Genomic DNA, 57,671 nt, shown 5'->3' on the forward strand with positions numbered 1-57,671 from the left:
TTGTCCGCTGTCCCGGCTGCAATACGAAACTCCAGATCCCCGAGACTGCTGCGCCGAGCTCAGCCACCGGCACGATAGGTGCGCCTCCCAGCGGCGGCGGCCTTCCTCTTCCTGATGCGGCGGGTGGTCTCCCTCCCAGCGGTGCCTCCGAGCCAATGAACTTCCAACAGGAGAAGCCGCAACGTACTGGCTGGAAGGAAGCGGACCCCACGAACCCCAATGGCTTTGTCACCTTCGGCATCGGCTTGGTGCTTACGCTGACATGGTTCGGCATCGTGTTCCCCTTCCAGGCTCCCGATGGCAAGGACATGTCCCAGTTCACCACCATGGAGTTCGTGGCGAACGTGTTCTACAAGCACCTTGAGGTCAGCTTCATCAATACGCTCTTCTTCTTCTGGGCGATGGCCATCTTGTACCTCAAGTTCCAGAAGTTGCGTCACCAGCGCGAGGCGCTCCTCCTCGACGTGCTGCCCCAGGAGCTGGGCCAGCAGATCAATTCGCAGAACGTGGGCACCTTCATCGACCACGTGTACAACCTCCCCCACCGCCTGCGGGACAGCCTCATGGTGAATCGTATTCGCAAGGCGCTGGAACTCTTCGAAATCAAGACATCCACCTCTGAGGTGAGCAACATGATGTCCAGCCAGTCGAACATCGACGCGGCTCGTATCGGAGGCAGTTACATCATGACCCGCGCATTCCTTTGGGCGATTCCGCTCATGGGCTTCATTGGAACGGTTATCGGTCTTTCTCACGCCATCTCGGGCATGAGCTTCCGGGACATGGGGAACGTGGATGCGATCATCTCCTCCCTCGGTGCGGTGACGAGCGGTCTGGGTACCGCGTTCGACGCTACGCTGCTGGGTCTTATCTTCGCGGTGACGCTGAATTTCCCGATGAACTCGCTCGCGAAGTCGGAAGACGAGACGCTTAACGAAATCGATGCCTTCTGCAACGAAGTGCTGCTGCCACGCCTCCACGACGGTGCTGGCGCAGGCGGAGGCGACATCGGCGCCATCGCGGATTCCGTCATCAAGGGCTTGTCCTCGACCCAGCGAGAGTTCCTTACCGACCTCAATGAACTCTCCAAGCGTATGAACGAATACGCGACCAATCTGGACCGCCGCTCGGACGCCTTCCAGGCCACGGTGCAGAAAGAATTCATCCACAATATGACCACCATGCGTGGTGAAGTGGAGGGTGCCCTGCGCGACTCCATGAAGATGACCTCCCAGTACATCGCCGCACTCGAGACCGGCATCCGTGGGCTCAACACCGTGCTCAAGGAGCTCGGCGAGAAGCAGATCATCATTCAGCAGACCAAGAAAAAGGGGTGGTTCAGCCGCGGCGAATAACCCCCCGGACCGACGCGCCGGGGGAGGCTTGCCATTCCCCCCGGCTTTGAAGTACACTTGCCCCGTCTCCTTGCCCCATGTCTCGCTCCCGCCACAAGAGAACCGACGAGCTTCTCCTGATCCCGTTCCTGGACATCCTGTGTTCTTTGATCGGGATTCTGGTGCTGATCATCGTCGTGCTTTGCGTGGCCCAGTCCCAGCAGACCAACGGCCGTACTCCGGAGGAGATCGAGCGCTCCAAGCAGTATGTGGAGGCGTTGAAGAAGGAGAAGGAAGTCTCGAAGGATGACGTGAAGCAGAAGGAGCAGCTCGCCAAGCTGGAGGAGAAGCGCAAGGAAGCTGAGGATAAACAGCAGCGCCTGGCAAAGCTCCGCAAGCTGCTCTCCACCTCTGCGGACATCCAGAAGATGAACCAGGAGCTCAGCCAGAACCTCATCAAGGAACTGGACAACCTGCTCCTGGAGATCGAGGGCCTCAGCAAGCAGGATGGCGAGCTGAAGAAAGAGATCGAGACGCTCATGGCCGAGCTCAAGGCACGCCAGGCTCCTCTGGAGAAGAAACTACCACCGGTGATGGTGCAGCCCAGCGGCTCTGGTCTTGCCCAAGGTACCAAGCTCTACTTTGTGGAAGTCACCGCGGGGAAACTCACCATCTTCTGGGACCAGCAAAAGAAGACAGTCGTAAGTGCCACGGATGAGGTCATCGCTGCAGATGTGGCCTACAACCATTTGCTGAAGGAAGTCCTCAAGATCCCGCAGTCGAAAATCATCTTCCTCATGCGTGACGACGGCATGGGCGCTTACAACAAGGCTGCCGGCTGGGCGCAGGCCACCTACAATTACCGCGTGGACCAGATCGGCAAGCTGCTCCTCCCTGGCCGTGGCGAGGTGGACCTCAAAATGTTCCGTGACTACCTCGGCACCATGCAGCCGCCTCCAGAGGCGAAGCTGGTTCCCGCGGCAGGTGCTGCACCAGCTCCTGCGGCGGCTCCGCCTCCTGCTCCCGGAGCTCCTGCACCGGCTGCCACCCCTCCTCCTTCAGCGCCAGCGGCTGCTGCTACCAACAAAGCCTAGCCCCAGTTACCCATGGCAAAACGCAAAGAGCAACACGACGAGGAGCTTCCGTTTGTGGCCCTCATGGATACCATGACGAACGTCGTGGGCGTGCTCATCATCGTGCTCGTCATGATCGGGGTCAGCCTCGCGAACTCGGTGAAGAAGGTGTTTTCCGAGCTGCCCGATGTCACGGTGACCCAGCTTGAACAGCTCCTGAAAAAGATCGCCGACAATACGCCCAAGGAGGATCCCAAGAAGATCGACGAGGAACTCAAGAAGCTGGAGCAGCAGATCAAGAAGGACGCTGAGGACCTCAAGACCATGGACCTCAGTGCAGAAAAGCAGAATGTGAAGCTCATGGACCTCGATGATTTGCAGAAGCAGCTCGAGGAACGCAAGAGGGCGCGCAATGGCAAAAAGGAACAGGTCGACAAGCTGTTGGCTGAAGTGGACAAGCTGAAGGCCCTGCTGGACACCACCCCTGTCTATCAGCCGCCACCCGCCACCATCGTGCGCCTGCCGAATCCCAAGGAGATTCCCAAGGAGGCTGTGATGCATCGCTTCCTGGCAACCGGAGGTCGCATCTACTACCTCAATGATGAGGCGTTCATGAAGTCCGTAACGGACGAAATCGACAAGAACTACAAGCAGCTCATCCACTCTGAGGTCGAGGTGAAGGACGCGAACGGTTTCGTGGTCATGGTGAAGGAGCGTGGCAAGGATGTGCCGAAGAAGAAGACGATCCTCGATCAGCAGAAGCTCTCTGATCTCTTCGCCCGGAGGAAGATTGAGAATCGCGACCTGAAGGTGGAACTGGTGGTCACACCCACTTCGGCCCGCATTCCGATGCGCCTCGTTCCCAATCCTACAGGGGGAGAATCCACGGTGGACGTCAAGAATCCGGCCTCCGTCTTCCAGCGTCTCATGCGCAAGCTCAAGTCTGAGCCCGGCTCGGTGGTGTGGTTCTATGTCTACAAGGACTCCGTCGAGACCTACCTCGCAGCGCGTGATGTGGCAGATGCCGTGGGTGTCCCTGTCGGCTGGGAAGTGTACACGAATCCGTACTTCCAGCGGAATGTGCAGGCGTATGAGGTGAACTTCACGCCGCCGAAGCCGCAGCCTCCGCCGCCTCCTGGCGCGGTGCGCATCGCTCCGCCCAAGGCCACGGTGGACTAGGAGCGCCCTGTCAATGGGTTGTTGAGCGTAGAGTTTGGTTGTCCGAACTCCCCCACTCACACGGTGTGGATGCCGCTAGGTGTCCGCCCCTATCGCTGCATCGCGGGCTGTCACTTTACGCTCAAATTCAGCCTGCGGCGCGATCCGTGCATGAAGCCACCCAAAAAGTGGCAACCACGAATGCACGCGCAGATCCTCGCTCCGCCCCTTGAAGCTTCACCGCCTGACGCCCCGGCCACGGAGCCATTGCATGCGCGAGGCTGGTTGAAACTGTTTCGCGATACCTTTCGCGGCTGGTCAGAAGACAAGGCGCTGAGGCTCGCCGCGGCGCTCGCCTACTACTCGGTCTTTTCCATCGCCCCGCTTCTGGTCATCACCATTGCCATCGCGGGGCTCGTACTTGGCGATGATGCGGCCTCGGGCAAGCTCTATGATGCGATGAAAGGCTACATCGGCGGCCAGGCTGCTACCGGCGTTCAAGCAATGGTGGAAAGTGCCTCAAGGCCGAAGAGTGGCATCATCGCCACGGTGGTCGGTGGGGCCACGCTGCTCCTCGGGGCGTCTGGTGTACTCGGTCAGCTCAAGGATGCGCTCAATACCATCTGGGAGGTGGAGGTGAAGAAGGGCGTTGGATTGGCTTTCATGATTCGCTCGAAGTTTCTGAATTTCGGCATGGTGCTGGTCATCGGTCTTCTACTTCTGGTGTCGTTGCTTCTCAGTTCCTTCCTCACCAGCTTGAACCAGAGCTTCGAGCAGATCCTCGCACTGCCAGCGTGGGTGTGGACCATCGTGGCATCCCTTGTCTCGCTCGGAGTCATCTCCACACTATTTGCCATGCTCTTCAAGATTCTCCCGGATGCGTGCATTCGCTGGCGGGATGTGTGGATCGGTGCGCTCATCACCGCCGTGCTCTTTGAGTTGGGCAAGTTCGCGCTGGGATGGTACCTGGGCCGTGAAAGCACCGCGAATGCCTACGGCTCTGCAGGCTCGGTGGTCTTGCTGATTCTCTGGGTCTACTACGCCTCCTGCATTCTGCTCTTCGGTGCTGAGTTTACCCAGGTGTATGCCGCAGCTACGGGACACGTGATCAAGCCCAGTGCGTATGCCCAGACAGCTCCGGAGGCAGCGCTGAAAGCGGAGAAGAACATGGCCGTGTCTCCGCAGCACGGTGCGACGAGCGTGGATGAGGAAGGGGAAACATGGACTCCGGAAGCGCGCGCGCATCGTCAGCGAGAGAAGGTGAATCCCGTTTTCTCGCATCGCTTGTTCGATCCCGTGCTGAAGTATTTGGAAGGGCGTGGCATGCTCTTGAGCATTGAGGCGAAGGAGGCTTTGGGGCAATCGGTGGCGATTCTCATCCTGGCCGCCGTCGCCTGCGTGACTTTGTTTGTGGCGTGGTCTCTGCTGGCCATCGCGTTGGTGGGTCTGCTTGCGAATCATTTTGATTGGCCGTGGGTGAATGCCGTTGCCTTGACCGGAGGCGCCCATCTGCTTGCCGTCATCGTGGTGGCACTACTCATCTGGCGTCGCGTGGTGAAAGGCGCATGGTTTGCAGAGACTTTCAAGGAACTCAAAAAGGACCGCATATGGCTTCGGGGAACGCCGCACTAAAGGAACAAGCACTGGCCATTCTTCAGGCCGGCCGCAGGGAAATCAGCGCCGAGGCGAAATGGTTGCGCCATGAGCTGAACCCCAAGCATGCCGCTGAACGGATCACGCGCGACCACACCGGCATGGTATTGCTCGCCGCCTTTGGCGTGGGGCTGCTGGTGCCACTCCTGCTCATTCCCAAGAAGAAGTCCCACTATGAAGAGCTGGTACATGAGCTCACTGCGGCGCAAAAGAAACAGCTGAAGAAGGCCGAGAAACCCAAGGTGGGTGCGGGAGCCTATCTTGCGGGACTGGTCATGAAAGCTGCCTCGCCGATTCTTATGAAACAGGGAATGCGCCTGTGGGATCAATTCCAGAAGTCAAAGCTGTCTCCCGATGCGCGCCCGGCACGGTATGCGTGAGGTGGCGAAGTTGGGGGGGGGCGATTGAAATCACAGGATCACCGGGTGAGGCCTTGTGCCTCGTGATATACCTCTGGTCTATTGTTTCGCCTGCCAAATGAACTGGTAGGGAGCTGCTGCGTCGGCTTCCCAACTAGAGCGGGCGGAGGCGGGGCGGAGCATCCGTGTGATAACACCTTGCCACACGCTAGTTACACACCGCCTCCGCCCACCTGATTAGGAAGCCGACGCAGCGGCTCCCTACCGGTGGATAGGCCGCGCAACGCGATAGATCAGAGGACGGCCGCAAGGCGCGTCTGGATTAGACTTCCACGGGGCTTTCAAACCACGCTAATGCCCAGTTCTGCGTCTCGGTCGTTTTTCCGAGGCCGCCAGTGCCCCCACCTGCACCGCACAGTGCTTGTACGAAGGCTGTCTGCTCTGCGGATCGACAGAGGTCAACGTAAGCTGATTCACCTCGGCATAATGCATCGGCATGAAGACCTGGCCACGTTGTACGGTGGAAGTCACACGCACCTGAGCTTTGATTTCGGAACGTCTGGATTTCACCCGCACCAGATCACCATCTTTGACGGCGCGGTTTCTCGCATCCAGCGGATGCATCTCCACATAGACCTCCGCTGGATAAAGCTTCCGCAGAATCGCGGACTTGCCTGTGCGCGTCTGCGTGTGCCACTGCGCGGAGGTCCCGCGTCCCGTGAGCAGCACGAGGGGATAGTCAGAATCGGTGGGCTCAAGAACCGGACGCGGCTCTGCGAATACGAACTTCGCGCGTCCGTCCGCAGTGAAGAACTTCCCATCCTCGAACAACCGCCTTTGCTGCATCGGCTTCACCGCTCCCTCCTTGACCTCTTGACCGTTGTCCTTGGGCTGTGACTGATCGCTCTGCTTCCACGGCCATTGCACGCCGCCACACGCCTCCAGCATGTCGTATCCCTCGATGCCAGTGATCTCACAGGGCTGACCTCTGGAGATCTCCTGGAGAATCTCAAATACGGACTCGGGCGAAGTCCAGAGGCTGAACATATGCGAGCATCCCCAGTAGTGCGCGATAAGGCGGAAGATGTGGAAGTCCGCGAGTGCCTGTCCCGGTGCGCGGGAGACCTTGCGCGAGACACCGATGCGGCGTTCCGAGTTGATGAAGGTTCCCTCCTTCTCCCCCCAGCCTGCGGCGGGCAGCACCAGGTCCGCGAGTTCTGCGCTCTCCGTGGTGGCGTACATGTCCTGTACCACGAAGAAGTCGAGCTTGTGCAGCAGATCGCGGACACGCTTCTGCTGGATCCAGGAGTGTGCTGCGTTGGTGGCGATCATCCATAGGCCCTTGATGGTTCCGTCTTCAATGCCCTGTATGATTTGATCGTATGCGAGGCTTGGCCGGTCAGGGATACGTTCCACGGGGATGTCCAGCACGTCCGCGACTTTCTCGCGATGCTTCGCATTGGTGAAGTCATGCCCGCCCATCAGGTTCGTGGTGTTGGAGAACAACCGCGATCCCATGGCATTGCACTGTCCTGTGATGGAATTCGCTCCCGTACCTGGACGGCCGATGTTTCCCGTCATCAGCGCGAGATTGATGATGGCCTGCGCCGTGCGCGTAGCTTCGTGGCCCTGATTCACGCCCATGGTCCACCAGAAGGAAACTCGCTCACCCCAGGCGATGGTGCGCGCCATCTTCTCGAACTCTGCAGCGGTGATGCCGATGGCAGAGAGGTGATGCTCGGGCGCATAGTCCTTGAGGAACTCGCGGAACTCTTCGAAACCACACGTGTGTTCTTTGATGAATTTTTCCGCGATGACGCCATGGTCTACGAACCAGCGTGCCAGGCAGTAGAGTAGCAGGAGGTCCGCCTTGGGCTGGATGGCCACATGCTGGGTGGCCGCCATGGCGGTTTCCGTCTTGCGCGGATCGACGACGATGATGTGCGGGTTGTTCTGATTGCGCAGCACCCGCTGCCACATGATGGGATGGGCGATGCACGGATTCGCTCCCACAAACACCAGCACATCGCTCTCCTCGAAATCCGCGTAGGTGAAGGGGGGCGCATCGAAGCCGAAGCTCTCCTTGTACGCCGCCACGGAGGTGGCCATGCACTGGCGGGTGTTGCCATCGCCATGCACCATGCCCATGCCAAACTTCGCCAGTGCGCCAAGGAAGGCCATCTCCTCGCACATGATCTGGCCGGTGCTGAGGAAGGCCACGGAGTCGCGTCCGTGCTGGTCCATGATGGCTTGGAACTTCCGGCAGAAAGTCTGCAGCGCCGTATCCCAATCAACCGGCTTGCCATGAAGCAGCGGTGTTGTGGCACGATCTTGAGCGGCCAGTGGAGTGAGCGCCTCCCAGCCCTTGGGGCAGGCCATGCCCATGTTCACGGGATAATCCGTGTCCGCTGTGAGGCCGATGGCTTGCTTTGACTCATTGAGATGCACCTTCAGCCCGCAACCGGTCGAGCAGAAGCCGCAAATGGCGCGTGCGATGGAACGCGGCTGAGACTGCGTGGGCAGACTGCCAAGACCGAAGTTGGCAGGCTCAAGGACAAGCTGGGAAGTGAGCGGTCCATCCCACTCACGCAAGGTCATGGCTGGCAGAAGAGGTGTGTTCATGCGTGCCCGGGCATTCTCCATGCGGCCCCGCCGCGGAAAAAGATGACGCGCTCCAGGATTTCTCCCGCGAGCAGTACTAACAAACCTGCGACCGGTGCGTGCAGCATCAGCGCGGCGCCCGTCATGCCGAGGGCGAAGCGGCTGAAGTGCCACACCTTGAGAGGTCCCAGAAGCAGGCGTTTCGTGCGTGTGTGCTGCTCTTCATCTCGGGAGAGATAGAGCAGTTCGAGGACCAGCTTCACCACGGTGAAGGCCAGCACCAATCCCGGTGCCACGAGTCCAAAGCAGGCCCCCAGCGCGCCACCCAGCACCAGGCCGGTGCCGAAGAACTTGGGCAGTGTCTGGCTCATCTGCCAGAAGGGCCGGCGCGTGTCCACGTACACCATCACGGAGCAGAAGACGCACACATAGCCAATCACCGCGACCCACCACGAAGGGATGAATCCCAGTGCTGCGGCAGCGCCTGCGGGAGGGAATCCGCCAAAGGCCACAATCTCACGACTCAACCACGAGCGGCGCAGGCCCAGGAAACACCGCCACGCTTTCAGCGGTTGTCCCAGGTGAGCGATGCTCGCTCCAATCCCGAGGGACGCGATCGCGGTGCCTATCCATGTCACGAGCGCATTCGACTGCGCAAAGAGGAAGGTGCCAGCAGCAAATTGAGTGAGCACCAGCATGATGACCAGCGGCCCATGCGTGTGCTCCACCGGAGGCGTGGCCGCATTCACCGCCATCGCGGTGTCCGGCACCGGCTTGCTGGAGATGTAGCGCGTGGAGGGGCGCGTGTAGCCGGAGGAAACGGTATCCGGCAGCAGATGCCCGCCAGAGGAGTAGGTGGAAGTCGGTGTGGTACTCGCGTCGCTTGTCGCCGCTGCGACTGTCTCGGAGACATTCACGATGCGAATCGCAATCGCGCCGTTGGGGCAGGACTGCACACAAGCCGGCGCTTCACCCACGGCGAGGCGCTGGTGGCACATGTCGCACTTGCGCACGATTCCCCGCTTCTTGTTGAACTTGGGCACATCGTAGGGGCACTTCAGGATGCAGTAGGAGCAGCCAATGCACTGGTCATCGAGATGGCGCACGATGCCGGTCTCTTCGTCCTTGGCATAGGCGAGCACGGGGCAGCCGTTGGAGCAAGCTGGCTCCACGCAATGATGGCAGGCCGTGGTGACGGTCTGCTGGTAGGGGATGTACACATCACCCACCAGCAGGCCGACATCGCGCCAGCTTTCATCATCATCGAGTCCATTGAGCGAGTGGCACGCGGCCACACAGGCTTTGCAGCCCGTGCACTGGTCCAGATTCACCTCAAAGGCGTACTGCTCTCCCGCCTTGGGGCGCACCATTGGAATGAGGCTGCGGTAGTGACGCGCCTGGAGCGGCTCGTCATGAGATCCGCGGTCATGCCAGTCCGAAAACTGCTCCACCGCCGTGCCAAGCTGCGCCTGTTCGGCCAGCAGCTTGTCCACGAGCGAGGTGCGATGTTCCAACTCCGCCACCATGAGATGCGACCTCGTGTGAATTATGAATTGGAGAACAACTCCTGAAGCTGACCCACCGTGTGGCGATTGCAGAAGGTGTGGAAGGTTTCCCCTTCCTCCCGCTTCGCGAGGTAGCACTTCAGCATCCCCTCGAGCGTCGTGCCGAGCGATTCGAACGGCACTGCGCTGAAGATCTGCCGGCCAACCTTGCGATTCTCGCCAAAGCCGCCGCCCACCGTGATGTGATATCCCTCACCAGACTCACCCTTTGCCTTGGTGCCGAGCAATCCCACATCCCCCATGAAGTGCTGGGCGCAGGAGTGGGCGCATCCCGTGAAGTGGATGTTCACCGGCTTGTCGAGTTTCACCCGCTTGTCGAGGTAGTCCATCATGGCGATGGCATGCCCCTTGGTATCACTCGCGGCAAACTTGCAGTAGCGATTGCCGGTGCAGGCCACAAAGCCATTGCGCAGCGGGCTCTGCTCCGTGGGGAAGCCGAGCTTGGAGAGCGCCTTGCTCGCGGTCTTCACATACGCAGCAGGGATGTTCGGGATGATGAAGTTCTGCCAGACGGTGAGACGCACCTCACCGGTGCCATAGTTGTCTGCGATGTCCGCGATGCGCTCCATCTGCTTCGCGGTCATCTGGCCCACCGGCACACTCGCGCCAATGTAGTGCAGGCCATCCTGCTTCTGCGGATAGGCCCCCACATGGGTGTGGCCTTGCTGTGAGAACTTGCGCGCAAGCTGTACGGGCGAATCTGCCGGGAGGCGCAGCAGCTTGAACTTTCCAAGCTCTTCCACATCGGAGAGGAACTTTTCAAAGCCGCGCTCCTCAAGAAGGTACTTGAGGCGTGCCTTCTTGCGATTGGTGCGGTCGCCGTCGCGGATGAACACGCGGACGATGGCGAGGGTGACCTTGATGAGTTCATCCTGCTTCACCAGGACGCCCCAGTCGCTTGCAAAGGTCTGGTGACCCGTCACACCACCAAGGGCGATGCGGAACCACACGCCGGGCTCGATGCCCTGGTCGTTCTCTCCGATTTCCACCGCGCTCGCGCCGATGTCATTCGTGTCTTCCACGCTGCTGACCAGGCCACCACCGTCGAAGGCGATGTTGAACTTGCGCGGCAGGTCGTAGAACTCCTTGCTGGAGATGATGTGCGTCGCGAGTTCATTCACGAACGGGCGCACATCAATCAACTCCATCGGGTCATAGCCCGCGCAGGGGTTCATCGTGATGTTGCGAATGTTGTCCGCGCCAGCCCCCTTGGAGTGCAGACCCACCGACTGGATGCGGCGCAGCACTTCCGGGCAGTTCTTCGGCTCGATGAGGCGAATCTGGAAGTTGTTCCGCGTGGTGATCTGGATGTAGCCCGAGGTGAGCTCGCGAGAGATGGCAGCCAGCTCACGAAGTTGGAAGGACTTCACCACGCCACCGGGGATGCGCAGGCGGCACATGTAGCCGTCCTTCACCGGGGACAACCAGAAGAGGCCGTTCCACTTGAAGCGGAAGATGCTCTCCGGGTCCGGCTTCGCATTCCAGCGTGCATCGAGCATGAGCTGCTCAATGGCATCGAACGGATGCAGATCGTGCTTGATGCGCTCCTCCTTGGTGAGGTCGTCGAGGTTCGGTCCTGCGGGAACGGCCGGTCCCGCGGGTGCAGGAGCGAGGTCGCCGAAGGAGATGCCCTTCGCATTGAGCGCAGCGAAGAAGCCTTCGAGATAGCGTTTTTGCTCGCCGGAGAATCCGTCATCCGGAGTAGCGGCAGCGCGGGTGGGTGGGGTGAGGAGATTAGTAGACATCGCGAGCGTACCGTTTGGTTTTCTTGAGGTCTGCCACGTATGCGGTGGCTTCATCGGCGGACTTGTGGCCCTGCTGCTGGATGAGCATGTGCAGCGCGGCATCCACGTCTTTCGCCATGCGGGAGGCGTCACCGCAGACGTAGAAGTGCGCACCTTCCTCCAGCCACTGCCAGAGTTCCGAGGCGGCCTGCATCATGCGGTCCTGCACATAGACTTTCTCCGCCTGGTCGCGTGAGAAGGCCGTGTCGAGGCGGGTGAGGTGCCCGTCCTTCAGCCACTGGTGTATCTGTTCATCGTACAGGAAATCATGCTTCCGCTTCTGGTCACCGAAGAAGAGCCAGTTCTTGCCCTTAGCTCCGGTGGCCTCACGCTCTTCCAGGAAGGCGCGGAAGGGGGCGATGCCCGTTCCCGGGCCCACCATGATCATAGGCATGTCAGGATTGGCAGGCACGCGGAAGTGCTTGGCCGTATGAACGAACACGCCCGTCGGTTCCCCGAGAGGAAGGCGGTCCGCGAGGAAGGTGGAGCACACACCGCCGTGGGCGATGCCGTCCTGCTCATAGCGCACGGAGCCCACGCAGAGGTGCACTTCATTCGGGTGAGCCTTCTGGCTGGAGGCGATGGAATACAACCGGGGCTGCAACTTGCGCAGCGATCCGACGAACTCCGCTGCGCTCACAGCCTGGGGCGGCTTGCGACCCAGAAAGTTGCGCACTTCGTAGTACTTCTGCAGCGCTTCCTGCAGCGGGGCTTCACCTCCGTCAGGTAGCGGCACGAGGGCGGCAGGGTCGAGCTCATAGGTAGCAATGATGCCGGCAACGACCTCGGGGCAGTTCTGGGGAATCACACCCAGCGCATCACCCGTTTCATACACGAGTCCGCTTCCTTCGAGCGAGAAGGCGATGTGGCGGGTGTCCTTCGCGGAGTTGGCGCCATTCAGCTTGAGATTGGTGACGAGTGGAGCGGGGAAGGGATTCTTCTTCGAGTAGGCGGCGACACCCGTCGCTTCTGCGGCTGGCGCAGCAATGCTGACCTCGGCAATCGCGGGAGCAGGTGCTGTCGTGGTGGTCGCAGGGGATTCGTTCAGCACTTTCCACACGCCTTCACTCCACAGCTTTGCTGGCTCATCAAAGTCGACATCGCAATCGACGCGCGGATGAATGCGTGTGGCACCGAGTTCCGCGAAACGCTCATCGAGCTTCCGTCCCGCGAGGCAGAAGGTATCGCCGTAGTTCTTGTCGCCGAGGGCGAGCACGGAGTACTTCAGGCCGCCAAGGGTCGGCGACGAACCGTTTTGATTGATGCCGCTCCAGAAGGACTCGGCATTGTCCGGCATGTCTCCCTCACCCCAGGTGCTGGTGATGACGAGGACATTCTGTTCCGCAGTGAGTGTGGAAGGTTGCACCGAGTCGAGGCCCGCAACTCGCGCTGCAAAGCCCCGGCTCGATGCTTCCTTGCCCAGCCGTTTGGCCAAGGATTCTGCATTGCCACTCTGGCTGCCGAAGGCGATCAGCAGGCGTGGCTTTTCCTGAAGGGCTGGCACAGGCGCTCCAGGCGTCATGGATTCTCCCCGGCTCAGAAGTCCGGCCAGGAATCCGTTCAACCAGGCACGTTGTTCCGTGTTGAAGGGGGCGGATTCGGGAATGAGCGGTACTGAGGACATGATGAAAAAGGTGGTTACTGGGTGCGAAAAGCACGCATCGGGCGTGCCAGTTGGCATGAATGATTGAAAAACGTTGTGAGAAGTTTTTTGAGAAACCCATGAATTTCGTTCATGGATGGATTGCCAGCATTCCCGAAGGAAATCATGGAGACCAGAGGCATGTCTCGCGTGAGATTTGATTCAGGGCCGCGTTAGCAATTGCATCAGCAGCCAGAGCGTGAGCAGAAGTAGTATGTAGAAGCCAGCTTTGTAGAAGCCGAGGGGATTGCGTTCCAGAAGCGGAGCATCGTCTTCGAAGAAGGGCTCCACCTTTTCCGGGTGGGCCAAGTCGTAGATGAATTCCGAGTAGTGCTGATAGCGGCGCTGGGGATTGCGGGCGACGGCCCGAAGGATGACGGCTTCAAGCCATGGTGGAATGTTGGGATTGAGCTTGGTGGGGCGCTTTGCCGCGTGAAACGCAGGTGTCTGGAACCGTTCGATGCGTCCGAATGGAAACGCCTGGGTGAGCGACTGGTAGAGCGTGACACCCATGGCGAAGATCTCCGTGCGCTCGCTGATGGGGGCACCGTGAAAGCGCTCAGGGGCGAGGTAGCTCGCTGTGCCAGCCCGCGACGTTACTGAGAAGACTTCTGCGGCACTGCCGAGGTCCAGAAGCTTGAAGCTGAGCTTCGCGTAGTCACCCACACAGAGGATGTTCTCGGGCTTGATGTCGCCATGCACGAGATCACGGCGCAGAAGCGTGCTTCCGGCTTCGCCAAGGAAACGTCCCAAACCGATGGCGGAGTCCACGGAGAGCCGGCGATCCTGCAACACTTTGGAAAGGCTCGGCGCATCCACAAACTCCATGACGTAGTACCGTGCCGTCTGTCCGGCGGGCTCGTGAGCGGAGATGATGTTCTCTGAGTCCAGTCGTGTGGCATTCCACGTTTCGCGGACGAAGGCGTTGAGGTGCGCTTCACTGTCGGCTGCTTCGAGTGGTGCGAACTTGAGTACCACTCGCTGGCCATTCTTTTCGGCGAGCCAGACACGATCACTGTCCTGGAAGGAGCGGACGAGTTCGTAGCCATCAATGACCTCGCCCTTGCGCAAGGAGGCGGGAATGGAGAGGTCACGCTCGCTCATGGCACGAAGTCGTCCGGTCTGGGCAACATCGAGGACAATGGCGCTCATGTCATCCATGGTCTCTTCGGAGGCACACTTGTGGGCTGCCTTCACGATGCCTCGCGCCGTGCCGCTTGCTGCGAGTTCTCCGGCCAGCTCATCGGTGGAGAGGTGGTTTGAGACCCCATCGGAGCAGAGCAGCGTGATGTCACCATTCTGCAGGGTGCGCTCGAAGACATGTGGCTCCACGTCTGGCGCCATCCCAAGTGCTCGTGTGAGAACATGGGTACGATCGGCCTCCACATGATCCTCAGAGAGGACTTCGAGCGTGCCATTCCGCGCAAGGCACACCCGCGAATCACCGATGTTCACGCCGTAGAGGCGGTCTCCTTCGATGACTGTGGCCGCGAGCGTGGAGACCATCTCTGGCCTGTCAAAGCGAGCGAGCGACTCTTGGTAGAGGGTGCGATTCAGCAGTTGGGTGAATTCCGTCAGCGCTCGCTGGGGGGACCAGGTGCGCGGGCGTGCCTCATAGTTTTCCAGCAGGGAGCGCACCGCGCGCTGCGCTGCCTCACGCGCGGGCTCGCCCATGCCGGCGCCATCGGCCAGCACTGCCATCACGGTCTCTCCCCAGGTACGCACTCCAAAGGCATCGGAGGAAGGGGTGCCTTCCTCGCGGGCGATGCCATGGGTGGTGGAGCGAAGCTTCACGGGATGAGTGAAGTGATCAGGTGGGTGAAAAAGCCTGAGGTTAGATCCTGGCTTCGGTGAGCGCGCCCCAGGTGGTGCGCCAGCGGGTCTTTACAAGGCTCAGACCGATGAGGGCGAAGACGCAGAGGCCTGCGAAGATGAGCAGGCCGGTAAGGTAGGAGCCGGTGTGTTCACGGCTTTGGCCCATCATGTTCGCAAGGAGGAAGCCCCCCAGACCGCCACCGCAGCCGACCAGGCCAGTCATCAGGCCCAGGTCTTTGCCGAAGCGCTGCGGGAGCAACTGGAAGACGGAACCATTCGCCATGCCAAATGCACCGCAGGCGATGAAGAACACCACCACATTGAAAGTGAGACTGTTCATAAAGCCGCCCAGTACCAGGGCAATGCAGGCTACCGTGTAGTAGATGAACAACGAGCGGATGCCACCAATGCGGTCGGAGATGCCGCCTCCAATGGGACGCCCAAGAGCGCCAATGGCCGTGCAGAGTGCTACAAGGTCGCCGGCATGTGCAGGAGTCAGTCCGAAGCGATCCTTGAAATACATGCCCAGCGAGTAGGCCAGGCCCACGAACCCACCGAAGCTTACGGTGTAGAAGAAGCAGAACCAGTGCACATCCTTGTCCCGGAACATGCGGAAGTAATCCACGACCTTCTTGGGCTTCACCTGCACAGGGGCCTCTTTGGAAACGAAGATGTAAATTGCGAGCACCACCACCGCAGGGAAGAGTGCAAAGCCGAATACGGCCTGCCAGCCATAGGCCGCCGCCAGGCGTGGGGCGAGCAGGGAGTCAATCACCACACCGATATTCCCTGCAGCTGCAAGTCCCATCACGAGTCCCTGCATGCGCGGGGGATACCAGCGGCCCGCCTGAGGGATGGCCACTGCGAAACTGGCGCCGGCGACGCCGAGCACCACGCCCATGGCGAGGGTGGCCTCATAGTTCTTCAGGCCAAACCACCACGCTGCACCCAGTCCCGTCATCACTACGAGTTGGGCGATGATGCCCGTGGTCTTGGCGCCAATGCGATCCACCAGCAGACCCAGCACCAGGCGGAAGAGGCCGCCAAAAAGAATCGGCACTGAGACCATGAAGAACCGCTGCTGGGCAGTGAGGTTCAGGGATTCCGGTGCCGCAATCTGGTTGGCAAGGACGCCGAGGAGCGTCCACACCATGAAGCTGTAGTCAAAGTAGAGGAAGGAAGTGACGAGCGTGGGCCAGTGGCCGGAGTGCTTGAGGTCGGAAATTTTCATTGGGCGGTACGAAAGAGGTCGGATTGACGTTCGCCTCAATCGCACCCGCCATGCCAACCAGCAGGGCGAGATCTATAAACAGACTGTAAACTTTTCCTAGAATCGATGAATTCTGCTCATGCATGCGGCGCAGGATAAACCGAGAGGAATGTCCTGCGCCGCAGTGGCAGCGGCTGATTTCGACTTAGAAGTCGAAGGTCGCCTGTACGTAGGCGAAGTCGGCGTCGTCGCTGGCTTTGCTGCCAGTCTGCTTCAGATAGTCGCCTGCGAAGAAGTGGCTGTAGCCCACCAGGAAGCTGAGCTGCTTCGTGGCCTTCCAGGTCGCGGTGAAGTCGAGTTCGGTTCCGACGAAGTTGTCGGCGGCCTTGTTGATGGGGCGCACGGCGGTCACGCCGTTGGCGCGGTACCAGGCATCCGCCGTGTCTGCCAGCCAGAAGGCATGGTAGTCGAGCTGCAGTTTCACCGTTTTGATGGGATTCACGCTGAAGCTGATGGCCGGGTTGTGGATGTTCTGCCAGGAGAAGGCGTCCATGTAACCGTAGAACTTGTGGTTCGTGGGGAACAGGTTCTGGAAGGTCTCCACATCGCCGTCCGCGGCATTGCTGTCGCCGGTGGCGAAGTTGTACTCCACAAAGAGACGCGGCTTCCAGGCAGCCTTGGTCCACACATAGCCAGCACCCCAGTGACCCGCGAAGGCGGTGAGATCCTTGCTCTTCACATCACCGAACTGCACGGCCATTTCCGTTTCGTAATCCCAACCGCCCGTCTTGGTGATGTCCGCTTTTACGCGGGTGCCAAGGGTGGCGAAATCGGTATCACCCACGGTGTACTCTTCATGCAGTCCAAGTGCGTAGAAGTCCGTGGTGGACCCCAGCGGGCACAGGGCCGCGGTGCTGAAGTAGGCGCCGTAGAAGACCTGGTTGCGTCCGGTATCATTGCCATCGAACAGGTCGCTCTGGTTGAATTCGTCCTTGTCCACCACGACCACGCTGGAGGCAAAGACATCGAGGAACCAGTCCTTGGTAGGGGCATAGTGCACCTTCACCGCATCGAACGTGCGTCCGAAGTTGTTCCAGTCGAAGCCACCGATGAGGCGTTCATCTCCGTAGCTGAGAATCTGGCGACCGATGGTGACATTGAACTCCTTCGGGCCGATGGCGATGTAAGCCTGACGAAGGTCGATGGCGTCATCACCTTCCGCGCCCAGAGCGCCGGGGACATTCGGACGATCAGAGTCAAGCTCCAGGGAGCTCTGGCCTTGCACGTAGAAGGTCAGGAAGTCCGTGGGTTGCACCTTGACGCCCACGCGGGCACGCTGGAGCAGCCACGAATCGTCTGTGACGGAGTCGATTCCGTCATTGAAGTCGAAGTTGTTCTCGCGAAACTCGAAACGCAGACGCTCCTGGAAATCGAAGGTGACAACCTTCTTCTCAGGTTGGGGAGGGATCACCGCCTTGGCGTTCTTGTCCGGAACGGGAGTCCCGGCAAGAGCCGCCGAAGCAGCAAGGGTGAGTACTGGCAGGATGAGCGATTGCTTCATGTAGGTGAGCAGAGGGTGGACGGTTGATGGTATGGGTTATCCTTGTTTATGCGGCTGGGAGAGGGGTGGGCACGGGAAGGCGGTGAGCGCGAAGCTCTTCAGCCATGTCCGGTGAGGGTTTGAATTCGGGATCCTTGCTCGGGCGAAGATGCGAGCGATCGTTCAAGAATGTGATGAGGTGCTCGCGCAGGTCGTAGTAACGTGGGTCTTCCATGATGACCTTGCGATCACGCGGGCGCTCGAAGGGGATGCGCAAGATGTCTCCCACTTCGGCCTCTGGACCGTCGCTCATCATCACCACGCGGTCACTCAGGAAGATGGCTTCATCCACATCATGAGTCACCATGAGGGTGGTGATGCGGAACTTGCGCCACAGTTCAAGCAGTACCTGCTGAAGTTCGAAACGCGTGAGGGCATCCAGCATGCCGAAAGGTTCATCAAGCAGGAGCATCTTGGGCTGGAGTGCGAAGGCACGCGCAATGCCCACGCGTTGGCGCATGCCCTGGGAGAGTTCGGCGGGATACTTGTGCATGGCTTCACCCAGGCCCACCACGCTCAGGTAGTACTCGGCCACCTGTTTGCGCTCGTGTTTGCTGGCGGTGAAGTACACTTGATTCACTCCGATCATCACGTTTTCGAATGCGGTGAGCCAGGGCAGCAGGCAGGGCGCCTGGAAGACGACGCCGCGGTCCGGTCCTGGCTCGTCTGTTTCACGTCCGGCGAGGATGATGCCGCCTTTGGTGGAATTGGCCAGACCTGCTACGATGGAGAGCACGGTGCTCTTGCCACAACCGGAGTGACCGATGAGCGTGGCAAACTCGCCTTCCGCAAGCTTGAGGGAGAAGTCTTTCACAATCGTAATCTCACCACCTTTTGGCGTGGGAAACGCCTTCCACAGGTGGCTGATTTCGAGCATCGTTTTCGGCTGGGCACTGGCAATCATGGCAGGACTTCGATGGTTTCGCGCTTTTCTTCGTTGCGGCGGCGAGGCCCGCGGCGATTGATGAACTGGAGGCTGTTTACCGTGTTCAGGTCTTCCGGAAGGATGTCCGGAAGCACGAGCTTCTTGCTCACGGTGGCGCGCTGCTTGCCCTTTGCTTCGAGCAGAAGGTTGATCAGCTCATTGCGCAAGGCCTTGAACTTGGGGTCATGGTTGACCGCCTTGCGATCGCGGGGACGCTCCAGATCCACCTTGAGACTCTGGCCCAGCGTCGCAGGCGCAGTGGGCAGAAGGGGAATGACACGGTCCGCGAGCAGGATGGCTTCGTCCGGATCATTCGTGATCCAGATCACCGTCTTGCGCTGGCGCTGCCAGATGTCGCTGATGTCATCCTGTAGCGTGGCGCGCGTGAGCGCATCCAATGCGCTGAGAGGTTCATCGAGCAGGAGCACTCGCGAATCCATTGCAAGCGCACGTGCCACAGAGACGCGCTGGCGCATGCCCCCGGAGAGTTCCTTCGGGAAGCGACCTTTGGCGTGGGACAGCTTCACCATGGCGATGTGCTTTTCCACGTGCTCGCGCTTCTTTTCCTTGGACCAATCTGGAAACACCGCGTCCACAGCAAGCTCGATGTTTTCCGTCACATTCAGCCAGGGCAGCAGTGAATAGTTCTGGAACACCAGGCTGCGGTCTGGACCTGGACCTGTGATGGGTTTTCCTTCGATAAGGGCTTCTCCCTTGTCTGGCTTGGCCAGACCCGAGATCATGTTCATCAGCGTCGTCTTTCCGCTTCCGGAGTAGCCTACGATGACCACGAACTCACCCTCCTCGACGGATAGGTCGATTCCCTTGAGCACTTCGTTGCGGGAGCCATTGCTTCCGTAACCCTTGTTGACGCCTTTTAGCTCAATCAGAGGCATGGGATTTATGATTTGCGATTTATGATTTTTGATTTGGAATGTCGAACATGACACCCGTTGAGCTCAAAATCCGGACGATGGAATTTGCTGTGAGAATTCTCAAGATGGTGGACTCCCTGCCGAAGAGTGTGGCTGGTGGGACTGTGGCCAATCAGATTGCCAGAAGCGCTACTTCGGTCGCCGCGAACTACCGCGCAGCTCTTCGAGGCCGTTCCAGAGCAGAGTTTTTGAGCAAGATTGGTGTAACGCTGGAAGAGGCGGATGAGACGACTTTCTGGCTGGAGTTGACCATGAGAGCTGGCCTGTTGTCTCCAACGCGTCTTCAACCGCTTCACACGGAAGCGGAAGAGCTCACGAAGATCTTCAATGCCACCCGTTCTACAACCAAGCGTCGTCCGGGGGAAAATCAAAAATCGTAAATCAAAAATCATAAATCCTCCTGTTTGCCTATGCCGTCTTAAACCTCCGCTCCACCACGCTCATCAAGCGGTCGAGCACGAGGCCCACGACGCCGATGGTGAGAATGCAGAGCACGATGCGTGAGTAGCTGCCGGCGTTGTATTCCTGCCAAAGGAAGCCGCCCACACCGGGACGACCGGTGAGCATTTCCACCGCCACGATGACGAGCCATGCGAGGCCGAGCGAGAGGCGGAAGCCGGTGAACATGTAGGGCAGCGTGGCGGGCACGAGCACCTTCCAGAGCGTCTTCATCTTGGAGAGCTTCAGCACCTTCGCCACATTGAGGTAATCCTGTGGCACCGCGCGCACGCCAACGGCGGTGTTCATCACCGTGGGCCACATGGAGCAGACCGCGATGGTGAACAGAGCCGCTGCGTCAGAGGCGCCGAAGTAGGTCTTCCCCGATCCATCCATCAGCTTCACGGAACTGAAGAGCACCAAGCCCAGCGGGAACCACGCGAGTGGCGATACTGGTCTCAGCACCTGGATGATCGGGTCGACCGCTTTGGTGAATGTCTTCGAAAGACCCAGGCAGAAACCAAGCGGTGTGCCCAACACCAGTGCGATCAGGTACCCCTGCATCACCAGGCCCAGGGAGAGCTTGGTGAAGGAAAGGATGCCCTGGTCCAGCTCTCCGCGCTTCGCGAAGGGCTGCATGATGTAGGGCTTGCTGGACGTCCAGGTTTCCCCCGGAGCCGGCAGGTCGGCGCTGATGCCGACCCGCTTGGTCTTGGTGATGGTGTCGCCGAAGTCATCGACTTCCTTGGTCACCAGCATCTTTCCCGCGATCACCTGCCAGAAGATGAGGAAGGCGGCGAAGCCCACCAGTGGCAGGATGAAGTCATCGAGTCTGAGTCTTTTGATTACGTGCATGGCTCGTTATGCTTTGAGTGATTTCACGTCGAAGCTGGCCGCGTAGGCTTCGAGATCGCCCTTCGGATCGAAGGTCTTGCCGTCGAAGAGCGTTTCTGGAGCATCGCTCATGCCACCATGGGCATATCCGATTTCCTTCATGGCCTCTTCGTAGATGTCCGTGCGCATCACCTGCTTCGCCACGCCTTCGTAGTCGGGAGCGCCTTCGGTGAAACCCCAGCGGCGCAGCTGCGTGAGCCACCACTTGGCGTACTTGGGCTGCGGGTAGTTGCAGTTGCGATCGTTGAAGATCATGTAGTTCGGGTCGCGGAACTTGCGTCCATCACCCATGAGGTACTTGCCTTGCAGACGGCCGAGGATGGTTTCCGGCGGGCAGTTGATGTAGGTGGCTGCGCTGACGATGTTGGCCTGCTCTTCGCGGTTCTCCATCTTGTCGAGCCACGCACTGGATTCCTGCAGCGCCTTGAGTACCGCCTTCACGGTCTTGGGATTTTTGTCGGCGAACTCTTCGGTGAAGGCACACACCTTCTCGGGGTGATCCTTCCAGATGCCCTGGGTGTTGATGGCGGAGAAGCCAATCTCTTCCGCAATGGCGCGCGCATTCCACGGCTCGCCCACGCAGAAGCCATCCATCTTGCCCACCTTCATGTTGGCCACCATCTGGGGTGGGGGAATGGTGATGAGCGAGATGTCGGCATTGCCACCGGAAGCATCACCCGGATGTACGCCACCTGCGGCAAGCCAGTAGCGAATCCACATGGCGTGCGTGCCAGGTGGGAAAGTCATGGCGAAGGTCATTGGCGAGCCAGAAGCCTTGGCGGCGTCCACCAGCGGTTTCAATGCCTTGGGATCATCGGCCACCTTGCCGGCGAGTTCCTTCTTCAGCGTGATGGACTGGCCATTCCGATTGATCAGCCAGGGGATGATCATCGGCTTCTTCGGGGCGCCTCCGAGGCCCATCGTACTGGCGATAGGCATGCCCAGGAGCATATGCGTCGCCTGGATGTCATCGTTGGAGAGAGAGTCACGGATGGCCGCCCAGCTTGCGCCCTTGGCTACGGTGGAATTGATACCGTATTTTTTGAAAAGGCCTTTCTCATGGGCAACCACGATGCTGGAGCAGTCCGTGAGTGCGATCATGCCAAACTTCATATCGGCGCGCTCCGGAGAGTCATCGGCATAAGCGGATCCGACCCAGCCCTTGGGAAGGCCAGCGAGCAGCGCTCCGGCGCTCAGGGCCTTGGCGGACTGACGGATCAGTTGGCGGCGTGTGATGTTGTTCGTCTTGTTCATGCGAGGGCAGGTTGGAGGGCAGCTTTCGATTTGCTTCTGGTGGTGGATGCGGGTGAGGTGAGGGCGTCGTGGAAAAGTTCCGGTGAGCAGCAGCGCAGCACTTCTTCGCGGGCATGCTCGCGTGCTTCGGGGGCGATGAGACCGTGAGTGATGAATTCTCCAAGGAGCCACTCTGCTTTTGCGCGTGAGGGCGCATTGGCATCACCGCGGTGGAAGATGTGGAAGTTCTCTGCAGCACGCCGGCGGGAGGTGCCGTCATCAAAGGGGCCGATGAGCGAGAGCTTCAGAACATCGCGATCCGCTCGCACGTGACCGCTCCCGATCAGGATCTCCACCACACGGGCCCTGTTATCCATGCGGTCGCAGAACTGGCAGGCTTCATACAGCGCGCGAATCACCGAGCGTATTTCGGCAGGATGATCATGCGCATAGTCCTCCGTGGTGAGCAGCACCTTCTCCGGATGACCCGGCATGAGGTCTTCACTGGTCGCTGGGCACCATCCGATGCCGCGAGCGACCGCAGCAGAGTTCCAGGGTTCGCCAACACAGTACCCATCGATCAATCCGGCAGCGAGCGAGCCTGCCATCTGCGTGGGAGGCAGCACCACAAGGCGCACATCGCGATCAGGATTGATGCCGCCACTCTGCAGCCAGCGGCGCAGCATGAAATTGTGCGTGGAAGTGCGCGCCACAATGCCCAGCGTGATGAGTCGTTGGGGCGTGCTGCGGATGAGCTTGCCGAGTGAGGCGGCATCACGCACGCCACGCCGCCAGAGATCCATGCTCAGCGTGATGGCGTTTCCATGGAGATTGAAGATGAAGGGAGCGATGGTGCGGCACGTCGCACCGCCCAGACCGAGACGAAGGGAAAGGCCAAGACCAGTGACTGCATGTGCGGCATCGATTTGCCGGTAGAGGATCTTTTCGCGGATGGTGGCCCAGCCCACTTCGCGGTGCAGTTCCACTTCCACATCATGCTTGGCGAAGAAACCAAGGGCGTCGGCAACCAGCAGCGGCGCACAGTCGGCAAGGGCAATGAAGCCAATGCGGACGGGGCCGCGACGGCCTCGAATGCTGCTCGGAGAATGGTGTTTTGAGTGCTTCGTCACGAGGTTGGCACACCGCAGCGGACGTGCCAGAGGCCAAGGTCATCCCAAAAACCGCTCGACATCTTATTCCCGCTATGCATGAATTTCATTCATAGATGGACCAGCCACTCCTCGATTCGCGACAACTTCGTGCCTTCACCGTCCTGGCACGGGAGGGTAGTTTTACGCAGGCAGGCAGGTCGTTGCATCTCACCCAAAGCGCCATCAGCCATGCCATTCGCGCCTTGGAGCAAGACCTTGGCTGCCAGCTCTTTCACCGCCAGGGGAAGCGGGTTCTCCTGACCCATCATGGCCGTGAACTCCTGCGCCATGCAGACGCCATCCAGAACCAGATGGCGCAGGCGCGCTCCAACCTTGGTGCTCTGGATCAGAACCCGCGCGGGCATCTGCGCATCGGCTGCACGCCTGCGGCCTCCCAATTCATCCTGCCCACCGTTCTTCGCGAGTTCAAGGACTCCTTCCCCCTCTTCAGCATCTCGGTGTCTCCGGGCGAAACGCCCGAAACCCTCGAGCGACTGGAGAATGGCGCACTGGACATCGCCATCTGTCTGCGCCCGCGTGATACGTCGCGATTGACGTGCCATGCGCTGTTTGAGGATGAGTTGGTCTTCCTCACCTCACCTTTGCATGCGTGGCATCAGCAGCCTCCGAAACCGAAGGATCTGGCGAATGAGACCTACATCATCTCCAGCCGGAATAGTTCCACCTTCCAGCTCATCAATGAGTACTTCTTGAAGCTGGGAGCACGGCCAAGGTCCTTCATCGAGCTGGGTAGTACCGAGGCGATCAAGGAGCTTGTGAAGCTGGGCCTTGGCGTGGCCATGGTCGCACCGTGGGTGACACGGCAGGAGATCCGCTCAGGGGAACTCCTCGCGCTTCCGCTGCTGCGTGGAAAAATCAAACGCCAGTGGGTCGTGGCCCATTTGAAGAACAAGGCTGTCACGCTCGCTGAGCAGACCTTCCTGGCACTGTGCGAGGCCGTGGGCAATGATCTCGAGCTCAAGCCCGCAGCACCCACTGCCGCTCAGACAAAGCGCAACGGGCGTGCTTCACGCTGACATCCTAGCCGCAGGAGGAGCATCTCTGGGAGCAGCACCTGCTACTCGGACTTCTTCTTTTTCTCCGGAGCCTTTTCTTCGCCAGCAGCCTTGGCGGCCGCCTGTTTTTGTTTTTCCGCATCCTTCTTGTCGCGGGCCTTCTGCTGATCGGACACAGCCTTATCGGCACGCTCGCGGGCTTCCTGCTCTTCGTCCCACTCCGGCAGGCGCAGTTCCGGCTGCATCTCCTTCATGGGAGCAGGAGAGGGGACTGGGATGGCTTGCGGAGGTGGCGAGCTCTTCTTGGTGGATTTGGTGTTGGTATCCACTGCCGCTGTGGTGTTTTTCTCGGTTGCAGCAGCAGACCCGGGACCTGCGTTGTACTGCGTCCACCAGGCATCCATGGACGCCGGTTCAAAAATGCGTGCGCGGTAGCCGGACATCTGCTCAAAGCTGAAGGTGGCTTCCTTCACCACATCGAGATTCGGGTCATACTTCACCGCGCGCACCAGAGCATCGCCCACAGCACGGGAGCGGCGCAGGCCGAGAAGATTGGCGGCCTTCATGCGCACCTGCCAGGGGTTTTCTTTTTTCTCCAGCAGTTCGATGAGCTGTTCATCCCTGAGCTGGCTGTCCTTCAGGGCGGCGTTGTCCGGGAAGTAGTCGCCCACCTGGATGGTATAGCTCTCGATGCGTGAGCCGGAGAGGTAAAAATTCTGCACACGTAGGATTTCCGCACGCGCTGCGTGGATGAGCTTGATTAGGCGCGGATCCTCCAGCGCCTCCCAAAGGCGATCATAGGGCTCACGTGCGCCTGTGGCGATGGCTTCGTCCGCATAATTGGTGAGTCGATTGCGTTCCTTCAGCAGGATGAGCTCATTCGCAGATGGCGCAATCTCCGCCTCCACACCGGGCACCACGGCGGACGCCACAGCTTCTCCAGCAGCACCATTGGTCGCCGCGTCGCCAGCCGCTGTGGCCATTTGGGTGGCCAGGGCACTCACACGAGTCTGCTGCTGCTGCTGCGAACTCTCGAACTCCGTGATGCGGGACTGTGCCGCCTGGAGCTGGGACTTCATATCGGAGAAGCGCTTGTCGAAGTCATCCTGTAGTTGCTTGATCTCCACGGCGGTGGCTCCGCCAGTACCGGCTGCCAGGGGCACGCGTGCTGTCGCGGGGGCGCTGTTCGACGGTGGCCTGCTGGCGAAGTCTGCGATGCGGGCCTCCACCTGGGTGACGAAGTGGTTGTACAGCCATGCGGCGCCAGCCCCCATGATCAGCAGATTCACCACGAAGAGCAGACCCAGAAGCTTGAAGAGGCTGTTGCTGCGGCGCTTGTTTGCATGCCGCACGCCGGAGACCATGTAGGAGGTGGTGGAGCGGCCGCTCAGGCCCAGTTCTTCTGCCTTCTCACTTTCCTCACTCAGGATCGCCTTCCGGCGGGGAGACACAACAGCGGCAGCAGTGGAAGGAACCGGCTGCGGCACCCGTTGGGTGGGTGTGGGAGGAGCGGCAACGGGTTGAGGCGCAGGTGCTTGCTCGAGAGGTTGGGTCGCCTGCGGCCGGTGCAGTGGTGCCTGTACCTTGGGGGAATAGAAATGCTGCGGTGCGGGCGGCTCTGGCAGGGGCAACGACAGGGGCTGGGGCGCTTCGAAGTATGCGGGCTCCGCAGCTTGCTGTGGTTCCGGAGGCTCAAAGGCGGCCGTGGCACGGGTCACCGGAGGCGTGGGTTGCCATCCCCATGACGCGTCGGCGGTCTCCTGGGGTGATTCCTGGCCCTGCTCCTGCCCTTGCGGCACGGGCTCATCGTAACCGTAGGGTGTCGACGAGTCCTCTGTCTGATTGCTTGTCTCCATGGACGGAATGTTTGAAACTGACGAAGGTGCCAGAATCGTATCCGGTCGCCTGCTTGCATCTAGCATAAGGAAAGCGCAATGTTTCGCGAGCCGAAAGTTTGTTTCCTCACCCCGTTGAATCGCATCCCATGAGTAGTGCCACCCTGACCGCGGAAAAGAAGCGCACCACCGTGGAGACCAAGGTCTCCTGGACACGGTGGCTTCCGCTCGGTGTGGGTGCGGTGGTGATGGTCTTGCTTTTTGCCGTGTTCCCCTATCAACACTGGACGTATGCGACTCGTGGCAGTGTGATGGAGGGGTGGTGGAAGGTGCTCACCCTCGTGCCTGAGAATGGCGAGTGGCAATACTGCCTTCTGGTGCCCTTTGTCACGGGATGGCTGGTATGGCGGCAGGCGGACCTTCTGAGGAAGCTGCCCGTTCAGGGGTCCTGGCTGGGGGTCCCTGTGCTGGCGATTGGCATCTTCACCTATTGGGCAGGGTACAAGGTGGATACCGGGTATCTCGGCTATGCGGCCTTTCAATTCGTCCTCGCCGGACTCATCCTCATCCTTGGGGGGAAGGCGTGGATGCGCGCGTTGTTCATTCCCTGGCTTTTTCTCGCATTTGCGTGGCCTCTGTTTCCCCTGGATAACCTCCTGGCAGCGCGGCTGAAAATTCCCACCGCGCAGATTGCCGGGTGGGTCTTGAATGTGGTGGGAGTGCCCTGCGTGCGTGAGGGCTCCACTCTGCAATCCATCGCGGACAGCGTGGCTGGATTGCAACAAGGCGAAAAGTTCACCTTGGACGTCTCGGATTCCTGCAGTGGCATGCGTTCGCTGTACGCGCTCATCATGACCGGCGTGCTCTACAGCATGGTCGCACTGAAGGGCACAGGTCCGCGCCTTCTCCTGGCAGCGAGTACCATACCGCTGGCCGTGGCGGGCAATGTCGTCCGCCTGCTCTTCCTCGCCGTGGGCTGCCTCGTGGCGGGTCAGGAGTTTGCTGTAGGGAAACAAATCCACGGCAGGCTGGTGGAGGCGAGCGTCACGAGCGGCATCGTTTCAGGAAAGGATCACGAGGGCAAAGGGGTCTATGTGAATGTCACCGGCGGTCGGCTCGTGGTGGAAAAGGTCACGCCGGACAATCAAATGCAGGGGTGGATGAAAGGGACCCTGGAAGACGGGCGCGTCTTTGAGGCGAAGGTGGAAAGTGCCAAACTCACAGGACGCGAATTGACAGACGTCACATTGCAAAATGTGATGCTCAAGCCATCTGCCAACGCCGAACCCACGGCGATTGTGGCCTCAGGCATTCTTTCCCAGGCTGCTCTGGAACGGCCCTCGTTTTCTGAGTCCAAACAGGTGGAGTCCTTTTTCCACATCTTTGCAGGATTTGTCGTGTTTGGTGTGGCTTTGGCCGGTGTGTTTGGCCTGGCTTCGCTACTGGAAAGAAAGCATTGGAAGCAGGCGAAGAAGTGGGGACACGCAGGTGCTGCGGCGTCATTGCCAGGGGAATCTGCCCACCCATCGGACATCATGGCCAAGAGCGGCACGGCTTTCGCCCTTGGAGTCAGTGCCATGGTCGTCTGCTGGGCCACACCTTCCGCAGCCCAGTTGGCCGAATCGAGCTTCCGCGAGGACCTTCCGGAAATCGTCGACGAGTGTCCCAGTGTCCCCCTTACCATGACCAGCAAGGAGCGCGCGCTCTTTGACGAGACTGTGAAGCTGAATCGCCGAGTGTACCTCACCCCGGACAATCAGCAGGTGCTGGTCACCGTGGTATTGAGCGGCCGGCTGAAGAAAACGCTGCACCAGCCCGAGCGCTGCCTTCCAGACCAGGGCTGGATCATTTCCTCCTCACAAGTCGTTCCGCTGCATCTCAAGGACGGCCGCGAACTGCATGCCACGGTGCTCAGCCTCTTCCGTGACATGATCAAGGATGATGGTACCCGCGTGCGTGTGCGTGCGCTGAACCTCTACTGGTACCAGGGCTCCCATGGATACAGCACGCCAAGCTATGACATGAGCAGCATCGTGAACTACCGGGACGCCATCTTCCGCAACTTGAACCATCGCTGGGCTCAGGCATCCTTCTTCATCAAGCTGTCCGAGAAGGAAGTCGGCTCCTTCGATGACCCACTTGAGGAACTGACGGCTGTGCAGTTGCTCAGTGCCTTTGCCGCAGAAACTGCGGTGGGGATTCTGAAGCCGGCGGAGTGACGCATTGTCCCATGGGGGGATTCATTTCGCGTGGCTCGGGACGGTGGCGCTTGCCCTCGCCGCTGGTTTTCACCTATTCTTTCCCAAGCCATGCGCTTCACTTCGCTTTTCTCCCTTCTGGTCGGAGCCACCGCCTCGTGCCTGCTGCACGCACAGACTCCTGTCGCCGAGATCACGACCACCGGCCCTGTAAAGGTGCAGCCGGATGCCGTTGCACCTGTGCCAAACCCGACGGCACCTCCCAAGCCCAAGGCATATGTCGATCCGGGTGAAACGGATGACGACTTCATCATCCAGGGGGAATACGTGGGCAAGGACAAGGAAGGCAACCGATTTGGCACCCAGGTCATCGCGATGGGAGAGGGCAAGTTTGAAGCGGTACGCTATCAGGGCGGCTTGCCCGGCGACGGCTGGGATGGCGATCGCAAGGAGATCACACGGGTCTCCGGCAGCCGCGAGCAGGGGGAGATGACCGTGGTCTTCAATGGACCCAAATCTCGCAGCGAGGCGGATGGTGCGAAGATCTTCGTCACGCAGATGCACAAGGAGCCTGTCATGGATCTCAAGCGGGCGTATCGCGAATCGTCCACGCTGAACGCCTCGCCGCCGGACGGGGCGGTGGTGCTCTTCGATGGCAAGGGCGTGAATGGCTTCCCCAAGGCCCGTGTGACGCCAGGAGGACTCCTCATTGAAGGCTGCACCAGCGAGGAAAAGTTCGCCGACTGCACCATCCACCTCGAGTTCCGCCTGCCTTACATGCCCACTGCGCGCGGTCAGGGCCGTGGGAACAGCGGCATCTACCTCCAGGGCCGGTATGAAGTGCAGATGCTCGACAGCTTCGGCCTCGAAGGGAAGGACAACGAGTGTGGCGGCATCTACAAGGTAGCCCAGCCCAAGGTGAACATGTGTTTCCCGCCACTCTCCTGGCAAACCTATGACATCGATTTCACCGCCGCGAAGTTCGATGCCTCAGGCAAGAAGATCGCGAATGCGAAAGTCTCCGTGAAACACAATGGTGTGATCATCCACGAGAACGTGGAAATTCCCAACACCACCGGCTCAGCTCCCATCAAAGACGAATCCGCTGCTCCCGGCCCCATCTTCCTACAGAACCATGGCAACCCCGTGCGGTACCGGAATATCTGGGTGGTGAGGAAATAAGAGCGAGAGTCGAATTCGGAGTTCGAAGTGCGCCTCCCTCCAAGGATCGGGGCACCCCTGCCCCCATTTGGCGGCTCGCCGCCGAAGGCCTCTCGGAATCAAGACTCAGGCCCGCCCCCCGGAACCCACTACCAACCTCCGCATTCCGCCCTCCAAAACTCCGAACTTTTCTTGACTCTCCCTCCCCCCTGCGTAACACTCCGCCTCCCGCACTCAAAACTTCTGGAGAGATGGCTGAGTGGTCGAAAGCGACGGTTTGCTAAATCGTTGTAGCGCGTAAAGCGTTACCGAGGGTTCGAATCCCTCTCTCTCCGCCACTTCTTCCGTTTGGAAGACAGAATAGTTCCGTGGCCATTTTCGCTATTCGGAGGCTGGAACGCACGAGTGCCCAGAATCCTTCTCCGTTCCCCCGTCATCGAAATTAGTTGACTGACCAGTCACTCATATTTATGGATAGGTCATGGCCCGCCCGAAAAGCGACGAAAAGCGCAACGCGATCATGGACGCGGCCACACGCGTGATTGTGTCCCAGGGATTGAGCGCACCCACTGCGACCATCGCCAAGGAGGCGGGCATTTCCAACGGCTCGCTGTTTACCTATTTCGAGACCAAGACGGACTTGTTTAATCAACTCTACCTGGAGCTGAAAACCGGCATGGCGACTTCCATCCTTGAGGGATTTCCGGCAAAGGCTGAGCTTCGCAAGCAAGCGTTTCACACCTGGTTGAATTGGACCCAATGGGCGACCGCCAACCCGGAAAAGCGCCGCGCGTTGACGCAGTTGAATGTTTCGGACCTGATCACAGCGGAGACCCGCGCTGCCGCACAGAGGATGATGGGGGGGCTCGGTGAGATGGTGGAACAGATGCGGGCAGGCGGGGCGATGCGAAATGCTCCCATGAGTTTTGTCGGTGCCCTCATGAGCTCGCTCGCCGAGACGACGATGGACTTCATGGTCAGTGACCCCGCCCATGCCAAGCAACACTGCAAGACGGGCTTCGAAGCCTTTTGGAGAGTGATGAGCTAATTTTTTGCTCCTTAAATGAGTGTCCAGTCAGTCAATAAATGAAAGGACGATGAATATGACAAACCTTGATGCCATTACCTCGACAGACCAGCTGCCCGTTCAGGCACGCACCCACTGGTCGGCCTCTGATATCCCGTCTCAGCACGGCCGGCTGGCGGTCATTACGGGAACCGGGGGTATCGGCTTCGAGACTGCCCTGGCCCTCGCCCGTGCTGGTGGTGAAGTCATCATCGCAGGGCGCAACGCCAAGAAGGGAGCAGACGCCGTGGCGCGGATTTGCGCCGACGTGCGATCCGCAAAAGCCCGCTTCGAGCAGGTTGACCTTGCCAGCCTGGAGTCCATCACAGACTTTGGGACACGGCTGCGGAGCCAGCACAAGAGCCTCAATCTGCTGGTCAACAACGCCGCGGTGATGAATCCGCCGGACAGGCAGGAAACTGCGGATGGTTTTGAACTGCAGTTCGGCACCAACTATCTCGGTCACTTCGCACTCACACTGCAACTCCTGCCCCTGTTGTGCCTTGGCAGAGATGCCCGCATCATCACGCTGTCGAGCATTGCGGCACGAAATGGCGCGATCAATTTTGAGGACCTGCAAGCGGAGCGGAGCTACAAGCCCATGCGTGTCTACAGCCAGTCCAAGCTTGCCTGTCTCATGTTTGCCTTGGAGTTCCAGAGGCGAAGCAAGGCTGGCAGGTTGGGTATCGCCAGCATCGCCGCGCACCCAGGCATTTCACGCACGGATCTTCTGCACAATGCTCCCGGTCGCTGGAGTGGCACGGGCATGATGCGAACGTTTCTGTGGTTCTTGTTTCAGCCCGCATCGCAAGGGGCGCTATCCTCGCTCTTTGCCGCAACATCGCCGCTGGCAAGGGGAGGCGGCTATTACGGACCTGCAAGACTCGGCGGAATGCGTGGTGCGCCTGCTGAGGCTGCCATCCCCAAGCGGGCCCTCAGCTTGGGGAATGCCTCCCGCCTGTGGGAAATATCCGAACGTCTCACAGGGATGAAAATGCTGGTGCCCGGTCCCACCGAAATGTGAACCGCAGATGATGTGCTGATGCGCTGTTGGTAAAGGGGCGGCCATGCAACCTTTGTGTCTTGATTTTCCTGGCTTCAGAAAGAGTATCCGGCATATGAAGGGCTTCCGTCTGTCATTCTTGGGATTCCTTGTGCTGGTCGCGAACTTCGTGACTGCAAAAGCCGAACTCCCTCCCTCCGCCTACGAGCAGTTCCAAGCGGACGCGCCAGAGGTCTTCCAGATCAAGGTCGATGAGGTTTCCTCGAAGTTCCCCGGTGTTTTTGACCGCTCGAAGCGGATCGAAACTGTGCAGGCGACCGTGGTGAAGGTTGTGCGCAGCAAGAGTGGCGCGAAGCAGGGGGAGAAAATTACTCTCCGCTACGAGCGGCTCCTTCCCAAAGCTGGTTGGGCAGGGCCGTCTCCGGCTCCTGCTTTGGAAAAGGGCAAAGAATATCCCGCTTATCTCTCGAAAGCGACCGATGGCACCTTCGAACTTGGTGCGAAGGGGAAGAGTTTCGAGACGGTGAAGCCGAGGTAAGCGGGGGTGAGCCAGCCCCATGAAGTCGTGATCACCTGATGCGCGCCATCGAGCCACTCACACGTTTTCGGGTGAAGGCGAACCTTGGAAAGGCAGGCGATGAAGGAAATCTCGCATTACTTTCACGACTGGGTGAAGATGCGTCTCCAGTAGCCAGTGCCCACCGTCTTCAAAGAGGTGCAGTTCCGCATTCGGAAGATCACGCAAGTAAGCACGCGCAGCACCCTCAGGCATGTAACCATCCTTCGGCCCCCAGACAATGAGTGTGGGTGGCTGGTGTTTGCGAAGGTACGCTTGGTAGCGCGGGAACCATGCGAGGTTTTCCTTGAGACCTGCAATCACATCGAGGGCGATTTCACAACGCCTCGGTGTCATGAGCGACCAGTGAAGCGTCCAGAGATCGGGTGGAATGCGCTCGGCGACATCGATGTCAACGTCATTCAGAAACTCGTGTTTGAAACCGTCCTCGCTAATCGCTTCTCCCAGCTTCGCTTTGGCTTCGGGAGTTGGATTGCGGAAGTACTCCCGTAGCCCTGCGTACATCGGCCCGAGTTCGTCTTCGTAGATGTCACCATTCTGGATGATCAGAGCGGTAACACGCTCAGGGTGTGTGATGGCGAGGCGAAGTCCAATCTGTGAACCGAAGTCGTGGAGATAGATGGCGAAGCGTTTGATGCAGAGATGCTCAGTGAATTTGATCAGGAATGCGGCATAACCATCGAAGTCGTAGTCGAAGGCATCCGGCGTGCCGCTGTAGCCACAACCCGGAAAGTCCGGTGCGATGAGATGCCAGCAGTCTGCCAGCTGCGGCATCAGATTCCGGAATTCGTAGGAGGAACAGGGGTAACCGTGGAGAAGAAGTATTGCAGGAGCGTTTCTGTCGCCTGCTTCACGATAGAAGACTTCGTCTCCATCCAGCTTCAGAAAGCGATGCTGGACATGACCCGCACTCGTGGATTTTGAAGACGCATGCATCACCCATTGAAATCGCCCCCTGTCATGCCAACGGACCCGCTGTAGGTGATTCATTTCCTTGTGGTGTAGCGATGAAGAAATTCCTTGAACCCATGGAGGTGAGGCGGTGAAATTTGCCAGATGAAAAATTTCCAACTCGTCTTTGCCGCATTCATGTTCCTTTGCGGCTTCACGTTCGCTCATGAGCCGGGCACCCTGACCTCCTCTCCCGGCAAAGGACTCAAGGTGTTGGTGTACTCGAACACCGCCTTCTACCGCCACCCGGACATTCCCGCCATCAATCGCTGGCTCGTGCTGCTGGGTCACGAGAACGGGTTCGAGGTGGACGTGACGGAGCACGCCAAGGACATGCTGCCTGCGGTGCTGGCGAAGTATGATGTGCTCCTGCTCAACAACGCCAACCAACTCGACCAGGTGCTGCCCGAAGAACAGCGCAAGGCTGTGGAGGAATGGTTCACCAAAGGCAGGAAGGGCATCGTGGGCTTGCACGCCGCGCTGGTGCGCCAGACGAACTGGCCCTGGCTGAACAAACTCGGCGGCTGCGACTTCAACAGCGACTCGGACTTCCTGAAGGCCAAGGTCACCATCGATCCTGCCGCGAAGGATTTCCCGGGCCTCAAAGGTGAGCCTTCAGAGTTTTGGATCGAGGCCGACTGGACCAATCATGATCGCAGCGTCACAGGTCTGCCTGGTTTCAAGGTCCTGCTGCGTGTGGACGAATCCACCTACACGCCCGTGCGCCCGTATTTTCAGACCCGAGGTGGCAAGCCCATGGGCGCGGACCATCCCATTGCCTGGACGAATGAACCTGCCAGCGGCGGACGCTTCTTCTATGCCGAGTTTGGCCACGATGTGCGTTCGCTGAGCACACCCTTTGTGAGGAAGTTCATCCTCGAAGGCATCAAGTGGTCCGCCGAGCATGCGATGGCGGAGAAGGCGAAGAAGCCGTAGTGAGCCTCCGGACATCGGTGCTGCTCACCACGGATGAATGAGGCGTGATGCTACTTCGCTGCCTTCAGCTTCTCCAGCAGATACGCCTGCGTCGAGTCATGCTTCGCATCCGTCGCTCCGGGATAGAAAAGCTCACACGCCACACCGTTGGTCTTGCAGTGCTCTTGCAATTTCACGCCGAAGTTCGCGCTGTGGGTGGGGTCCTTCGTTTCCTGGCCCATGGCCGGCGGGGCGGAGTAGGACATGTAGATGGGAGGATCGTCGGAAGTGACGAGGGCGTACGGCGAGTACTCGGCAATCCAGTCCTTGACGCTCTCCCGCTTGGCGTGGAACTCGGCGAAGGATGAGGTCTTCTTCACCGGGTCACCGGTGATGCCGAAGGCATGGGCCCCATAGCTGCTGTTCGGCATCCACTCCTTCATCTGGTGCGGATCCAGAGAGGTCTGCGCGCCAGTGACGGCGGCGCACCAGAGGCGGGTGGATTCACGGGCAATCGGGTCGCTACTCTTCGGGTCCGCCTTGTCCGGATGGAATGCCAGCCAGAGTGAGGTACATGCACCGGCAGAGCCACCGCTCGCGCCGATGCGTTCCTTGTCGATGTTCCACTCCTTGGCCTTGCTGCGCACTGTCTGCAATGCGCGCGCGGCATCGTGCAGAGGCCCTTTTACTGGAGGCACTACACCGTCCTTGGTGGCTTCATTCACGAAGCGGTATTCCACGGACACCACGGAGATACCGGCTTTCAGCATTTCAGGCAGCATCTTCGTCACGCCGCTCAGGCGTCCACCGCCACCCCAACCGCCACCGTGCACGAAGAAAAGCAGCGGGGTGGGCTTGTCCGATTCCGCCTTCCAGAAGTGCATCACCTGTTTTGGGTGCGGACCGTAGGCCACGTCGTATTCCGTGGGAGTGGGCAGGATCGGATTCTCAGATGTGAACTTCTTGGCTTCAGCTTCCTTGATGTCGCGGATGTAGATGTTCCTCCAGCGGATTTCGCCGCCGTGGGTCTGCAGCATGATAGGCCCCTTGGCCGGGAAGGGTTGTGTCTTGTCCCAGTAGTTCTCCATCACCGCGCCATCGACTACCAGGCGGGTATTGAATGTCACCCAAGTGCGCGCGCCGATTTGTTTGATGACAAAGGTGTTCCACTGGCCAAGGGGCTTGTCTTTCAGCTCAATCGGATCGCGGCCGAGCGTCTTCGGAGTGTTGTTGAAAAGACCTCCCGAGCCCAGGTGGGGCCGACGGTCCGGCTTCTTGGGATCGAACACCTGATTCCAGTCCCAGATCTGCACCTGCGGCACACCACGCAGGTAGATGCCGCTGTCTGCGCCAGCCACCGTCTTGTATTCGAGCATGAGTTCGAAGTCGCCGAACTCCTCATCTGTCGTGGCGTAGGGACCGGTGCCGCTGTTCACCAGTTCGCCGTTCTCCACTTTCCAATGCTGCGGGAATTCCTCGCGCATCTTCTTCAGCATCGCGTCCTTCTTCTCGCCCGTGAGCTTGGCCACGGAGTGCGGATTCAATCCGTGCCAGCCAGCGAGGTCCTGGCTGTTGAAGATGGCACGGAATCCCTTCGGAGGTTCCGGTGGTGCGGCGTGGAGGGCCGTGGCGAGAAATGCAAGGACAAGGGCAGTTCTGATGATCATGGGATGCGGGCAGGGGAAAGAGGAAGACGGCGTGCGCCTCACTCCATACGTCACCGGCTGAGGGGACTTAGCGGCTTTTGCGCGAGGATCTGCCTCAGGCCAAAATCTCCGTCACCACACGCGCCTTCTTCACGCCTGTCAGCTTCTGGTCAAGTCCCTGGAAGGGGAAGACGAGCTTCTCATGGTGATAGCCAAAGAGATGCAGCAGCGTGGCGTGGAAGTCCCGTAGGTGCACAGGATTCACTGCGGAGTGGTAGCCCATGTCATCGGTTTCGCCATGGGTGAAGCCCGGTTTGATGCCGGCACCGGCCATCCAGTAGGTGAAGGCATTGGGGTTGTGGTCGCGGCCTACGAAGCGGTTCTCGCTGCCACCTCGATTCTCCTGCATGGGCGTGCGCCCGAATTCTCCACCCCAGACCACGAGCGTGTCTTCCAGCATGCCGCGTTGTTGCAGGTCCGTGAGCAGTGCGGCGATGGGCTGATCGATGTCCCGGCATTTGCGCACGAAGCCATCGTTCAGCGACTCGGAAGCGCTGGAGCCGTGGGAATCCCAGCCCCAGTCGAAGAGTTGGATGTAGCGAACACCTGCCTCCGCGAGACGTCGAGCCAGCAGGCAATTGTTGGCAAAGGAGTCGCGTCCCGGACTCGTGCCATACATCGCATGGACAGAGGCAGGCTCGTCCTTGATGCTGAGTGTCTCCGGCACGGATACCTGCATGCGGTACGCCATCTCATACTGCGCGATGCGTGTGATTGTTTCCGGATCGCCAAAGTCGGCGTGCGTTTGCTGGTTTAGCCGGTTCAGGCTGTCGAGCGCCGTGCGACGGATGTCCCGCGTGATGCCGGGAGGATTGGCCGTGTTGAGAATCGGGTCGCCGGAGGAGCGGCACTGCACACCCTGATACACCGACGGCAGGTACCCACTACCCCACAGCGAGGCTCCTACACGTGGCAATCGTCCACCGGAGACCAGCACCATGAATCCAGGCAGATCCTGATTCTCCGTGCCGAGTCCCCAACTGATCCACGAGCCCATGGAAGGATGACCGAGATTCTGGTTTCCCGTGTGCATGAGAAGCTCCGCAGGACCGTGGTTGAACTGGTCCGTCTGCATCGTCTTGAGAAAGCAGAGCTTGTCCGCGTGACGGGTGAGGTGAGGAAGCCGATCTGAAATCCACGCGCCCGACTGGCCATGCTGCTGGAAGGGGAAACGTGGCCCCAGCATTTTGGGCACACCCTGAATGAAGGCGAAGCGCTGTCCCTTGAGATAGGAATCAGGGCAGGTCTTGCCATCATAGCGGGCCAGCATGGGCTTGTAATCAAACAGCTCCAACTGGCTCGGTGCGCCCACCATGTGCAGGTGGATCACGCGCTTGGCCTTCGCGGGAAATGTGGGCGTGATGGGTGCGAGCGGCGCGCTGGGATCATGCGTAATCTTCACCTTCGATGCGGCCGAGGCAAAACCCTGTGTGGCCAGCCAGAGCGCACCAAGACCCGTGGGGCATTGCCTCAGGAAGTGCCGCCGGGTGAGGTGCTGGAGTGCTTCGAGATTCATGAATTGCAGGTGCGAAACGAAAGTGAAAGTCAGCGGATGAGCGCTTCGTCGAGATTCAGCAGCACGGAGGCAAGCACCGTGTATGCCGCGCCCTCCGGCGTGGTGGAGACCTTCTGCATCTCTGCAGGCTGGTCTGCGTACTGCTGTCGGACGGCGGTGAAGAGTGCCTTCAATTCCACGAGTTGCGCCGCCGTGATGTTCCGCGTGGTCACCTCGCGATACGCATGAGCCAGGCGCTCATCGATGCTTCCGGTGAACTCAATCTGCATGCGGCGGCCGAGAGCCTTGGCGCATTCATGGAAGGCGGGGTCATTCAGCACCGAGAGGGCCTGCAGAGGAGTGTTCGATACGACACGGCGCTTGCTGCACAGCTCGCGCGTGGGTGCATCGAACGTGGCAAACATGGGGAAGGGGATGCTGCGCTTCCAGTAGGTGTACACGGCGCGGCGGTAGCGCTCGGCATCGCCCTCCTTCGGGGTGGTCCATTTGTCTCCATCGAAGGGTTTCCATACGCCTTCTGGCAGTGGGGGGTGCACGGGCTTCCCACCTGTTTTGTTCACCAACAATCCAGCCACCATCAGTGCGTGGTCGCGCACCATTTCCCCTGTGAGGCGCTGACGTGGCCCGCGCGCCAACAGGCGGTTGTCCGGGTCGCGCTCTGCAAGGGCGGGAGATACGCGGGCATCCTGTCGGTAGGTGGCGCTGGTCACGAGTTCGCGCAGCAGGGATTTCACGCTCCATCGCATGCTCGTCTGGAAACGCACCGCCAGTGTGTCCAGCAGTTCGGGATGCGTGGGTTTCTCTCCTGCGGATCCGAAGTCTTCCGGAGTAGGGACGATGCCAGTGCCAAAGAGCTCCAACCAGAACCGGTTCACCGCTACGCGTGCGGTCAGTGGATTCGCCGGCGAGACAATCCATCGTGCCATCGAGAGCCGATCCGGATTGCCTTTCATGGCAGGGAAGACTTGTGGTGTGCCGGGATGCTCGATGCGCTCACCCTTGTCCAACCAGTTCCCCCGGATGAAGAGATGAGTGGCCCGCCCTTGAGCGGATGGAAGCTCCCGCATGTCAGGCGTGGTGGTGGATGGAATCGCTCGCAGTTTCTTTTGCGTGGCAGCGAGCTCCGATTTCCACTGCATCAGTGAGATGTTCTTGCCGAGTTGCTCCCAGCGCTCGTCATCCGTGAAGGAGATGCGACCACGCTTCGTAATGAGCGGAAAGCTGCCTCCGGCAGAAAAATCGGTGTGCGCCAGAGTGACGCGAAGCTGGCTGCTCTCGCTGACTTCGATGGGCTCACGCAGTACGACAATCGCATGCCGTGGACGATTCATCTTCGTGTACGGACCCCAGCCACGCCGTGCCCCCTTGGATGAGATCGAGTCATTGGGATTGAAGAGTGGATGTGGTTCGTCCGTGATGACCTCTGCAAGGGGCACATCCGCATAGTGGTCATCATGGGTGTGCCGTTCCAGCCGGATGCGCTTCAGCAGCGTGCCCCACTCGGGTGTGTGCAGAGCCTTCGCTTCATCCACCGGAAGCACTTCCACTCGCATGGCTGTGATTCTCTTCTGCTTCGGATCCACGCCGGTATCGAGTGTGAAGACTGCTCCAGCAGCGACATTCCCTGCAGTGCGAAATTCTTCACTCTGCTCCTGCTTCACCACTTCCAGCACGGCCTTCGTAGCAGTGGCCTTCATGCCGATGGTGGGATACCACTCGGTGCTGGTGGCGAGATTCAGCTGCTTCTCAAAGATGGCTGTCTCAAGCTGTGCTATGCGCGCCTGTAGGTGCCCTGCTTCAGCATGCCGCTTGGTGTCCAAGGGCACGGTCAACACGGGAAGGCCTTCCGGAGTGTCTGCATCCTCCGTATTGTTGAAGAAAGCCATGAAGTCGTAGTACTCCTTGTGCTGGATCGGATCATAGGGATGCGCGTGGCACTGCACGCAGCCCATGGTCACGCCCTGCCAGACCTCCCAGGTGGTGGCCACCCTATCCATCACTGCGGTGACGCGGAACTCTTCATCATCGGTGCCGCCTTCATTGTTCGCCTGCGTGAGGCGGTGGAAGGTGGTGGCAATGCGATCATCCAGCGTCGCCTGTGGCAGTAGGTCGCCTGCGAGTTGGGCGATGGTGAATTGATCGTACGGCATGTCGTTGTTGAAGGCCGCGATCAACCAGTCACGGTACTTCCACACATCACGCCGATGATCCTGCCCCAACCCCTCGGAGTCCGCATAGCGCGCGAGGTCCATCCATACAGATGCCCAGCGCTCGCCAAAGCGCGGTGAGTTCAGCAGGCGCTGTACCTGCTTTTCATAGCTCCTCGTGGAGTCATCTGCGAGAAACGCATCAAGCTCCGGTTCTGTAGGAGGCAGCCCGGTAAGGTCGAGTGAGACGCGGCGCAGCAGAGCGGCCTTGTCCGCTTCCTTGCTGGGTTGCAGACCTTCCTTCTCCAGCCGCGCCAGAATGAAGCGATCCATCTCCCGTCGTGGCCACGACGTTTGTTTCAATTCGGGAGCCGCATGAGCGATGGGTGGCACGAAGGCCCAGTGCTCTCTCCACTTCGCGCCTTCAGCAATCCATTGCTTCAGAAGCGCGACTTCATGCTTGGGCAGTGGGGGACCGTGCGCAGGCTTGGGCATCACCTCGGAAGGATCTGTGGAGAGAATGCGCACCATCATCTCTGAGTCATCCGGTTTCCTGGGTACGATGACTGTCTTGCCGGATTCTCCATTGCCCAGCGCCTTCTCACGATAGATGAAGGACACATCACCCGCTTCCTTCACGCCGCCATGGCAGGCAACACAATGAGCGTTGAGGATGGGCCGGATGTCGCGTGCAAAGTCCACCTCCGCATGCAGTGGCGTGAGGGACAATGACAGGAGAGCAATGATAAGCGTGGCGCGAGCAGTCACGATCACTTCGGGAAGATGCGAATTTCATTGAGCCCGCCGCCATGATCGGTGCGGGTGGGTGGACGATCCGGATGCCGGTAGTGCGAAGTGATGACCACCTTCACATAACGGGCATGCACCGGCGGGAAGCTGAAGTCGTGGAAGGGGAATTCCCGCTCCGACTTCCTGATGCGGGGAAGCTGCCCCTGCACCAGCGGGAAGAAGCTCAGGTTATCCAGTGACCCATACGCGGTGAAGGTGTCCGTGCCGCGGTCGCCGATGCCACGATTGTTGGTGTTCTGCATCGCGAGACGCGCGATGGTCTCCGGCTGTAGGAGGTCCACAGTGAATTCACCATCCTGTTCATTCGGCGCGAGCCAGAAGGCCCAGTCACCCGGCACACCCGAGTCATTGAGCCTGCCGTCCGTCAGGCGGTCAGGCGGGAAAATGGAACCATGCTTCCGCGCGTAGAATCCAGGACTGAAGACAGGCTTTCCCAGCGCGAGATTGTCAGTGTCCGTGCGAGGTGTGACCGTGGGGAGTTGCTTCGCGTGATTCACCAGGAGGATGGGGGACTCATCCAGCGTGGTCAGCAGCGTGGGGTTGCCCTCATCTTGCACGAGCGCGCGGCTCTCGCCCTTCATCAGGCGTGTGGGCGTGGGAGTGGCCAGCACCTCCACTTCACCCGTGAAGACCTCGGTGAGCACCACCGGCTTGTTGCCATCGGAACCCACTGCGAGACCGAATTCCGTGCCCAAATCCACAAAGCGTCCTCCCGGTGTATCCACACGGAACCCCTGCGCCCCCTCGGGTGCGTGCACGGAGACGCGGCCATGCATCATCGTGAGCGTCTCAGCTTCCTTCACGAGAAAGCGACAGGGAGCTTCCAAGGTGGCCGTCGCTCCGGAGGGGAATCGCAGCTTGAGGAAGCCCTGCGCCAGTTCCATCGCCTGGTTCGCTGGCAGCGCTCCCGTTTCAGGAGCGGGTGAGCCTTCCTTCCACTGCACACCACCTGCTTCCACCACGGTCGCGAGGGCCTTCTCGCGCGGTGCTTGCAGCAGAATCAGGGACACACCTGCAATGAGTGCCACGCCCAGCAGTGCCAGCGAAGCGAGAGAAATGTGAAAGCGCGACGCAGGCTGCGATGTCGTGTTCCCTGTGACCTCATGCGATGGCTTCACAAAGTCGGGCAGCATCTGCTCCGCAAGCGCATGTCGCGACAGCGCTGCATGAATCGCTGAGACGCTCAAGTAGCGCGCACGCCGTTCCGCTGATTCCAGCAGGGCTGCATTCAGCTCGGCACGCCCCGCTTCATCCAGCTCGCCTTCGAGCAGACGGTGCAGCAATTTCTCAAGAGTTTCCTCCGTCATATCATCGCCAGCTTTTGTTGGATGCACTTCTCCAGCAGCTTCCGGATGCGCATGAGGGTGAGCGAAATTGCCGTGGGACTTTTCCCATGTTGGTCAGCCAGCGCCTGCACCGAGCCACCGCGTTCATAACGTGCGAGGATGAGCTTGTGCTGGTCGGCGGGCAGGGCACTGAGACACTCCATGAGCGCTGGCTCCAGTGGAGGTTGGGCCGTCAACATCGCAGCTTGTTCCTGGGCGAGAAGGTCGACCAGCGAATCGTCAAACACATGCCGATCCCGTCCGTGATCCCGCCGCGCAGCCTGCACCTGGTGCCAGGCAACCGTCATGGCCCACGGCAGGAAGGGGCGTGCGTGGTCATACTCATCCGCCTTCCGCCACAGCACAAGATTGGTCTCCTGCAGCACGTCGTCCGCGAGGGAGATGTTCGGGATGAGGGAGACGATGTAGCGATGCAGCACGGCCTGATGACCGGTGATCAGGCTGATCATCCGGTCTTCTTCGGGGCTGCGGCTGTCCATTCGGTGCGCCATGGTTGTTAGGTGTTACCAGAAGGCGCCCGAATCTTTCTGACAAAAGTCTGGAGGCAGCAGAATTATTCTGCCGGCTTTGGTTTTGGAGGCGGATTCCTCCACACGTGCATGACAGCATAGCTGCGCCACGGGCGCCACGCCTGGGAGAGATCCTCAGCCTCCTTCGCGCTCACGCCACCGAGGTTGTTGCGCACGGCGATGTCCTCCTTGGGAAAAGCATCCGGCCACCGCAGGGCCCGCATGGCAATGTAGTGTGCCGTCCATGGGCCGATGCCGGGCAGGGCCACGAGCTGCGCGATGGCCGTGTCCGGATTGGCGCCCGCATCCAGCTTCACGACGCCGGAGTGAAAGGCTTGGGCGAGTGCGATGATGGTCTTCGAGCGAGCGCTCACGATGCCGAGTGTTGCCACATCATCCACACTGGCCCGGGCGACCCGACTTGCGAGCGGGGAGAGCCGGCTGAGTTCGGGGAATGGCGTCTCGAATTTCTCTCCGAAAGCGTCTGCAAACCGGCACGCGATCGTAGTGGCCGCCTTCACGGTGATCTGCTGCCCGAGAATCGCACGGATCACCATTTCAAATCCATCGAAGGCACCCGGCACACGCAGCCCCGGATTCTTTTTCACGGCCGCCTTCAGTGTTTTATCGCGCATCAAATGCGCGGCGATGAGATCTGGACGAGCGGTAAGGTCAAAGAGGTTGCGCAGTCGGCCAAGCAAGGTTGGCAACACCGGCGCGAGTGAGTGGGTGAATTCCACCATGAGCGCGTGCTTCTCCGCCGCGTGCGTCACTTTGAGCCAGCCTGTGTGTTTTCCCAGTCGCACTGTGCGCGCATAGCTGTCACTGGTGTCCAGTTCCACGTCCTTAATCATGCGCGCCTTCAAGAATTCCAGGATGCCATCCCAATCATACGGCGGGCGATAGTTCAGCTGCAGCGTCGAGGTGCCTGCAGCATCAATGGCGGTCTGATGTTCCTCATTCGCCGCCTCTTTACGCAACCGCGTGGGAGGCATGCGGTACTGTGAGCTGAAAGCATCGTTGAACCGTCGTAGGCTGGAGAAGCCACTGGCAAAGGCGATTTCCGTCACGGGCAGTTTCGTTTCCGTGAGCAATTGTTTGGCCAGCAGCAGGCGGCGCGTTTGCAGCAGTTCGATCGGAGAGACGCCCAATTCTTTTTGAACGATGCGCCGCAATTGACGCGAGCTGATTTCAAACTGCGCGGCGATCTCCTCCAGGCCCGTGCCGTCCTCCAGCATGCCTTCATCGATGCGATGCGAGATCTGGTGCGCAATGCGATGTGCATTGTCCACTGGCGCATGGCCCGGCGCCAGTTCGGGACGGCAACGTAAACACGGCCGGAACGATGCTTTCTCTGCGGCCTCCGCGCTGTCAAAGAAGCGACAGTTCTTCAGCTGAGGCGTTTTCACCGGGCAGATGGGCCGGCAGTAGATGCCCGTCGAGGTCACGCCGACATAAAAGACTCCGTCAAAACGCGGGTCATGGGACTTCAGGGCACTGTAGGCAGCTTTGGGATCAATCATGGTGCTCGGGTGGGTTTGTGATACCAATGCTAAGCGCCCGGCCACTCTTTCGCTGGCCGTTTTCGGACATCACCACAATATCATACTCATGTCCGAATACGGCCAGCGCCTTTCATGAGATGGGTCATCTTACCCCAATAGAAACAACCGCAGAAGACCCATGACCTATTCCTACAAAACCATGAAGACCCCGGTGGGAGAGCTGAAAATTGTGGCCAGTGACCGCGGCCTGGCCGCCGTCCTCTGGGAGAACGACGACCCCAAGCGTGTGCGCCTCTCTCCCATGGTGGCAAACAAAAACCACCCCGTTCTCCTCGAAGCCGAACGCCAGCTCCGCGACTACTTCGCGGGCAAGCTGAAGAAATTCTCCCTGAAGTTTGATCCCGTGGGGACGGACTTCCAGAAGGATGTCTGGAACGCTCTCTCCACCATCCCCTTCGGCCAGACCCGCAGCTACGCGCAGATCGCAACCCAAGTCGGTCGCCCCAAAGCCGTCCGCGCCGTCGGTGCTGCGAACGGTAAGAATCCCATCTCCATCATCGTCCCCTGCCACCGTGTCATCGGCTCCAATGGCAAGCTGACGGGGTTTGCGGGGGGGTTGGAGGTGAAGGAAGTGTTGCTGAATCTGGAGTCTGGAAAACAGTAGTTGCTCAGGATACTGGTTCCTTTCATAGAATAGGCAACGTCCCTGATTGCATGCGTGTAACCGATGTTATGAGGATTCGCGAGGACCGAAGAAGCGGTCGCCATTGAAGTGAATCATGTGGTCAGGTTCTTCGGCAATCCACACGTCTGTTTCCCAAGCAATATCTGGTGCGAATTTTCGGAATGTTGTTCGGTCTAGGAACGCCGTTACGAAGACCCGCGGGACATTGCATTCTTTGCAGAGCTCATTCAAGGAGACGAGACGCTCCGGCGAGATTGGGCCAAAACTGTGGACGGCTTCGATCAGAAACAACCATTTGCGGTGTGAATCTAGAAGTACAACGTCCGGAAGACTCTTGGCGACATTAAGTTCGATTCCAATGCTGGCCAATGTTGTCGCCTCCATGTACAGCTCTTTGTTTTCGGCATCGCCTAGATAGAGCACCGTGGTATTTGGGGCGAATCTCGGTCGAAATTGCTCTATGATGCTGCGCTGTAACGCGTTGTGGCTGCCGGGCCCTAATTTAAGTTCTGAACCATTTGGCAGCACTAGTGGCATTGCCATGACACTTTGCTTGGCAAAGACGCTGTCAGACAAGTGAGGCCGCGTCGCCATGAACTGCGCTGCCTTTTTTCCCCAGCCTTCCTGCCCGTAGAGATTGATGATTGCACTGTGTTCTGGACTGAGTCCATAACCGCGTGTGGGATCGTTGGCAGCAGCCCCTGGGTTGCCGGCGCTCTGCTGAATTACTCCTGCCAAAACGGCAAACTTGAGGTGTTTGCGTCGGATGTCATCATAGGAACCACGAGAAACCTGTTCTCCGAAGTGCTTGTTGATGAAGTCGATAATCTCGCGCGTACGCAGTGGAGGAGACGGATGACTGCCCGCAGACGACCAGTCTGCCGAGTGGGTGACTCCCGCTACGGCAAGGAAACACATGGATGCCATATCGCGGCGACGATCAGTGAGTCCTGCCAAGGGAACTCCGAATCCCTGCAAGATTTCGATTCCTTCGTTGATCAATCGCCGGACGGCTGGGCGCTTTTTAGCAGCCTGTTTCTTGAGAGCCATAGTTTAACAGCTAGCCACTTCTCGAGTCCCGCTACGACGAACTGGCACCGAGAGATGCTTTACAACACTTTGAGCGAGAGCATAGGCGAACATCGGAGGGACTGCATTGCCAATTTGATTAAATGCGCTGCCTTCTGCACCTGCAAACTGGAAGTGGTCCGGGAAACTTTGTAGGCGTGCGGCTTCACGAACAAGCAGCCGACGGCGACGACCATCAGGCAACTTTATACGCTGCATGTCACCCGTTGCACCTGCTAGATTGCGGCATGTCAATGTGCGCGCGGGTTGATCGAGATGGAGGTCTCGAGGCTTCACACAACATGACGCTTTTTCGTAATTGGCAACATACCGATCCATGCTGGGAGTGAGAAACTTTGATTCCGGAGGGGTGAGGAAGAGCATGTCCTCCAATGCCTGACCGGCTGTCCACTGAATTGGGCTCACTCTCGGGAAAACAAATCCGCCTGAGTGGCCGACCACGACAAGCCGCTCTCGCTTCTGCGGAACCCCATAATACAGCGTGCTCATCAGACGGGCCTCGACTTGATACCCAAGAGACCTGAGCTCTACAAGTATCTCATCAAGATACCACTTGTTGCCGTACATCATTCCCCGAACGTTTTCGAACATCCAGAGGCGAGGGCGGAGTCGTTTCACGGCCGAGATAAATGTTGGAAAGCCGTCGCGTGAATCATGAAGACCATTTTGATGGCCTCCAACTGAAAAGGGCTGGCAAGGAGGACCACCAATCACGACGTCACAAGGTGGCAGGTCGCTTTCGGGCGTAAGAAATGTTTCGACACATTCTCCGGTGAGATTCTTGCGATAGGTAGCACACGCATCCCTGTCTTTTTCGAATCCTATCGTCGTAATCCCCGCAGCTTCAAAGCCTAGTGCCAGTCCCCCACATCCGGCGAAGAGGTCGACAGCCATGAATTTGGCCTTTCGCCTCGGCACCAGTGTCGCGTTGATGATTTCGGGATATGAGGGCACGGGCTCTTTTAGATCAGAGTTCCGACCGAGGCAAGCTGTTCATACGCTCACTATCAATTTTCTGCGATGGTGCAGGTGATTTTTTCACCCCTCCCCTACAACCTCCTCAACCCGTCCTCCGTCATCGGCGTCGGGATCTGCTCATCGATTTCATCAATCCGCCCTAACGTCTCCGTATCCAGCACCAAATTCGCAGCCTTCAGACTCTCCTCAAGCTGGGCCACCGTCGTCGCACCAATGATCGTGGAGGCCACGAAGTCATGCTGTTTGCTCCAGGCAACAGCCAGCGTGGTGACGCTGATACCGAGATCCTGTGCAATCACTTGAAGACGCTTCGTCGTTTCCAGTGAGCGCTCGTTCACGAACCGCGCCGCCATGCGTTTCTGACGTGGGCCACCATTCACAAAGTAGTCGCTGAAGCGCGCACCAGTCGGCAGGGCACCATCATTGTACTTCCCAGTGAGCACGCCACCGCCGAGGGGTGAGTAAGGGAGGAGGCTTACGCCTTCCTTGCGGCAGACCTGCGCGAGCTCGCTTTCGCAACGGCGGTTGATAAGCGAGAAGTTATTCTGCACCGTGTCGTAGCGTTGCAGCTTGTGCTTCTCCGCCTCCCAGAGATTCTTCATCAGCCCCCAGCTCGTTTCATTGCTGCAGCCGATGGCTCGTACCTTGCCTTGGTCGACCAGTTCAGTCAGGGCGCTGAGCGTTTCATCCTGCCGCATGCCGTGATCCGGCCAGTGAGTCTGGTACAGGTCGATGTAGTCTGTCTTGAGCCGCTTCAGGCTGTCTTCACAGGCCTGGTGAATCTGCCGGCGATCCAGCGCGGTGAAGCCTCCGCGAATGGGCGGGCGGAACCAACCATGGCCGGGACCCGTGACCTTGGTCGCCAGGATGATCTCGCCACGCTTCTGCCCCTTCAGCCACTTGCCGACAATTTCCTCCGTCACGCCGAACTTCTCCGCACTGGGCGGCACTGGGTACATCTCCGCCGTGTCGAAGAAGTCGATCCCCGCCTCCAAGGCGCGGTCCATGATGGCAAAGGAAGTCTTCTCATCCGCCTGCAGGCCGAAGGTCATCGTACCCATGCAGATGTCCGTCACTACAATCCCACTGCGCCCAAGTCGTTTCCGGTTCATGAAGGCACCCTAGGACGGGCCGTGGTGTGCGCAAGTCACGAGAGGGACCCCGTCTCGTAAGCGGTGCCTCAAGCTCCAAGCCTCTAACCTTGTTCCAGCCCATATCGTCCATCTGACCCGGCAACATCCGGCAGGCTGGCAATACACTTCCTGCTGGTCGGCGAAACACGACCCCGGTTAGGCTCGTTCCCGTCACCGCTTCGCAATTTGGGATCAGTCAGTATCAGGACATCGCATTTTCGCTCTTCCTCACTATGAACTCATCTACGCATCTCTTTCCGCGGCGCCTCACAAGGCGCGACTTCCTCACCATGTCTGGCGCTGCTGCCGCCACTTTGTTGCCTGGCGCCTCCGCGCTCGCGGCGGCCGCCGCTGCCGGTCCGGTGAAAATCGGTGAAGGCAAGTGGACCTACACCCTGGATGAGGCCTGGGGTGCTCTGCCTGCGGGAATGAAGTACGGCTTCGGTTGCGGCATCGCGGTGGACTCGAAAGATCGCGTGTACGTCACCTCTCGCAGCACGAATCCCTGCGTCGCCATCTTCGGCGCGGATGGGAAGCTGGAGGAAACCTGGAGCAAGGACTTCGGTGATGGCGTGGGCTACACCCCAGAGCAAGTCAGTGCCACCGCGCACTGCATCTACCTGAGCAAGGAAGGTGACCAGGAGTTCCTCTACTTCACGGAGAACGTCGGCAAGGATGCCTCCGGCCAGCCCACCCTTGGCAAGCGTGTGTACAAGACCGACCTCAAGGGCAAGGTGCTCTACACCATCGGCAATGTGGATAAGGAGGACTCCACTCATCAGAAGTTCACCTGGACGAACCCCACCGACGTGGCGGTGGCGCCGAACGGTGACATCTACATCGTAGACGGCTACGGCAGCCAGATCGTGAGCCGTTTCGACAAGAACTTCAAGCACCTCAAGACCATCGGCGGTCGCGCGCCGAAGGATGCGGTGAAGGGTCCCAAGGCGCCGAATGGCACCTTCAACACCTGCCACGGCGTGTGGATCAACACCCTGAAGGGCGAGCCTGAGGTCTACATCGCCGATCGTGCGAATGGCCGTTACGAGGTCTTCGACATGGATCTCCAGTACAAGCGCACCATCAGCGGTGACTTCGTGCGGAATCCCTGCTGCTTTTACCAGGCCCACGGCCATCTCTACGTACCGGACCTTGGCTCCCTCGTCGCGATCCTCGACAAGGATGACAAATGTGTCGCCAAGCTCGGCGATGGCAGGGGCCAAAAGAAGGAAGAATTCGAGGCCGGCCAGAAAGACAAGTTCACCACGCCCCACGCCCTTACCGTGGACTCGAAGGGCAGTCTGTATGTCCTGGAATGGGTGCCCTACGGTCGCGTGCGGAAGTTCACGCATACCCCCGCCTGAGATAGGCATAGAGGCAACAGGCACAAAGGCACAGAGTGGGGAACCGCTGCTGTGCCTTTTGTTTTGTCGGGTGTCGGGAAGAGCAGCTGGGCAGCGTCCCCAAAGGGCGGGCCGGTGCCCCCTCCACTTTGTCCCTTCGTGCCTGTTGCCTTTGTCCCTCTTTTCCCTACACTCCCGCCCCCTATGCTCGACATCCGCCTCATTCGCGACAACGCCACCCTCGTCAAGGATCGCCTCGCCACCCGCGACGCGTCCCTCTCCGCGATGGTCGATGAGGTGCTGGCCATCGACGAGCAGCGCCGAGCCGCGGAGACGGAGCGCCAGAAACTGCAGAGCGACCGCAATCGCATCAGCAAGGAAATCGGCATTGCCAAGAAGAAGGGCGAGGACACCAGCGCCATCGAGACGGAGGTTCGCGGCATCGGCTCGCGCATCGACCAGATCGGCAAGGACGCGGACGAGCTCGATGTGCGCCAGCGCGACCTGCTGCTCTCGATCCCCAATCTTCCCCACGAGGCCTGCCCCGTGGGAACCAGTGCCGAAGACAATCCTGAGGTGCGCGTCTGGGGTGCAAAGCCTGCCTACGACTTCCAGCCAAAGGATCACGTCACCCTCGGCGCACAGCATGGCATGCTCGACTTCGAAGCCGGGGCGAAAATCACCGGCAGCGCCTTCGTGGTATACCGAGGGCCTGGAGCTCGTCTGGAGCGTGCGCTCATCAGCTTCCTTTTGGACCTGCATACCACCGAGCATGGTTACCAGGAAGTGTCCGTGCCTTTCCTCGTGAAGTCGGATGCGCTCGTGGGCACCACGCAGCTCCCGAAGTTCGGTGACCAGGTGTACCACTGCGAGGTGGATGACCTCTACCTCATCCCTACGGCGGAAGTGCCGGTGACGAACCTGCATCGTGAGGAGATTCTTACCCTCGCCGGCCTGCCCATTCACTATGCCGCTTACACACCCTGCTTCCGTCGCGAGGCAGGCAGCGCCGGTCTCGGCACGCGCGGGCTGATACGCATGCACCAGTTCGACAAGGTCGAGCTCGTGAAAATCACCACGCCGGAGACCTCCATGGAGGAGCTGGAAAAGCTCACGGGCAATGCGGAGAAGGTGCTCCAGACCCTCGGCCTGCACTACCGCGTGATCGAGCTCTGCACGGGCGACATCGGCTTCGGCTCGGCCAAGACCTATGACATCGAAGTCTGGGCGCCGGGGCAGGGGAGCTATCTTGAAGTTTCCAGCTGCAGCAATTTCGGCGATTATCAAGCCCGCCGCATGAACCTGCGGTACAAGGATGAAAACGGCAAAAACCGCTTCTGCCACACGCTCAACGGCTCCGGCACCGCGCTCGCGCGGCTCTTCGTCGCGCTCGTCGAGACCTACCAGCAGGCAGATGGCAGCATCCTCATCCCCGAGCCGCTCCGCAGGTACTTCGGTAGCGAAAAAATCGGCTGAAGGGGCAAGGCGACCCAAACGAGCGCGGACTTCCAAGTCTGCTGGCCCTGACATCGCTCTCGCACGTCGCTTCGAAGAGAAAGCCGCAGCCGCTCTCGCAGAGCTGCAGCGCCTCCATCCTGAGCTCACACCTGACAGCACCGCTCTCGTCGCCATCTCAGGCGGTCGCGATTCGGTGGCGCTGTTGCATTGTCTTGTGGCATCGGGATGGAAGCATCTCATCGTCTCACATCTCGATCACCAACTCCGTGGCAGGGAGTCGGATGGCGATGCGGCATTCGTGAAACGACTCACGAAGAAATTTGGCCTCGTATGCGAAGTGCATCGTGAGGACATCGCGGCACGTTCCAAGGACAAGAAACAATCCCTTGAGACCGCGGCACGCAACGCACGGGACGCCTTCTTCCACGCGCTCTCCGAGAAGCACACCACACCCCATGTCTTCCTCGCGCACCATGCGGAGGACAATGCCGAGACCATCCTTGGCAATCTCTGCCGCGGCTCCGGACTTCACGGCATCTCCGGCATGCCCCTGTCTGCGACCACGCGGAAGGGGCTCACGAAGCTGCGCCCTCTTCTGGAGACAAGACGCGCCGAAATCGATGCCTACCTCAAGGTGCATCGGCTCCAGTGGCGTGAGGATTCCAGCAACACCTCACGCGCGCATCGCCGCAACCGTCTGCGGCACGATGTGCTCCCCATGCTTTCCGATGCCAACGGCCGCGATGTGGTGGAGCTCATCCTGCGGACGGCGCGTCTCGCGACACGCGATGAAGCCTGCCTTCAGGAAACCGCCACGCATTTGGTGGAACAGGAACGCCTGCTCGCGCCCGACGGCAGCCTGCTCATCACTTCGGAATTCAAGAGGGCGCATTCCGCCGTTCAGTCACGCATCTTGAAGCACTGGCTGAGCGAACTGCGAAACGTCCCCTTGGTGGGTGCCTACGAAGTGGAGAGCGCATTGGCCATGCTGCAGCCGGATGGCCCGGCCAAGACCAATCTCCATGGAGGACTTCATCTCCGGCGGAAAGCGAAGCGGCTGTGGGTGGAGTGATGATAATATCCCCGATCCTTGCCTGCCGGACCTATCACCTGCCAGAGTTGGGGTTAGCCCAAGAGCTCAGTTTTAAGAGGCTACGACAACAGCTCCCGAATCTTTGCTTCCACCGCCGTGAAGGCCTCGTCCACGTGCTTCGCCAGATCCCGCACGGTGGTCTTGGCAATGCCGTCCACGTGCTTGTTGGAACCCTCGGGGGTGTGCGCGATGAATTTCGCTGCGGCGACCAGGATGGCGACTTTGAGCAGGAACTTCATGGTGAACGAGATGGGCGGGCCAGATTGAATTCTTCAGAAATCTAAGCTCTGTCGACTGTAATTGCCACAAAATATCGCATTCTTCTGTATATTCGCGTTTTTGAGAGTCGATTGTGACGTCTAAGAAGGTGAGGCGGGCGATGGAGTGGTGAAGTGGTGAAATGGCGAGAGTTCTATAAAGTAGCTTGGGAGAATCGAGCCGGAGGGGTTTAGGGAAACGGCACCGTTCTGCCACTTCACCACGATATCCCTGACGCGAGGAACAGGCGTCGCCCCCAATTCGGGACAAGATTCGTATACGAATCATACTCCTTGGCACTCTTCGTCCTACACGTCGTCACACCGCGAGCGGATGCGCGAAAATTCACGCCTCTGGAGTAGCACCTGCGCTTGCAACGTGCGAATTTTGCGCCCCTTTAGTCTCCCCCTGCAAAACTAGATCATGAACGCCACACTGCCGTACCGAGCGAACGCTGACCTGCTCGATGAGAAGTACCTCGCTTGGAAAGAAGATCCCCGCAGTGTAGAGCCAGCATGGTCATCGTTCTTTGAGGGTTTCGAGCTCGGCATGGCCCAGATTCGCCCGTCGGGAGCGCCAGCAGCCAAGGGAGTAGAGCAGGCCGCCGCGGGACAGCCGCTTTCGGAGAAGACCCTCGCCTTCCGGACCAAGGTCACCAACGCCATTCTCGACTTCCGTCGTATCGGCCACACCGCCGCCTGGCTGGATCCGCTCAGCAAGACCGCTCCCGAGCAACCCCTTCTCTCCCCTGCCGGACTCGGCTTCACGGACGAAGAGCTGAACGAGGAAGTCATGACGAACTTCCACGGCCAGGGCCGCCCCATGAAGGCGAGCGTGATGCTGGAGGAACTGCGCCGCATCTACTGCGACAAGATTGGCTTCGAGTTCATGCATATTCACAACCGTGAAGTGCGTGCCTGGCTGCGTGAGCGCATTGAGGGCCGTCTTGACGCCCCCGCTCCTTCCCCGGAACAGCAGGCGGAGATCCTCCGCTGGGCGCTGGAGCCGGAAACCTTCGAGCGCTTCCTGCACAAGCGCTACGTAGGACAGAAGCGCTTCTCTCTGGAGGGTGGCGAGTCCCTCATGGTGGCGCTGCAGAATATCTTTGAGAAGCTGCCCACCGTGGGCGCGCAGGAAATCGTGATGGGCATGGCCCACCGTGGCCGCCTCAGCGTGCTGGCGAATTTCCTCAAGAAGCCGCTCAAGGTCCTCTTCTACGAGTTCTCCGAAAACTACGTGCCCAACATGGTGGCCGGTGACGGGGACGTGAAGTACCACCTCGGTTTTGAAACCCACCGCCGCGCGAAGTCTGGCGATGAGGTGATGATCCATCTCGCTGCCAACCCGAGCCACCTTGAAGCTGTTGATCCGGTGGTGGAAGGCAAGGCCCGTGCCCGGCAGCGTCACCTCGGCGACACGGTGAACCGCAAGAAGGTGCTCCCCATCCTCATTCACGGGGACGCCGCGTTCGCCGGGCAGGGCATCGTGGCGGAGGTGCTGAACCTCTCCCAGCTTCCCGGCTATCGTACCGGTGGGACCATTCACATCATCACGAACAACCAGATCGGCTTCACCACGCTGCCGGCGGATGCGCGTTCCTCCTTCTACTGCACGGACGTGGCGAAGACCATTGAGGCGCCGGTCATTCACGTGAATGGTGACTCGCCGCTGGACGTGGCCTTTGCCGCGCAGCTCGCGCTCGACTTCCGTCAGAAGTTCTCCCGCGACGTGGTCATCGACATCGTGTGCTACCGCCGTCACGGACACAACGAGACGGACGAGCCCAGCTTCACCTCGCCGAACATGGCGCGCCTCATCGCCAGCCAGCCCAGCACGGCCACGCTCTTCCGTGACAAGCTGGTGAAGGACGGCGTGATGACCGCCGAGCAGGCGGATGCGCTGCAGAAGGAACTCGAAGGCAATCTCGAACAAGGGTTCTCGGACCTCGCTGAGGAAGAAAAGACCAAGGGCAGCAATCCTTTTGAAGGCAGCACCGCTCAGCCGCAACCACGCTACACGCATGATCCGGTGAATACCGGTGTGCCCGCTGAGAAGTTGCGCAATCTCGGCCTGAAGCTGGTGGAACCTCCGCCGGATTTCAAACTGCACCCCACCATTGAGAAGCGCTTCCTCGCGGCACGTAAGAAAGCGCTCGAGACCGGCACCGGCTTCGATTGGGCCCATGCCGAAGCTCTTGCATTCGGCTCCCTCCTTTCTGAAGGCACGGGTGTCCGCCTCAGTGGTCAGGACTGCCGTCGTGGCACTTTCTCGCAGCGGCACTGCGTGCTGTATGACAACAGCACCCGCGAGCGCTACATCCCACTGCAGAATCTGGCGCCTGAGCAGGGCCGCTTCTGCGTGTACAACTCTCTCTTGAGTGAGGCCGCCGTGCTCGGCTTTGACTACGGCTACTCGCTCCTCGCGCCGAACGTGCTCATCTGCTGGGAAGCCCAGTTCGGTGACTTCGTGAATGGCGCGCAGGTCATCATCGACCAGTTCATCAGCAGCGCCGAGAGCAAGTGGCAGCAGCCCAGCGGTATCGTGTTGCTTTTGCCGCACGGGTTCGAAGGTCAGGGGCCTGAGCACAGCAGCGCCCGTCTCGAGCGCTTCCTGCAGCTCTGCGCCGGTTGCAACATGCAGGTGGCGAATGTCACCACCCCCGCGCAGTACTTCCACCTGCTGCGCCGCCAGATGAACCGCCCCTTCCGCAAGCCGCTGGTCATCATGACTCCCAAGAGTCTGCTGCGCCATCCGCAGGCCGTGAGCAAGCTGGAGGACATGGCCGATGGCACCGCCTTCCGCGAAGTGCTGGACGATGACGCCCTGACCACCGACCCCAATCGCGTGACCCGCCTCATCTTCTGCTCCGGCAAGGTGTACTATGATCTCATCAACTTCCGCAAGGAAAACGACATCAAGAACGCTGCCGTCATCCGTATTGAGCAGCTCTATCCGCTGAACGTGGACATGATTGAGAAGGTGGCCGCGCGCTATCCGCGCGCGCAGAAGAAGTGGGTGTGGTGCCAGGAAGAGCCGGAGAACATGGGTGCCTGGACCTTCATGCATCATCGCCTTGAGGAGATGACGAATCACGTGCTGCGTTACGCAGGACGCGAGCGCGCCTCCAGCCCGGCGGCTGGCAGCAAGGCCATCCACACGCACGAGCAGGAGCGCTTGGTGGAAGACGCGTTTAGCGTGTAAGCCACGGCGCTTTTAGTCACAGTCACTGGCAAGTTTCCAGCCCCCTCCCATGAAATTCTTCTCATGGGGGCTGCTGGGCGCGGTGTTGGTATTTGCGATTGGTGTCGCCCACTTGGTTTACACCATCCAATGGGTATCGCGCGCCGAGCGAGCCATCGGCAAAGCAGGGCACACCAGTTTCACCAAAAGCACCGTTTCAAAGACACCCGGCACCTACACGGTGTACGTGACCTATGCCACGAAGGCAGGGGAGGGGAAGACCGTGGGGCTCAGTGTCTGGTCACGGGAGAGCTACCCTGAGGGCAGTGCTGTCCCCGTGATCTTCCATCCCACGCAACCGGGTTCGACCCGGCTGGATACCTTCGTGGACCTATGGCTGGTGCCCTCCGTGTTGGTGCTCTGGGGTGTCTCCTGGCTGGTAGGATGCTGGCGGAAGTACAAGCGAGAGCAAGCGGAAGCTACCGCGAGCTAGGACAACATTAAGGCAGGAGAGACGAGGTTTCGCCAAAGTGGTGCACGCTGCCCCTAGCGTGAACCGTCGCTATATCCCAGATATTTTACGTCCCCACCGCATGGCCAAGGTGGGATGCAGCATTGATAAGCCCTGCGACACTCCTCTTCTCTACCGCTTTGCGTGCCTAATACACCGGTGGGGAGCCGCTGCGTCGGCTTCCTAATCAGGAGGGCGGAGACGGTGTGGAACTGGTGTGTGGCAAGCCGCTTTCGCCCGGATGCTCCGCCCCACCTCCGCCCCCGAAAATTAGGAGGCCGACGCAGCGGCCCCCTACCAGTCAACAGGTAGGCGGCGCCATGGACCAGAGGAGCACGGTAATTCTTCTTTCACCCTGATGTTACATCCCATCCCATCGCGGGATGACGAGCCACTTGCGCTTCTCCCCACCCAGCATTCATTCATCCCATGCTGAAAAGCCTGCTGCCTTCCTGCGCCCTCGTCCTTCTCCTCAGCTCTTGCGGGGACGGTAAGCCCGGTGCGTTCGACAAGGCGGGCTATCATGTGGATGGGAAGGTCGTCTGGTATCTGCAAAGCTGGACCAGCTCTCCCTTCCAGGTTGCCGGAGCGGATGTGGCCACCTTTGAGCATCCCCTGCCGAAGGGCGAATCCAGCTACGCCAAGGACAAGAACCACGTGTACCTCAGCGGTCGCGCGCTGAAAGACGTGGACCCCGCCACGTTCGAGATCCTTGATGGGCGCTATTCCCGCGACGCCAAATACGTGCACCGCGGGGAGGAGCGCATCTGTGATGACCCGGCAAACTTCGAAGTGCTGAGCGGTAACTTCGTGAAAAACAGCAAGGCCGTCTACCGCCTGTACCCCCAGGTGGAAGTGCAGACCACCGACGTGGCAAACTTCCGCCTCCTGTCAGACGCAGACTACTACTCCTACTTCGCGGACAGCCAGTATGTGTACGTGAACGGCAACACCGTAGAGGGTGCCATGCCCGCCAGCTTCAAGGTCATCAAAGGTGGATTTGGAAAGGATGAAAAGCAGCCCTTCTACTTCGACAAGCCCATGCCGGACGGCACCCTGCTGGACAGCTTCGAAGTGCTCGATAGCCCCTACGCGCGCGATGCGAAACGGGTGTACTTCATGGGGAAAATCGTAGAAGGCGCGGACCCGGTCACTTTTGAGGTCACGGATGCGAAATTCCAGCGCGGCAAGGATGCGAAGAACCGCTACGAACAGGAGAAATCCGTGCCCGCCAGCGCGGGAAATCCGTAATTCATCGTGCATGTCGTCACGATGTTTTGATCTTCACTTTGCGTGGCGCGGAAAGCTCCTCTAGGTTCGCATTCCCATTCCCATGTCCACTGAAGTCAAGATCCCCACGCTCGGCGAATCGATTGCCGGCGGCCTCATCTCGAAATGGCACAAGAACGACGGTGATGCCGTCAAAGCCGGAGACGTGCTGCTCACGCTGGAGACGGACAAGGTCGCCCAGGAAATCGCGGCTGAGGCGGATGGCGTGCTGCGCCAGAAGGCCAAGGAAGGGGACGAAGTGGAAGTGGGTGCCGTGGTTGCCCTGATTGAAGCCGGAGCCGCTGCACCTGCCGCCGCCGCTCCTGCTCCCGCGCCGAAGGAACCCGAAAAGGCAGCAACCCCTGCCCCGGCAGCCAAGGCCGCCGAGCCTGCTCCCGCTCCTGCCGCCAAGAAGGAAGAGGCTCCCAAGGCCGAGGCAGCTCCCCAGTTGAAGCTCGTGCCCAAGCCCGAGGCAGAAGCCGCTCCTGCGCCGGCTCCCAAGCCCACTCCTTCACCGGAAGGCCGCACCACGCGCAAGAAGATGACCCCGCTGCGCCGGAAGATTGCCGAGCAGCTCGTGAATGCCCAGCGCACCGCGGCCATTCTTACCACCTTCAACGAGTGCGACATGTCCGAGGTCATGACCCTGCGCAAGGTGATGCAGGATGACTTCGTGAAGAAGCATGGCGTGAAGCTCGGCTTCATGTCCTTCTTCGTGAAGGCCGTGGTGGATGCTCTCAAGTCCGTGCCGCAGATCAACACGCGCGTGGATGGCGACGAAATCATCTCCAACAATTTCTATGACATCGGCGTGGCCGTGGGCACCGAGAAGGGTCTCATCGTCCCTGTGATTCGTGACGCGGATCAGAAGTCCTTTGCTGACATCGAGAAGGACATCATCGCCTACGCGAAGAAGGCCAAGGAGGGCAAGATTGCCATCGATGACCTCACCGGCGGCGTATTCACCATCAGCAATGGTGGCGTGTACGGCTCCCTCCTGAGCACTCCGATTCTCAATCCTCCGCAGAGCGGTATCCTCGGCC

The 57,671-nt window shown here is 59.7% G+C and carries 45 protein-coding genes and 1 tRNA gene (2 of these 46 only partly in view); 22 read left to right on the forward strand and 24 right to left on the reverse strand.

Translation table 11 applies throughout. The annotated features are described in order from the left end of the window. The 5 genes from DES53_RS02110 to DES53_RS02130 all read left to right on the forward strand — a co-directional run. Positions 1-1,355, forward strand: partial view of a MotA/TolQ/ExbB proton channel family protein gene (locus tag DES53_RS02110; RefSeq protein ID WP_113956550.1) — the 3' portion only. It extends 37 nt beyond the left edge of the window; 1,355 of the gene's 1,392 nt are visible here — the last part of the coding sequence; the start codon falls outside the window, past its left edge; the stop codon is at positions 1,353-1,355. Positions 1,356-1,432: 77 nt separating this feature from the next. After that, positions 1,433-2,428, forward strand: a complete 996-nt coding sequence (locus tag DES53_RS02115) for a hypothetical protein (protein ID WP_113956551.1) — start codon at positions 1,433-1,435, stop codon at positions 2,426-2,428. 12 nt (positions 2,429-2,440) lie between these two features. Beyond that, positions 2,441-3,586 carry a hypothetical protein gene (locus DES53_RS02120; RefSeq protein WP_113956552.1) on the forward strand — a complete coding sequence of 382 codons (1,146 nt, stop codon included), beginning with the start codon at positions 2,441-2,443 and terminating at the stop codon, positions 3,584-3,586. Positions 3,587-3,736: 150 nt separating this feature from the next. After that, complete coding sequence (locus DES53_RS02125; RefSeq protein WP_113956553.1) at positions 3,737-5,197, forward strand: YhjD/YihY/BrkB family envelope integrity protein; 1,461 nt, start codon at positions 3,737-3,739, stop codon at positions 5,195-5,197. Beyond that, a complete protein-coding gene (locus tag DES53_RS02130) occupies positions 5,173-5,598 on the forward strand; it encodes a hypothetical protein (protein WP_113956554.1) in 426 nt (141 codons plus the stop codon). Before DES53_RS02125 ends, DES53_RS02130 begins: the two co-directional genes overlap by 25 nt. Positions 5,599-5,928: 330 nt before the next feature. Here the strand turns inward: DES53_RS02130 and DES53_RS02135 are convergent, their stop codons facing one another. From DES53_RS02135 to DES53_RS02175, 9 genes are all read right to left on the reverse strand, one after another. Continuing rightward, positions 5,929-8,199, reverse strand: coding sequence for a molybdopterin oxidoreductase family protein (locus DES53_RS02135; protein WP_113957162.1), 2,271 nt, complete (start codon positions 8,197-8,199; stop codon positions 5,929-5,931). Next, entirely contained in the window at positions 8,196-9,704 is a 1,509-nt protein-coding gene (locus DES53_RS02140) for a DmsC/YnfH family molybdoenzyme membrane anchor subunit (RefSeq protein ID WP_113956555.1), read from the reverse strand. Before DES53_RS02140 ends, DES53_RS02135 begins: the two co-directional genes overlap by 4 nt. 20 nt (positions 9,705-9,724) lie before the next feature. Continuing rightward, on the reverse strand, positions 9,725-11,488 hold the full coding sequence (locus DES53_RS02145) for a NirA family protein (protein ID WP_113956556.1): 1,764 nt from the start codon (positions 11,486-11,488) through the stop codon (positions 9,725-9,727). Beyond that, entirely contained in the window at positions 11,478-13,151 is a 1,674-nt protein-coding gene (locus DES53_RS02150; protein ID WP_113956557.1) for a diflavin oxidoreductase, read from the reverse strand. Before DES53_RS02150 ends, DES53_RS02145 begins: the two co-directional genes overlap by 11 nt. A 180-nt stretch (positions 13,152-13,331) precedes the next feature. Further along, the gene (locus DES53_RS02155; RefSeq protein ID WP_113956558.1) at positions 13,332-14,963 is read right to left on the reverse strand and encodes a bifunctional protein-serine/threonine kinase/phosphatase; all 1,632 of its coding nucleotides are present in this window, start codon (positions 14,961-14,963) and stop codon (positions 13,332-13,334) included. A 40-nt stretch (positions 14,964-15,003) separates the two neighbouring features. Beyond that, positions 15,004-16,215, reverse strand: a complete 1,212-nt coding sequence (locus DES53_RS02160; protein ID WP_113956559.1) for an MFS transporter — start codon at positions 16,213-16,215, stop codon at positions 15,004-15,006. Positions 16,216-16,399: 184 nt separating this feature from the next. After that, positions 16,400-17,755 carry an alginate export family protein gene (locus DES53_RS02165; RefSeq protein WP_113956560.1) on the reverse strand — a complete coding sequence of 452 codons (1,356 nt, stop codon included), beginning with the start codon at positions 17,753-17,755 and terminating at the stop codon, positions 16,400-16,402. A 46-nt stretch (positions 17,756-17,801) separates the two neighbouring features. Continuing rightward, positions 17,802-18,698, reverse strand: a complete 897-nt coding sequence (locus tag DES53_RS02170) for an ABC transporter ATP-binding protein (protein WP_211325415.1) — start codon at positions 18,696-18,698, stop codon at positions 17,802-17,804. Then, positions 18,695-19,615, reverse strand: coding sequence for an ABC transporter ATP-binding protein (locus DES53_RS02175; RefSeq protein ID WP_113956561.1), 921 nt, complete (start codon positions 19,613-19,615; stop codon positions 18,695-18,697). Before DES53_RS02175 ends, DES53_RS02170 begins: the two co-directional genes overlap by 4 nt. Positions 19,616-19,692: 77 nt before the next feature. On the opposite strand from DES53_RS02175, the gene DES53_RS02180 reads away from it, so the two are divergent. Further along, the gene (locus DES53_RS02180; protein ID WP_211325416.1) at positions 19,693-20,034 is read left to right on the forward strand and encodes a four helix bundle protein; all 342 of its coding nucleotides are present in this window, start codon (positions 19,693-19,695) and stop codon (positions 20,032-20,034) included. A gap of 28 nt (positions 20,035-20,062) precedes the next feature. On the opposite strand, the gene ntrB is transcribed toward DES53_RS02180, so the two are convergent. From ntrB to DES53_RS02195, 3 genes are read right to left on the reverse strand one after another with little or no spacing between them, the layout of a single operon-like run. Next, entirely contained in the window at positions 20,063-20,947 is an 885-nt protein-coding gene (ntrB, locus tag DES53_RS02185) for a nitrate ABC transporter permease (protein WP_113956562.1), read from the reverse strand. 6 nt (positions 20,948-20,953) lie between these two features. After that, complete coding sequence (locus DES53_RS02190) at positions 20,954-22,240, reverse strand: CmpA/NrtA family ABC transporter substrate-binding protein (protein WP_113956563.1); 1,287 nt, start codon at positions 22,238-22,240, stop codon at positions 20,954-20,956. Further along, entirely contained in the window at positions 22,237-23,349 is a 1,113-nt protein-coding gene (locus DES53_RS02195) for a CmpA/NrtA family ABC transporter substrate-binding protein (protein WP_170156789.1), read from the reverse strand. The genes DES53_RS02190 and DES53_RS02195 overlap by 4 nt, the downstream gene beginning before the upstream one ends. Positions 23,350-23,444: 95 nt before the next feature. On the opposite strand from DES53_RS02195, the gene DES53_RS02200 reads away from it, so the two are divergent. Next, on the forward strand, positions 23,445-24,407 hold the full coding sequence (locus tag DES53_RS02200; RefSeq protein WP_113956565.1) for a LysR family transcriptional regulator: 963 nt from the start codon (positions 23,445-23,447) through the stop codon (positions 24,405-24,407). A 41-nt stretch (positions 24,408-24,448) separates the two neighbouring features. Here the strand turns inward: DES53_RS02200 and DES53_RS02205 are convergent, their stop codons facing one another. Then, entirely contained in the window at positions 24,449-26,242 is a 1,794-nt protein-coding gene (locus DES53_RS02205) for a hypothetical protein (protein ID WP_113956566.1), read from the reverse strand. A 128-nt stretch (positions 26,243-26,370) separates the two neighbouring features. Here DES53_RS02205 and DES53_RS02210 point away from each other — a divergent pair, with 128 nt between their 5' ends. The 6 genes from DES53_RS02210 to DES53_RS02235 all read left to right on the forward strand — a co-directional run bounded on the left by DES53_RS02210 (position 26,371) and on the right by DES53_RS02235 (position 32,187). Continuing rightward, positions 26,371-28,440 (forward strand): exosortase/archaeosortase family protein, encoded by a 2,070-nt coding sequence (locus DES53_RS02210; protein ID WP_113956567.1) that lies wholly within the window; start codon positions 26,371-26,373, stop codon positions 28,438-28,440. 90 nt (positions 28,441-28,530) lie between these two features. Next, a complete protein-coding gene (locus DES53_RS02215; protein WP_113956568.1) occupies positions 28,531-29,601 on the forward strand; it encodes a 3-keto-disaccharide hydrolase in 1,071 nt (356 codons plus the stop codon). 224 nt (positions 29,602-29,825) lie between these two features. Then, a tRNA-Ser gene (locus tag DES53_RS02220) sits at positions 29,826-29,918 on the forward strand. A gap of 143 nt (positions 29,919-30,061) precedes the next feature. Continuing rightward, positions 30,062-30,628 carry a TetR/AcrR family transcriptional regulator gene (locus DES53_RS02225; protein ID WP_113956569.1) on the forward strand — a complete coding sequence of 189 codons (567 nt, stop codon included), beginning with the start codon at positions 30,062-30,064 and terminating at the stop codon, positions 30,626-30,628. 55 nt (positions 30,629-30,683) lie between these two features. Then, entirely contained in the window at positions 30,684-31,670 is a 987-nt protein-coding gene (locus tag DES53_RS02230) for an SDR family oxidoreductase (protein WP_113956570.1), read from the forward strand. 94 nt (positions 31,671-31,764) lie between these two features. After that, on the forward strand, positions 31,765-32,187 hold the full coding sequence (locus DES53_RS02235) for a hypothetical protein (RefSeq protein WP_113956571.1): 423 nt from the start codon (positions 31,765-31,767) through the stop codon (positions 32,185-32,187). A 57-nt stretch (positions 32,188-32,244) separates the two neighbouring features. On the opposite strand, the gene DES53_RS02240 is transcribed toward DES53_RS02235, so the two are convergent. Further along, the gene (locus tag DES53_RS02240; RefSeq protein ID WP_113956572.1) at positions 32,245-33,162 is read right to left on the reverse strand and encodes an alpha/beta fold hydrolase; all 918 of its coding nucleotides are present in this window, start codon (positions 33,160-33,162) and stop codon (positions 32,245-32,247) included. Between the two features lie 120 nt (positions 33,163-33,282). Here DES53_RS02240 and DES53_RS02245 point away from each other — a divergent pair, with 120 nt between their 5' ends. Next, positions 33,283-34,113, forward strand: coding sequence for a ThuA domain-containing protein (locus tag DES53_RS02245; protein WP_113956573.1), 831 nt, complete (start codon positions 33,283-33,285; stop codon positions 34,111-34,113). Between the two features lie 50 nt (positions 34,114-34,163). On the opposite strand, the gene DES53_RS02250 is transcribed toward DES53_RS02245, so the two are convergent. The 6 genes from DES53_RS02250 to DES53_RS02275 form a co-directional block, all read right to left on the reverse strand. After that, complete coding sequence (locus DES53_RS02250) at positions 34,164-35,759, reverse strand: 3-keto-alpha-glucoside-1,2-lyase-like domain-containing protein (protein ID WP_113956574.1); 1,596 nt, start codon at positions 35,757-35,759, stop codon at positions 34,164-34,166. 94 nt (positions 35,760-35,853) lie between these two features. Beyond that, positions 35,854-37,314, reverse strand: a complete 1,461-nt coding sequence (locus DES53_RS02255; protein WP_113956575.1) for a DUF1501 domain-containing protein — start codon at positions 37,312-37,314, stop codon at positions 35,854-35,856. A 29-nt stretch (positions 37,315-37,343) separates the two neighbouring features. Continuing rightward, positions 37,344-40,229, reverse strand: a complete 2,886-nt coding sequence (locus DES53_RS02260) for a PSD1 and planctomycete cytochrome C domain-containing protein (protein WP_170156790.1) — start codon at positions 40,227-40,229, stop codon at positions 37,344-37,346. Positions 40,230-40,231: 2 nt separating this feature from the next. After that, positions 40,232-41,578 (reverse strand): discoidin domain-containing protein, encoded by a 1,347-nt coding sequence (locus DES53_RS02265; RefSeq protein ID WP_113956577.1) that lies wholly within the window; start codon positions 41,576-41,578, stop codon positions 40,232-40,234. Continuing rightward, positions 41,575-42,108 (reverse strand): sigma-70 family RNA polymerase sigma factor, encoded by a 534-nt coding sequence (locus DES53_RS02270; protein WP_113956578.1) that lies wholly within the window; start codon positions 42,106-42,108, stop codon positions 41,575-41,577. Before DES53_RS02270 ends, DES53_RS02265 begins: the two co-directional genes overlap by 4 nt. Before the next feature lie 62 nt (positions 42,109-42,170). Further along, positions 42,171-43,649 carry a DNA-3-methyladenine glycosylase 2 gene (locus DES53_RS02275; protein ID WP_113956579.1) on the reverse strand — a complete coding sequence of 493 codons (1,479 nt, stop codon included), beginning with the start codon at positions 43,647-43,649 and terminating at the stop codon, positions 42,171-42,173. Between the two features lie 160 nt (positions 43,650-43,809). On the opposite strand from DES53_RS02275, the gene DES53_RS02280 reads away from it, so the two are divergent. Then, positions 43,810-44,295 (forward strand): methylated-DNA--[protein]-cysteine S-methyltransferase, encoded by a 486-nt coding sequence (locus tag DES53_RS02280; RefSeq protein ID WP_113956580.1) that lies wholly within the window; start codon positions 43,810-43,812, stop codon positions 44,293-44,295. Positions 44,296-44,361: 66 nt separating this feature from the next. Here the strand turns inward: DES53_RS02280 and DES53_RS02285 are convergent, their stop codons facing one another. From DES53_RS02285 to DES53_RS02295, 3 genes are all read right to left on the reverse strand, one after another. Then, positions 44,362-45,366, reverse strand: a complete 1,005-nt coding sequence (locus DES53_RS02285) for a BsuBI/PstI family type II restriction endonuclease (protein ID WP_113956581.1) — start codon at positions 45,364-45,366, stop codon at positions 44,362-44,364. Between the two features lie 3 nt (positions 45,367-45,369). Then, positions 45,370-46,299, reverse strand: a complete 930-nt coding sequence (locus tag DES53_RS02290) for a DNA cytosine methyltransferase (RefSeq protein WP_113957165.1) — start codon at positions 46,297-46,299, stop codon at positions 45,370-45,372. Between the two features lie 155 nt (positions 46,300-46,454). Further along, positions 46,455-47,495 (reverse strand): aldo/keto reductase, encoded by a 1,041-nt coding sequence (locus tag DES53_RS02295; RefSeq protein ID WP_113956582.1) that lies wholly within the window; start codon positions 47,493-47,495, stop codon positions 46,455-46,457. 311 nt (positions 47,496-47,806) lie between these two features. Between DES53_RS02295 and DES53_RS02300 the strand changes: the two genes are divergently transcribed. The 3 genes from DES53_RS02300 to tilS all read left to right on the forward strand — a co-directional run bounded on the left by DES53_RS02300 (position 47,807) and on the right by tilS (position 51,389). Next, a complete protein-coding gene (locus tag DES53_RS02300) occupies positions 47,807-48,880 on the forward strand; it encodes an NHL repeat-containing protein (protein WP_245958067.1) in 1,074 nt (357 codons plus the stop codon). Between the two features lie 183 nt (positions 48,881-49,063). Continuing rightward, a complete protein-coding gene (gene serS / locus DES53_RS02305) occupies positions 49,064-50,335 on the forward strand; it encodes a serine--tRNA ligase (protein WP_113956584.1) in 1,272 nt (423 codons plus the stop codon). Continuing rightward, positions 50,274-51,389: a tRNA lysidine(34) synthetase TilS gene (gene tilS, locus DES53_RS02310; protein WP_113956585.1), complete on the forward strand. Its 1,116-nt coding sequence runs from the start codon at positions 50,274-50,276 to the stop codon at positions 51,387-51,389. The genes serS and tilS overlap by 62 nt, the downstream gene beginning before the upstream one ends. A gap of 80 nt (positions 51,390-51,469) precedes the next feature. Here the strand turns inward: tilS and DES53_RS02315 are convergent, their stop codons facing one another. Beyond that, on the reverse strand, positions 51,470-51,649 hold the full coding sequence (locus DES53_RS02315; RefSeq protein ID WP_113956586.1) for a hypothetical protein: 180 nt from the start codon (positions 51,647-51,649) through the stop codon (positions 51,470-51,472). A 442-nt stretch (positions 51,650-52,091) separates the two neighbouring features. Between DES53_RS02315 and DES53_RS02320 the strand changes: the two genes are divergently transcribed. The 4 genes from DES53_RS02320 to odhB all read left to right on the forward strand — a co-directional run. Then, on the forward strand, positions 52,092-54,869 hold the full coding sequence (locus DES53_RS02320) for a 2-oxoglutarate dehydrogenase E1 component (protein WP_113956587.1): 2,778 nt from the start codon (positions 52,092-52,094) through the stop codon (positions 54,867-54,869). Between the two features lie 49 nt (positions 54,870-54,918). Next, positions 54,919-55,341 carry a DUF3592 domain-containing protein gene (locus tag DES53_RS02325; RefSeq protein ID WP_113956588.1) on the forward strand — a complete coding sequence of 141 codons (423 nt, stop codon included), beginning with the start codon at positions 54,919-54,921 and terminating at the stop codon, positions 55,339-55,341. Positions 55,342-55,788: 447 nt separating this feature from the next. Then, the gene (locus tag DES53_RS02330; protein ID WP_113956589.1) at positions 55,789-56,610 is read left to right on the forward strand and encodes a DKNYY domain-containing protein; all 822 of its coding nucleotides are present in this window, start codon (positions 55,789-55,791) and stop codon (positions 56,608-56,610) included. A gap of 82 nt (positions 56,611-56,692) precedes the next feature. Then, positions 56,693-57,671: the 5' portion of a 2-oxoglutarate dehydrogenase complex dihydrolipoyllysine-residue succinyltransferase gene (gene odhB / locus DES53_RS02335; protein ID WP_113956590.1), read on the forward strand. 176 nt of this gene lie beyond the right edge of the window; the window shows 979 of its 1,155 coding nt (coding positions 1-979); its start codon is at positions 56,693-56,695; its stop codon lies beyond the right edge, outside the window.

This window comes from Roseimicrobium gellanilyticum (genome assembly GCF_003315205.1).
In the GTDB taxonomy this organism is placed as follows: domain Bacteria; phylum Verrucomicrobiota; class Verrucomicrobiia; order Verrucomicrobiales; family Verrucomicrobiaceae; genus Roseimicrobium; species Roseimicrobium gellanilyticum.

Excerpts from the sequence above, each read along its gene's own strand:
- DES53_RS02285 (WP_113956581.1), bottom strand. The coding sequence starts at position 45,366 with ATGGCTCTCAAGAAACAGGCTGCTAAAAAGCGCCCAGCCGTCCGGCGA.
- DES53_RS02180 (WP_211325416.1), top strand. The coding sequence starts at position 19,693 with ATGGAATTTGCTGTGAGAATTCTCAAGATGGTGGACTCCCTGCCGAAG.
- tilS (WP_113956585.1), top strand. The coding sequence starts at position 50,274 with ATGGCAGCATCCTCATCCCCGAGCCGCTCCGCAGGTACTTCGGTAGCG.
- DES53_RS02320 (WP_113956587.1), top strand. The coding sequence starts at position 52,092 with ATGAACGCCACACTGCCGTACCGAGCGAACGCTGACCTGCTCGATGAG.
- DES53_RS02200 (WP_113956565.1), top strand. The coding sequence starts at position 23,445 with ATGGACCAGCCACTCCTCGATTCGCGACAACTTCGTGCCTTCACCGTC.
- DES53_RS02295 (WP_113956582.1), bottom strand. The coding sequence starts at position 47,495 with ATGAACCGGAAACGACTTGGGCGCAGTGGGATTGTAGTGACGGACATC.
- DES53_RS02325 (WP_113956588.1), top strand. The coding sequence starts at position 54,919 with ATGAAATTCTTCTCATGGGGGCTGCTGGGCGCGGTGTTGGTATTTGCG.
- DES53_RS02215 (WP_113956568.1), top strand. The coding sequence starts at position 28,531 with ATGCGCTTCACTTCGCTTTTCTCCCTTCTGGTCGGAGCCACCGCCTCG.
- serS (WP_113956584.1), top strand. The coding sequence starts at position 49,064 with ATGCTCGACATCCGCCTCATTCGCGACAACGCCACCCTCGTCAAGGAT.
- DES53_RS02290 (WP_113957165.1), bottom strand. The coding sequence starts at position 46,299 with ATGGCTGTCGACCTCTTCGCCGGATGTGGGGGACTGGCACTAGGCTTT.
- DES53_RS02280 (WP_113956580.1), top strand. The coding sequence starts at position 43,810 with ATGACCTATTCCTACAAAACCATGAAGACCCCGGTGGGAGAGCTGAAA.
- DES53_RS02205 (WP_113956566.1), bottom strand. The coding sequence starts at position 26,242 with ATGGAGACAAGCAATCAGACAGAGGACTCGTCGACACCCTACGGTTAC.
- ntrB (WP_113956562.1), bottom strand. The coding sequence starts at position 20,947 with ATGCACGTAATCAAAAGACTCAGACTCGATGACTTCATCCTGCCACTG.
- DES53_RS02150 (WP_113956557.1), bottom strand. The coding sequence starts at position 13,151 with ATGTCCTCAGTACCGCTCATTCCCGAATCCGCCCCCTTCAACACGGAA.
- DES53_RS02115 (WP_113956551.1), top strand. The coding sequence starts at position 1,433 with ATGTCTCGCTCCCGCCACAAGAGAACCGACGAGCTTCTCCTGATCCCG.
- DES53_RS02125 (WP_113956553.1), top strand. The coding sequence starts at position 3,737 with ATGAAGCCACCCAAAAAGTGGCAACCACGAATGCACGCGCAGATCCTC.
- DES53_RS02315 (WP_113956586.1), bottom strand. The coding sequence starts at position 51,649 with ATGAAGTTCCTGCTCAAAGTCGCCATCCTGGTCGCCGCAGCGAAATTC.
- DES53_RS02330 (WP_113956589.1), top strand. The coding sequence starts at position 55,789 with ATGCTGAAAAGCCTGCTGCCTTCCTGCGCCCTCGTCCTTCTCCTCAGC.
- DES53_RS02265 (WP_113956577.1), bottom strand. The coding sequence starts at position 41,578 with ATGACGGAGGAAACTCTTGAGAAATTGCTGCACCGTCTGCTCGAAGGC.
- DES53_RS02230 (WP_113956570.1), top strand. The coding sequence starts at position 30,684 with ATGACAAACCTTGATGCCATTACCTCGACAGACCAGCTGCCCGTTCAG.
- DES53_RS02190 (WP_113956563.1), bottom strand. The coding sequence starts at position 22,240 with ATGAACAAGACGAACAACATCACACGCCGCCAACTGATCCGTCAGTCC.
- DES53_RS02160 (WP_113956559.1), bottom strand. The coding sequence starts at position 16,215 with ATGAAAATTTCCGACCTCAAGCACTCCGGCCACTGGCCCACGCTCGTC.
- DES53_RS02225 (WP_113956569.1), top strand. The coding sequence starts at position 30,062 with ATGGCCCGCCCGAAAAGCGACGAAAAGCGCAACGCGATCATGGACGCG.
- DES53_RS02245 (WP_113956573.1), top strand. The coding sequence starts at position 33,283 with ATGAAAAATTTCCAACTCGTCTTTGCCGCATTCATGTTCCTTTGCGGC.
- DES53_RS02240 (WP_113956572.1), bottom strand. The coding sequence starts at position 33,162 with ATGCATGCGTCTTCAAAATCCACGAGTGCGGGTCATGTCCAGCATCGC.
- DES53_RS02140 (WP_113956555.1), bottom strand. The coding sequence starts at position 9,704 with ATGGTGGCGGAGTTGGAACATCGCACCTCGCTCGTGGACAAGCTGCTG.
- DES53_RS02170 (WP_211325415.1), bottom strand. The coding sequence starts at position 18,698 with ATGATTGCCAGTGCCCAGCCGAAAACGATGCTCGAAATCAGCCACCTG.
- DES53_RS02175 (WP_113956561.1), bottom strand. The coding sequence starts at position 19,615 with ATGCCTCTGATTGAGCTAAAAGGCGTCAACAAGGGTTACGGAAGCAAT.
- DES53_RS02300 (WP_245958067.1), top strand. The coding sequence starts at position 47,807 with ATGTCTGGCGCTGCTGCCGCCACTTTGTTGCCTGGCGCCTCCGCGCTC.
- DES53_RS02275 (WP_113956579.1), bottom strand. The coding sequence starts at position 43,649 with ATGATTGATCCCAAAGCTGCCTACAGTGCCCTGAAGTCCCATGACCCG.
- DES53_RS02135 (WP_113957162.1), bottom strand. The coding sequence starts at position 8,199 with ATGAACACACCTCTTCTGCCAGCCATGACCTTGCGTGAGTGGGATGGA.
- DES53_RS02250 (WP_113956574.1), bottom strand. The coding sequence starts at position 35,759 with ATGATCATCAGAACTGCCCTTGTCCTTGCATTTCTCGCCACGGCCCTC.
- DES53_RS02165 (WP_113956560.1), bottom strand. The coding sequence starts at position 17,755 with ATGAAGCAATCGCTCATCCTGCCAGTACTCACCCTTGCTGCTTCGGCG.
- DES53_RS02130 (WP_113956554.1), top strand. The coding sequence starts at position 5,173 with ATGGCTTCGGGGAACGCCGCACTAAAGGAACAAGCACTGGCCATTCTT.
- DES53_RS02120 (WP_113956552.1), top strand. The coding sequence starts at position 2,441 with ATGGCAAAACGCAAAGAGCAACACGACGAGGAGCTTCCGTTTGTGGCC.
- DES53_RS02210 (WP_113956567.1), top strand. The coding sequence starts at position 26,371 with ATGAGTAGTGCCACCCTGACCGCGGAAAAGAAGCGCACCACCGTGGAG.
- DES53_RS02255 (WP_113956575.1), bottom strand. The coding sequence starts at position 37,314 with ATGAATCTCGAAGCACTCCAGCACCTCACCCGGCGGCACTTCCTGAGG.
- DES53_RS02145 (WP_113956556.1), bottom strand. The coding sequence starts at position 11,488 with ATGTCTACTAATCTCCTCACCCCACCCACCCGCGCTGCCGCTACTCCG.
- DES53_RS02270 (WP_113956578.1), bottom strand. The coding sequence starts at position 42,108 with ATGGCGCACCGAATGGACAGCCGCAGCCCCGAAGAAGACCGGATGATC.
- DES53_RS02235 (WP_113956571.1), top strand. The coding sequence starts at position 31,765 with ATGAAGGGCTTCCGTCTGTCATTCTTGGGATTCCTTGTGCTGGTCGCG.